52 protein-coding genes and 1 tRNA gene (1 of these 53 running past the window's edge) are annotated in these 56,096 nt (G+C 67.4%); 32 read left to right on the forward strand and 21 right to left on the reverse strand.

Annotated features, from left to right (window positions below; genetic code table 11):
• Window positions 1-280: 280 nt before the first annotated feature.
• From MTBSS4_RS08075 to MTBSS4_RS08085, 3 genes are all read right to left on the reverse strand, one after another.
• Window positions 281-838: a hypothetical protein gene (locus MTBSS4_RS08075; protein WP_173982892.1), complete on the reverse strand. Its 558-nt coding sequence runs from the start codon at window positions 836-838 to the stop codon at window positions 281-283.
• 77 nt (window positions 839-915) lie between these two features.
• The gene (locus MTBSS4_RS08080; protein ID WP_173982893.1) at window positions 916-1,122 is read right to left on the reverse strand and encodes an AlpA family transcriptional regulator; all 207 of its coding nucleotides are present in this window, start codon (window positions 1,120-1,122) and stop codon (window positions 916-918) included.
• 309 nt (window positions 1,123-1,431) lie between these two features.
• A tRNA-Lys gene (locus MTBSS4_RS08085) sits at window positions 1,432-1,507 on the reverse strand.
• A 183-nt stretch (window positions 1,508-1,690) separates the two neighbouring features.
• Between MTBSS4_RS08085 and MTBSS4_RS08090 the strand changes: the two genes are divergently transcribed.
• The 7 genes from MTBSS4_RS08090 to msrB all read left to right on the forward strand — a co-directional run bounded on the left by MTBSS4_RS08090 (window position 1,691) and on the right by msrB (window position 10,227).
• Window positions 1,691-3,049 (forward strand): TrpB-like pyridoxal phosphate-dependent enzyme, encoded by a 1,359-nt coding sequence (locus MTBSS4_RS08090; RefSeq protein WP_173982894.1) that lies wholly within the window; start codon window positions 1,691-1,693, stop codon window positions 3,047-3,049.
• 83 nt (window positions 3,050-3,132) lie between these two features.
• On the forward strand, window positions 3,133-4,890 hold the full coding sequence (gene asnB, locus MTBSS4_RS08095; RefSeq protein ID WP_173982895.1) for an asparagine synthase (glutamine-hydrolyzing): 1,758 nt from the start codon (window positions 3,133-3,135) through the stop codon (window positions 4,888-4,890).
• A 26-nt stretch (window positions 4,891-4,916) separates the two neighbouring features.
• Window positions 4,917-6,242 (forward strand): dihydroorotase, encoded by a 1,326-nt coding sequence (locus tag MTBSS4_RS08100; RefSeq protein WP_173982896.1) that lies wholly within the window; start codon window positions 4,917-4,919, stop codon window positions 6,240-6,242.
• A gap of 4 nt (window positions 6,243-6,246) precedes the next feature.
• On the forward strand, window positions 6,247-8,313 hold the full coding sequence (locus tag MTBSS4_RS08105) for an ATP-binding protein (protein WP_173982897.1): 2,067 nt from the start codon (window positions 6,247-6,249) through the stop codon (window positions 8,311-8,313).
• Between the two features lie 67 nt (window positions 8,314-8,380).
• A complete protein-coding gene (locus MTBSS4_RS08110; protein WP_173982898.1) occupies window positions 8,381-8,686 on the forward strand; it encodes a metal-sulfur cluster assembly factor in 306 nt (101 codons plus the stop codon).
• A gap of 17 nt (window positions 8,687-8,703) precedes the next feature.
• A complete protein-coding gene (locus MTBSS4_RS08115; protein ID WP_254432447.1) occupies window positions 8,704-9,756 on the forward strand; it encodes a hypothetical protein in 1,053 nt (350 codons plus the stop codon).
• Window positions 9,757-9,831: 75 nt separating this feature from the next.
• The gene (gene msrB / locus MTBSS4_RS08120) at window positions 9,832-10,227 is read left to right on the forward strand and encodes a peptide-methionine (R)-S-oxide reductase MsrB (protein WP_173982900.1); all 396 of its coding nucleotides are present in this window, start codon (window positions 9,832-9,834) and stop codon (window positions 10,225-10,227) included.
• A gap of 15 nt (window positions 10,228-10,242) precedes the next feature.
• Here the strand turns inward: msrB and MTBSS4_RS08125 are convergent, their stop codons facing one another.
• Window positions 10,243-11,418, reverse strand: a complete 1,176-nt coding sequence (locus MTBSS4_RS08125) for an amidase (RefSeq protein ID WP_173982901.1) — start codon at window positions 11,416-11,418, stop codon at window positions 10,243-10,245.
• 152 nt (window positions 11,419-11,570) lie between these two features.
• Here MTBSS4_RS08125 and MTBSS4_RS08130 point away from each other — a divergent pair, with 152 nt between their 5' ends.
• Window positions 11,571-15,155, forward strand: a complete 3,585-nt coding sequence (locus tag MTBSS4_RS08130; RefSeq protein WP_173982902.1) for a tetratricopeptide repeat protein — start codon at window positions 11,571-11,573, stop codon at window positions 15,153-15,155.
• A gap of 35 nt (window positions 15,156-15,190) precedes the next feature.
• Here MTBSS4_RS08130 and ssb read toward each other — a convergent pair whose 3' ends face one another.
• The 3 genes from ssb to MTBSS4_RS08145 form a co-directional block, all read right to left on the reverse strand.
• On the reverse strand, window positions 15,191-15,688 hold the full coding sequence (gene ssb, locus MTBSS4_RS08135; RefSeq protein ID WP_173982903.1) for a single-stranded DNA-binding protein: 498 nt from the start codon (window positions 15,686-15,688) through the stop codon (window positions 15,191-15,193).
• A gap of 69 nt (window positions 15,689-15,757) precedes the next feature.
• On the reverse strand, window positions 15,758-16,156 hold the full coding sequence (locus MTBSS4_RS08140; RefSeq protein ID WP_173982904.1) for a hypothetical protein: 399 nt from the start codon (window positions 16,154-16,156) through the stop codon (window positions 15,758-15,760).
• A 14-nt stretch (window positions 16,157-16,170) separates the two neighbouring features.
• Complete coding sequence (locus MTBSS4_RS08145) at window positions 16,171-19,605, reverse strand: indolepyruvate ferredoxin oxidoreductase family protein (RefSeq protein WP_173982905.1); 3,435 nt, start codon at window positions 19,603-19,605, stop codon at window positions 16,171-16,173.
• Window positions 19,606-19,804: 199 nt separating this feature from the next.
• Between MTBSS4_RS08145 and MTBSS4_RS08150 the strand changes: the two genes are divergently transcribed.
• On the forward strand, window positions 19,805-20,788 hold the full coding sequence (locus MTBSS4_RS08150) for an SDR family NAD(P)-dependent oxidoreductase (RefSeq protein ID WP_173982906.1): 984 nt from the start codon (window positions 19,805-19,807) through the stop codon (window positions 20,786-20,788).
• A gap of 113 nt (window positions 20,789-20,901) precedes the next feature.
• Window positions 20,902-22,383, forward strand: a complete 1,482-nt coding sequence (locus tag MTBSS4_RS08155; protein ID WP_173982907.1) for a hypothetical protein — start codon at window positions 20,902-20,904, stop codon at window positions 22,381-22,383.
• Window positions 22,384-22,395: 12 nt separating this feature from the next.
• Here MTBSS4_RS08155 and pxpB read toward each other — a convergent pair whose 3' ends face one another.
• The 9 genes from pxpB to MTBSS4_RS08195 all read right to left on the reverse strand — a co-directional run bounded on the left by pxpB (window position 22,396) and on the right by MTBSS4_RS08195 (window position 30,099).
• Window positions 22,396-23,013 carry a 5-oxoprolinase subunit PxpB gene (gene pxpB / locus MTBSS4_RS08160; protein WP_173982908.1) on the reverse strand — a complete coding sequence of 206 codons (618 nt, stop codon included), beginning with the start codon at window positions 23,011-23,013 and terminating at the stop codon, window positions 22,396-22,398.
• A gap of 24 nt (window positions 23,014-23,037) precedes the next feature.
• The gene (locus tag MTBSS4_RS22110; protein ID WP_217425518.1) at window positions 23,038-23,277 is read right to left on the reverse strand and encodes a GIY-YIG nuclease family protein; all 240 of its coding nucleotides are present in this window, start codon (window positions 23,275-23,277) and stop codon (window positions 23,038-23,040) included.
• Window positions 23,274-24,929, reverse strand: coding sequence for an AMP-binding protein (locus tag MTBSS4_RS22115; RefSeq protein ID WP_217425519.1), 1,656 nt, complete (start codon window positions 24,927-24,929; stop codon window positions 23,274-23,276). The genes MTBSS4_RS22110 and MTBSS4_RS22115 overlap by 4 nt, the downstream gene beginning before the upstream one ends.
• Complete coding sequence (locus MTBSS4_RS08170) at window positions 24,926-25,597, reverse strand: TetR/AcrR family transcriptional regulator (protein ID WP_173982963.1); 672 nt, start codon at window positions 25,595-25,597, stop codon at window positions 24,926-24,928. Before MTBSS4_RS08170 ends, MTBSS4_RS22115 begins: the two co-directional genes overlap by 4 nt.
• Window positions 25,597-26,376, reverse strand: a complete 780-nt coding sequence (locus MTBSS4_RS08175; protein ID WP_173982910.1) for an SDR family NAD(P)-dependent oxidoreductase — start codon at window positions 26,374-26,376, stop codon at window positions 25,597-25,599. The genes MTBSS4_RS08170 and MTBSS4_RS08175 overlap by 1 nt, the downstream gene beginning before the upstream one ends.
• Complete coding sequence (locus tag MTBSS4_RS08180; RefSeq protein ID WP_173982911.1) at window positions 26,366-27,556, reverse strand: acyl-CoA dehydrogenase family protein; 1,191 nt, start codon at window positions 27,554-27,556, stop codon at window positions 26,366-26,368. The genes MTBSS4_RS08175 and MTBSS4_RS08180 overlap by 11 nt, the downstream gene beginning before the upstream one ends.
• Window positions 27,557-27,695: 139 nt before the next feature.
• A complete protein-coding gene (locus MTBSS4_RS08185) occupies window positions 27,696-28,514 on the reverse strand; it encodes an enoyl-CoA hydratase family protein (protein WP_173982912.1) in 819 nt (272 codons plus the stop codon).
• Between the two features lie 40 nt (window positions 28,515-28,554).
• Window positions 28,555-29,301, reverse strand: a complete 747-nt coding sequence (locus tag MTBSS4_RS08190; RefSeq protein ID WP_173982913.1) for an SDR family NAD(P)-dependent oxidoreductase — start codon at window positions 29,299-29,301, stop codon at window positions 28,555-28,557.
• Between the two features lie 24 nt (window positions 29,302-29,325).
• Window positions 29,326-30,099, reverse strand: a complete 774-nt coding sequence (locus MTBSS4_RS08195; protein WP_173982914.1) for an enoyl-CoA hydratase/isomerase family protein — start codon at window positions 30,097-30,099, stop codon at window positions 29,326-29,328.
• 178 nt (window positions 30,100-30,277) lie between these two features.
• Here MTBSS4_RS08195 and MTBSS4_RS08200 point away from each other — a divergent pair, with 178 nt between their 5' ends.
• Window positions 30,278-30,955, forward strand: coding sequence for a class I SAM-dependent methyltransferase (locus tag MTBSS4_RS08200; RefSeq protein ID WP_173982915.1), 678 nt, complete (start codon window positions 30,278-30,280; stop codon window positions 30,953-30,955).
• On the opposite strand, the gene MTBSS4_RS08205 is transcribed toward MTBSS4_RS08200, so the two are convergent.
• Window positions 30,913-31,344, reverse strand: a complete 432-nt coding sequence (locus MTBSS4_RS08205; RefSeq protein WP_173982916.1) for a PaaI family thioesterase — start codon at window positions 31,342-31,344, stop codon at window positions 30,913-30,915. The genes MTBSS4_RS08200 and MTBSS4_RS08205 overlap by 43 nt on opposite strands.
• Before the next feature lie 209 nt (window positions 31,345-31,553).
• Here MTBSS4_RS08205 and MTBSS4_RS08210 point away from each other — a divergent pair, with 209 nt between their 5' ends.
• On the forward strand, window positions 31,554-32,525 hold the full coding sequence (locus MTBSS4_RS08210; RefSeq protein ID WP_173982917.1) for an alpha/beta hydrolase: 972 nt from the start codon (window positions 31,554-31,556) through the stop codon (window positions 32,523-32,525).
• 4 nt (window positions 32,526-32,529) lie between these two features.
• On the opposite strand, the gene MTBSS4_RS08215 is transcribed toward MTBSS4_RS08210, so the two are convergent.
• Window positions 32,530-32,922 (reverse strand): hypothetical protein, encoded by a 393-nt coding sequence (locus MTBSS4_RS08215; RefSeq protein ID WP_173982918.1) that lies wholly within the window; start codon window positions 32,920-32,922, stop codon window positions 32,530-32,532.
• A 123-nt stretch (window positions 32,923-33,045) separates the two neighbouring features.
• Here MTBSS4_RS08215 and MTBSS4_RS08220 point away from each other — a divergent pair, with 123 nt between their 5' ends.
• The 10 genes from MTBSS4_RS08220 (at window position 33,046) to MTBSS4_RS08265 (ending at window position 43,253) form a co-directional block, all read left to right on the forward strand.
• A complete protein-coding gene (locus MTBSS4_RS08220) occupies window positions 33,046-33,348 on the forward strand; it encodes an STAS domain-containing protein (RefSeq protein WP_173982919.1) in 303 nt (100 codons plus the stop codon).
• Between the two features lie 15 nt (window positions 33,349-33,363).
• Window positions 33,364-33,729 carry a response regulator gene (locus MTBSS4_RS08225; RefSeq protein ID WP_173982920.1) on the forward strand — a complete coding sequence of 122 codons (366 nt, stop codon included), beginning with the start codon at window positions 33,364-33,366 and terminating at the stop codon, window positions 33,727-33,729.
• Window positions 33,730-33,772: 43 nt separating this feature from the next.
• Window positions 33,773-35,884 (forward strand): chemotaxis protein CheA, encoded by a 2,112-nt coding sequence (locus tag MTBSS4_RS08230; protein ID WP_173982921.1) that lies wholly within the window; start codon window positions 33,773-33,775, stop codon window positions 35,882-35,884.
• Window positions 35,885-35,905: 21 nt separating this feature from the next.
• Complete coding sequence (locus tag MTBSS4_RS08235; RefSeq protein WP_254432448.1) at window positions 35,906-36,367, forward strand: chemotaxis protein CheW; 462 nt, start codon at window positions 35,906-35,908, stop codon at window positions 36,365-36,367.
• Window positions 36,368-36,410: 43 nt separating this feature from the next.
• On the forward strand, window positions 36,411-38,846 hold the full coding sequence (locus tag MTBSS4_RS22720) for a methyl-accepting chemotaxis protein (RefSeq protein ID WP_173982922.1): 2,436 nt from the start codon (window positions 36,411-36,413) through the stop codon (window positions 38,844-38,846).
• A 128-nt stretch (window positions 38,847-38,974) separates the two neighbouring features.
• Window positions 38,975-39,829, forward strand: coding sequence for a protein-glutamate O-methyltransferase CheR (locus MTBSS4_RS08245; protein ID WP_173982923.1), 855 nt, complete (start codon window positions 38,975-38,977; stop codon window positions 39,827-39,829).
• Window positions 39,826-40,464 carry a chemoreceptor glutamine deamidase CheD gene (gene cheD, locus MTBSS4_RS08250; RefSeq protein WP_173982924.1) on the forward strand — a complete coding sequence of 213 codons (639 nt, stop codon included), beginning with the start codon at window positions 39,826-39,828 and terminating at the stop codon, window positions 40,462-40,464. The genes MTBSS4_RS08245 and cheD overlap by 4 nt, the downstream gene beginning before the upstream one ends.
• A gap of 8 nt (window positions 40,465-40,472) precedes the next feature.
• Window positions 40,473-41,513: a chemotaxis response regulator protein-glutamate methylesterase gene (locus MTBSS4_RS08255; protein ID WP_173982925.1), complete on the forward strand. Its 1,041-nt coding sequence runs from the start codon at window positions 40,473-40,475 to the stop codon at window positions 41,511-41,513.
• 82 nt (window positions 41,514-41,595) lie between these two features.
• A complete protein-coding gene (locus tag MTBSS4_RS08260) occupies window positions 41,596-42,105 on the forward strand; it encodes a hypothetical protein (RefSeq protein ID WP_173982926.1) in 510 nt (169 codons plus the stop codon).
• The gene (locus tag MTBSS4_RS08265; protein WP_173982927.1) at window positions 42,105-43,253 is read left to right on the forward strand and encodes a ParA family protein; all 1,149 of its coding nucleotides are present in this window, start codon (window positions 42,105-42,107) and stop codon (window positions 43,251-43,253) included. The genes MTBSS4_RS08260 and MTBSS4_RS08265 overlap by 1 nt, the downstream gene beginning before the upstream one ends.
• Here the strand turns inward: MTBSS4_RS08265 and MTBSS4_RS08270 are convergent.
• The gene (locus MTBSS4_RS08270) at window positions 43,225-43,932 is read right to left on the reverse strand and encodes an SDR family oxidoreductase (RefSeq protein ID WP_173982928.1); all 708 of its coding nucleotides are present in this window, start codon (window positions 43,930-43,932) and stop codon (window positions 43,225-43,227) included. The genes MTBSS4_RS08265 and MTBSS4_RS08270 overlap by 29 nt on opposite strands.
• A 153-nt stretch (window positions 43,933-44,085) precedes the next feature.
• Here MTBSS4_RS08270 and MTBSS4_RS08275 point away from each other — a divergent pair, with 153 nt between their 5' ends.
• From MTBSS4_RS08275 to MTBSS4_RS08295, 5 genes are all read left to right on the forward strand, one after another.
• Window positions 44,086-45,066, forward strand: coding sequence for a GNAT family N-acetyltransferase (locus MTBSS4_RS08275; RefSeq protein WP_173982929.1), 981 nt, complete (start codon window positions 44,086-44,088; stop codon window positions 45,064-45,066).
• Window positions 45,067-45,205: 139 nt separating this feature from the next.
• Window positions 45,206-46,120, forward strand: coding sequence for a LysR substrate-binding domain-containing protein (locus tag MTBSS4_RS08280; protein WP_173982930.1), 915 nt, complete (start codon window positions 45,206-45,208; stop codon window positions 46,118-46,120).
• A 142-nt stretch (window positions 46,121-46,262) separates the two neighbouring features.
• Entirely contained in the window at window positions 46,263-48,134 is a 1,872-nt protein-coding gene (locus tag MTBSS4_RS08285; RefSeq protein WP_173982931.1) for a thiamine pyrophosphate-dependent enzyme, read from the forward strand.
• Complete coding sequence (locus tag MTBSS4_RS08290; RefSeq protein WP_173982932.1) at window positions 48,134-48,766, forward strand: indolepyruvate oxidoreductase subunit beta; 633 nt, start codon at window positions 48,134-48,136, stop codon at window positions 48,764-48,766. Before MTBSS4_RS08285 ends, MTBSS4_RS08290 begins: the two co-directional genes overlap by 1 nt.
• 148 nt (window positions 48,767-48,914) lie before the next feature.
• Window positions 48,915-49,325 (forward strand): response regulator, encoded by a 411-nt coding sequence (locus MTBSS4_RS08295; protein WP_173982933.1) that lies wholly within the window; start codon window positions 48,915-48,917, stop codon window positions 49,323-49,325.
• Between the two features lie 23 nt (window positions 49,326-49,348).
• Here the strand turns inward: MTBSS4_RS08295 and MTBSS4_RS08300 are convergent, their stop codons facing one another.
• Window positions 49,349-50,002 carry a COQ9 family protein gene (locus tag MTBSS4_RS08300; RefSeq protein ID WP_173982934.1) on the reverse strand — a complete coding sequence of 218 codons (654 nt, stop codon included), beginning with the start codon at window positions 50,000-50,002 and terminating at the stop codon, window positions 49,349-49,351.
• A gap of 166 nt (window positions 50,003-50,168) precedes the next feature.
• Between MTBSS4_RS08300 and rpsU the strand changes: the two genes are divergently transcribed.
• On the forward strand, window positions 50,169-50,372 hold the full coding sequence (gene rpsU / locus MTBSS4_RS08305) for a 30S ribosomal protein S21 (RefSeq protein WP_002726599.1): 204 nt from the start codon (window positions 50,169-50,171) through the stop codon (window positions 50,370-50,372).
• 70 nt (window positions 50,373-50,442) lie between these two features.
• On the opposite strand, the gene MTBSS4_RS08310 is transcribed toward rpsU, so the two are convergent.
• A complete protein-coding gene (locus tag MTBSS4_RS08310) occupies window positions 50,443-51,840 on the reverse strand; it encodes a sigma-54 dependent transcriptional regulator (protein ID WP_217425520.1) in 1,398 nt (465 codons plus the stop codon).
• Between the two features lie 147 nt (window positions 51,841-51,987).
• Between MTBSS4_RS08310 and radA the strand changes: the two genes are divergently transcribed.
• The 4 genes in view from radA to MTBSS4_RS08330 are tightly spaced (at most 36 nt apart) and all read left to right on the forward strand, a layout consistent with a single transcriptional unit that may run on beyond the window.
• Entirely contained in the window at window positions 51,988-53,361 is a 1,374-nt protein-coding gene (radA, locus tag MTBSS4_RS08315; protein WP_173982936.1) for a DNA repair protein RadA, read from the forward strand.
• 36 nt (window positions 53,362-53,397) lie between these two features.
• Window positions 53,398-54,096: a CvpA family protein gene (locus MTBSS4_RS08320; protein WP_173982937.1), complete on the forward strand. Its 699-nt coding sequence runs from the start codon at window positions 53,398-53,400 to the stop codon at window positions 54,094-54,096.
• An 11-nt stretch (window positions 54,097-54,107) separates the two neighbouring features.
• A complete protein-coding gene (gene purF / locus MTBSS4_RS08325) occupies window positions 54,108-55,568 on the forward strand; it encodes an amidophosphoribosyltransferase (RefSeq protein WP_173982938.1) in 1,461 nt (486 codons plus the stop codon).
• Window positions 55,568-56,096: the 5' portion of an SDR family NAD(P)-dependent oxidoreductase gene (locus tag MTBSS4_RS08330; RefSeq protein WP_173982939.1), read on the forward strand. Its footprint extends 188 nt past the window's final position; 529 of the gene's 717 nt are visible here — the first part of the coding sequence; it begins with the start codon at window positions 55,568-55,570; its stop codon lies beyond the right edge, outside the window. The genes purF and MTBSS4_RS08330 overlap by 1 nt, the downstream gene beginning before the upstream one ends.

Genomic DNA, 56,096 nt, shown 5'->3' on the forward strand with positions numbered 1-56,096 from the left:
CACAAACCGCCTTCAGAGGGAATCCCTTGGATGATTCTGCTCAGGCTGAAACCGCTCTAAATATTTTTTAGGGCTTCAGCAGCCTTGGGATCACTTTTTTGTAGGATATGTGTGTTTCACCCAAGTGAACTCCGTGCAAAATCTTATCAATGTCAAAAACATCAATGTAGTATGCGTTGCATAAGTCGCCATAAATTCCAGCCCTTACCACCATACCAGAGAGTGCATTCTTGGTAACATTAAATACAGGAGATCCGCTAACTCCCGTGAGTGAAGAAAATTAATGACTTTCAAATCTAGCAATCGCATGGCGAAGGGTAGTGTCACTTGTTTCTGGGCCGCTGTCTTGCATTTCAAGACAACAATAAACAGGGGCTATTTTTCCATCTATAATTGAGCTTTTTTCCTTTAAGGCTCCGTATACAAATATTTTATCTCGAATGGAGCTTGTCGCGATAGTGCCGCTATTAAATATATAGGCTGTGCCATCGAAAAAATTTGCATCTACGTCATCGCGAAAAGCCACCACGACCACATCGACTATGTCAGAGTCCTTTGCCTCTTCCTCCGGTGAGGTTATATAATAAATTTCACTAATTCCGGCAATTTTGTTGCCATGTTTTCTGTTCGTTATGTTAAGTTCCGCCCAGACAAAATCTCCCCGTACATGGGCGCACGTTATGGCGTAGATTTTGTTGCAATAATTAACAATGAATCCTGTACCGCCATGGGTGGCGTAAGGCCATTCCTCGCATTCAGTATCAAAAAAAACAAAACGTACCGCCTCAATTATTTCCTGTCGGATAAAAATACCAGATGGCAACATCTGATTGGGCATGGCGGACTCCGAAAGCATAACAATAAGGGCTGGCAAAGTGCGCACCCTGCCAGCCCCGCCCCTCAGAAGGGAAAACGTCAGTTTTCAACGGGCGCATCACGCATGGTGATTCGCTCGCTCACCCATTGATCCACCTCGGACAACAGCCACACGATGCGGCTGCAGCCAAGCCGTACCCGCTTGGGGAATTTGCCGGCCGTCTCCAGTCGCTGGATGTGCTGGGGTGAGCATGGGATGCCACAGACGGTCCGTAACTCCTTCTTCGACAAGAGCCGCTTTATCAAACCGAGTCATCGGATTTCTCCCTTGCGGGAGGCATCGCGACGCCTCGGTGGAAAAGCCGCACCGGATAGGCCGAAAAAGCGTATGCCTGTCGCGGACGGGAGTCGAGAGTTTCGCTCGCATTGGTCCATGCCCCGCCCCAGCTTAGGAGGCACAAACCAAGAACGGCAAACCTCGCCTCCGAGGTGCCCGGGGATTCGGGAGCGTTCCGCTATGCGCCCCGGATTTGAGTCGTGCCCCCGCTTGTGCCCCGAAGGCACTCCAAAAAGCATCAAGGCCCTGGCGGTTACCCGCCAGGGCCTTGAGAAATTTGGTGGGTGCACAAGGACTCGAACCTTGGGCCCGCTGATTAAGAGTCAGCTGCTCTACCAACTGAGCTATGCACCCGCAGTGCCTGCCATGGAGGCTGGAACCCCCCGGCAGAGGGCGGCTTTATATGTCGTTCGGACCGAGGGCGCAAGGGGAAAATTCACGCCTCCGCGACGGCGTTCGTCTCCTCTTTGCAACCGGTCTCTCCCGGCGTACAACTGCGGTCTGACAATACCCAGCCAAACCGGGGGAGCGTGGGAGATGAGCGAGAGCACGAAGTATCTGCTGCCGGAGGACCGGCTGCCCAAGGCCTGGTACAACCTGAACGCCGACCTGCCGGTACCGGTGCCGCCGCCGCTTCATCCCGGCACCGGCCAGCCCATCGGCCCTGACGACCTCGCCCCCATCTTTCCCATGGCGGTGATCGCCCAGGAGGTGACCACCGAACGCTGGGTCGAGATTCCCGAGCCGGTGCGCGACGTCTACAAGCTGTGGCGGCCGTCGCCGCTGGTCCGCGCCCGGCGGCTGGAAAAGGCGCTGGGCACCCCGGCCCGGATCTATTTCAAGTACGAGGGCGTCAGCCCGGCCGGCAGCCACAAGCCCAACACCTCGGTGCCGCAGGCCTTCTACAACAAGCAGGAAGGCGTCAAGCGGCTGTCGACCGAAACCGGCGCCGGCCAGTGGGGCTCGTCGCTGGCCTTCGCCGGCTCGCTGTTCGGGCTGGAGGTCGAGGTCTTCATGGTCAAGATTTCCTACAACCAGAAGCCCTATCGCCGCGCCCTGATGGAAACCTACGGCGCCACCTGCGTCGCCAGTCCGTCGACTCTGACCAATGCCGGCCGCGCCATCCTGGAGAAGGACCCCGAGTCCAGCGGCTCGCTGGGCATCGCCATCTCGGAGGCGGTCGAGGTCGCCGCGTCGCGCGACGACACCAAATACGCGCTGGGCAGCGTGCTGAACCACGTCTGCCTGCACCAGACGGTGATCGGCGAGGAAGCGATGATGCAGATGGAGATGGCCGGCGACCAGCCCGACATCGTCATCGCCTGCACCGGCGGCGGCTCCAACTTCGCCGGCCTCGCCTTCCCCTATATCCGCGAGAACCTGAAGGGAGCCAAGGTCCGGGTGATCGGCGTCGAGCCGGCGTCGTGCCCGACCCTGACCAAGGGCGTCTACGCCTATGATTTCGGCGACACCGGCCACCTGACCCCGCTGGTCAAGATGCACACCCTGGGGTCCACCTTCATGCCGCCGGGCTCGCACGCCGGCGGGCTGCGCTATCACGGCATGGCCCCCATGGTCAGCCACGTCAAGGACCAGGGACTGATGGAGGCCAGGGCCTATCACCAGACCGAATGCTTCGCCGCCGCGGTGCAGTTCGCCCGCGCCGAGGGCATCGTGCCGGCGCCGGAATCGTCGCACGCCGTCAAGGCCGCCATCGACGAGGCCCTGCGGCTCAAGGCCGAGGGCAAGACCGAGACCATCTTGTTCAACCTGTCGGGACACGGCCATTTCGACATGCAGGCCTATACCGACTATTTCGCCGGCAACCTGAAGGACAATACCTACGACCAGTCGGCGCTGGACGCCGCCCTGGCCGAATTGCCCAAGATCGGCTGACCGGACACGGGGGAGGACGGACCGGCCGTCCTCCTCCCCCCTCTCTCTTCCCCCCTTCCCAATTCCCTCCCGGAACGTCTCCCATGTGCGGTATCGCCGGCCTGATGACCGTCAACGCCGCCCCCGACGAGGGCGTGCTCGACCGGCTGGCCGAGGCGCTGGCCCATCGCGGTCCCGACGGGCGCGGCCGTCACCTTTCCGGCAATGTCGCCATGGTGCAGAACCGTCTGTCCATCATCGACCTGGAAGGCGGCCGCCAGCCCATCGTCGACGGCGAGGGCCGGGCCATCGTCGCCAACGGCGAGGTCTACAACTACCTGGAACTGAAATCGGACATGCCGGGACAGGCGTTCGCCACCGGCTCGGACTGCGAACCGCCGCTGCACCTTTATGCCCACCGGGGAACCGGATTCGCCCGCAGCCTGCGCGGCATGTACGCCATCGCCATCCACGACCCCGCCCGCGGACGGCTGGTGCTGACCCGCGACCCGTTCGGAATCAAGCCGCTCTATCTGGCGGAATCCCATCCCGGCCTGGCCTTCGCCTCGGAACCGCAGGCGCTGGTCCGGGCCGGACTGGTCAAGCCGGAGATCGACCCCCGGGCGCGGGCCGAACTGCTGCAACTGCAATTCACCACCGGACAGGCCACTATATTCAAAGGCATCCGCCGCATGGCGCCGGGCGAGACGGTGGTGGCCGAGCAGGGCTGCGTCCAGGACAGCCGCCGCCTTGCCGCCCTGCCGGCCGGCGCCCCCGAACCGGGCGGCATGGACGATCTGCTGGATCGCCTCGACGACGTCCTGACCGAATCGGTGGGCCTGCACCAGCGATCCGACGTGCCCTATGGCATGTTCCTGTCGGGCGGCATCGATTCCTCGGTGGTGCTGGCGCTGATGGCGCGGCTCAACCCTCGCGGGGTTCTGGCCTATACCGCCGGCTTTCCCGGAACCCAGGCCCATGACGAGCGCGAGCACGCCCGCGAACTGGCCCGCGCCACCGGCGCCCGCCATGTGGAGGTGGAATTCGGCGAGGCCGATTTCTGGTCGCTGCTGCCCCGCGTCGCCGCCTGCATGGACGACCCCGCCGCCGATTACGCCTGCCTTCCCACCTACAAGCTGGCCGCCGAGGCCGCCAAGGACGTCAAGGTCATCCTGTCGGGCGAGGGCGGCGACGAATTGTTCGCCGGCTATGGCCGCTATCGCCACGCCATGCGGCCGTGGCCGTTCGCCAAGCCCATGCGGCGGGGCGGCACCTTCGACGGCCTGGACGTGCTGCGCGACGGCGTCGCCCATGGCTGGCGCGACGGCATCCAGGCGGCGGAGCGGGCCGAGGCCGCCACCGGCCGCTCGGCGCTGCAACGGGCCCAGGCCGTCGATATCGCCGACTGGCTGCCCAACGACCTTCTGACCAAGGCCGACCGCTGCCTGATGGCCAACGGCATCGAGGGACGGGTCCCGTTCCTCGACCCGGTGGTCGCGGCCCTGGCCTTCCGCCTGCCTGACCATCTGAAGGTGCGCAAGGGGCTGGGCAAGTGGCTGCTGAGAAAATGGCTGGAAACCGCCCTGCCCGCCGCCCGCCCATTCGAAAGGAAGCGGGGATTCACCGTGCCGGTGGCGGAATGGATCGCCGCCCGCCCCGAGGTCGGGCAACTGGTCGCCGCCCAGCCCGGCATCGCCGAGATCTGCCGCCCCGGCCGGGTCGAGGCGCTGTTCCGGTCCGGCTCGAAGGATGCCGGCTTCGCCTGCTGGACCTTGCTGTTCTTCGCGTTGTGGCATAGGCGCCACATGCTCGGAAAGATGCCTCAAGGGGATGTTTTTTCCGAACTGGCTGATAAGGTATGATCATCATCAGTCCGGCGGAGAGCCCGATGACCTATGACCTGATCCTGCGCCACGGCGCCCTTGTCACCCCCAACGGCACCGAACGCGCCGACATCGGCGTGCGGGGCGGCCGCATCGCCACCATCGGCGACCTGACCCACGGCGTCACCGCCGAGGAGATCGACGCACGCGGCCTGACCGTGCTGCCCGGCGTCATCGACACCCAGGTCCATTTCCGCGAGCCGGGACTGGAGCACAAGGAGGACCTGGCGTCCGGGACCGCCGGCGCCGCCCAGGGCGGCGTCGTCGCCGTCTTCGAGATGCCCAACACCAAGCCGTCCACCACCACCGCCGAGGCCATCGCCGACAAGCTGGCCCGCGCCAGGGGCCGCGCCTGGGTCGACCATGCCTTCTTCCTGGGCGCCGCCGCCGACAACGTCGCCCGACTGGCCGAGTGGGAACGGATGCCCGGCTGCGCCGGCGTCAAGGTGTTCATGGGGTCCTCCACCGGCTCGCTGCTGGTGGCCGACGACGAAACGCTGGAGGCGGTGCTGCGCCAGGGATTCAGGCGCGTCGCCGTTCATTGCGAGGACGAGGGCCGGCTGGCCGAGCGGAAGCATCTTGCCGACAAGGCCGGCCATCCCCGCGCCCACGACCAGTGGCGCGACGCCGAGACGGCGCTGCTGGCGACGCGGCGGCTGGTCCGGCTGGCGGAATCGGCGCGGCGGCGCGTCCATGTGCTGCACGTCACCACCGCCGAGGAGATGGCGTTCCTGTCCGAGCACAAGGACCTGGCCACGGTCGAGACCACGCCGCAGCACCTGACCCTGGCGGCGCCGGAATGCTACGAGCGGCTGGGCACCTACGCCCAGATGAATCCGCCCATCCGCGACGCCCGCCACCGCGACGCCCTGTGGCAGGCCATCGCCGACGGCGTGGTGGACGTGCTGGGATCGGACCACGCGCCGCACACCCGCGACGAGAAGGACAAGCCCTATCCGCAAAGCCCGTCGGGCATGACCGGCGTCCAGACCCTGGTTCCCCTCATGCTCGACCATGTCAAGCAAGGCCGCCTCAGCCTGGAACGCTTCATCGACCTGACCAGCGCCGGCCCGGCCCGCGTCTACAACATCGCCGGCAAGGGCCGCATCGCCCTCGGCTACGACGCCGATTTCACCGTGGTCGACATGAAGGCGGAACGGACCATCACCAACGCCTGGATCGAAAGCCGCTGCGGCTGGACGCCGTTCGACGGCAAGCGGGTCACCGGCTGGCCGGTGGCGACCATCGTCAGGGGCCGCGTCGTGATGCGCGACGGCCAGTTGCTGGGCAGCCCGGCCGGCGAACCGGTCCGCTTCCAGGAGAGTCGGTAGCGGCATGCCCCACCGCCTCACCAACCGCAGGCTGGTGATCGGGTTGCTGGGGGCGCTGCTGCTGGCGCTGTGGGGATTCGTCGCCTACTGGTCGTGGTCGCAACGCCAGCACGTCATGCAAACCAGCACGGTGCTGCTGGAACAGTTGACCAGCGCGGTCGAGGAACAGACCATCCGCCTGTTCAAGCAGGCGGAAATATCGCTGGAGGTCTCGCGGCTGTGGATGGGCGACCATCCCAACCTCGACCCGGGCGAGGCCCCCGCCTTCATCGCCCTGGTGGACCGGCTGCGCCTGATCTCGGAGGGATTGCTGGACCTGCGCATGGTCAACCGGGCGGGCGGTCTCCACTACATCCCCAAGCGCGGCCCCAGGCCGCTGGCCGATGTCAGCGACCGCGACTATTTCAAGGCCCAGTCCGACCCCACCAGCCGCGGCTTCTTCGTCGGCGATCCGGTGATCAGCCGGGTTACCGGCAAGTGGGGCATTCCGGTCTCCATTCCCATCGACAAGGGCGGCGGCAACATCGGCGTGCTGTTCGCCGCCATGGAACTGGACCGCATCGCCCGCACCTTCGAGGCGGAACGCCTGAAGCCGGATGGCGCCATCTCGATCATGCGGACCGACGGCACCTTCCTGTTCCGGGTTCCGGCCGGACAGAACATCATCGGCCGTTCCATCGCCGGCACGCCGTCGTGGGACAACCATATTTCCGTGGCCTTGCGCGGCACCTACTACTCGGACGGCACCGCCGTCGGCACGCCGCCCAAGCTGGTCTCGTTCGCGAGGCTGCGGGACTATCCGCTGTACGTCACCGTCACCGCCGAGGTCGAGGACCTCCTGCATCCCTGGCGGCGCGAAACCTATACCCTGGTGACGATGGCGGCCCTGGTCACCCTGGCCAGCATGGCCTTCGCCGCCTTCCTGCTGCGGGCCATGAAGGCGGAGGAACGCGCCCAGCGGGAAACCCAGCGCGCCCACCGCGACGCCGAGCTGATCCTGTCCTCGGCGGGCGAGGGAATCTGCGGCATCGATGCCGACGGCCGGGTCGGCTTCATCAATCCAGCGGCCCGGCGGATGCTGGGCTGGGAACGCATAGACCCCATCGGCCGTTCACTGCACCAATCCATTCATCACAGCTATTCCGACGGCACCCCCTGCCACGAGACGGACTGCCCGGTCACCCTGACCCTGGCGGACGGCCAGACCCGCGAGATCGCCGGCGACACCTTCTGGCGAAACGACGGCAGCAATTTCCCGGTCGAGCTGATCGTTACCGGCGTCATCGACGAAAACGGCATCAACGGCGCCGTGCTGGTGTTCCGCGACATCACCCAGCGCCTGGAGACCGAGCACGCCTTGATGGCCCAGGCCGACGAGTTGGCCCGCTCCAACGCCGACCTTGAACAGTTCGCCTACGTGGCCTCCCACGACCTGCGTGAACCGCTGCGGCAGGTTGCCAGCTATGTCTCGCTGCTGGAACGGCGCTACGGCGAGCGGCTGGACGAGGACGGCATCGAATTCATCCGTTTCGCCCGCGACGGCGCCAAGCGCATGAACCAGTTGATCATCGACCTGCTCGAATTCTCGCGCATCGGCCACCAGTCCCAGGCAGAGGAGACGGTTCCGCTGGACGACGCGGTGGATCAGGCCATCTCGAATCTGGCGCCGCATATCGCCGAATCCGCCGCGTCGGTCGAGCGGAGCAACCACCTGCCGGTCATCCGCGCCGTTCGGGAAGACATGATCCGGCTGTTTCAGAACCTGATCGGCAACGCCCTGAAATACCGCGACTCAACCCGTTCGCCGGTGGTGCGGATCAGCGCGCGCCTGGAGGAAACCGACTGGGTGATCGAGGTTTCCGACAATGGCATCGGCATCTCGCCCGAATATCACGACAAGATTTTCGGAATCTTCCAGCGCCTGCATACCCGCGACAAGTTCGACGGCACCGGCATCGGGCTGGCCATCTGCAAGAAGATCATCGAACGCCTGGGCGGCCGCATCCGGCTCCACTCCATTCCGGGCCAGGGCAGCAGCTTCCACATCGTCCTGCCCCGGACCCTGGCTTGATCGCCATCAAGCGCTTCATCCCCGCCGAAGGGTAGACTCGGACCATCTCATTCGGGAAGAGGCCATCATGATCACCGAGGACGACATCTTCGAGGCGCTGCGCCAGGTCATCGACCCCGATATCGGCGTCAACATCGTCGATCTCGGGCTGGTGGAACGGGTCGCCATCGCGCCCGAGGGCATCTATGTCGACCTGATCATGACGACGCCGGCCTGCCCGCAAAGCGGCTACATCGCCGACGAATCGGAACGGGCGGTGCGAAGCGCCTGCAAGGACGCGCATCCGGTCAGCGTCCAGGTGGTGGACTCGCCGTTCTGGCAGCCCGACCGCATGTCGGACTCCGCCAAGAAGATCATGGGCTGGCCCGGCTGATGCCCGCAAGCCCGACCATGAGGCGACTTCCCCTGCTGGCCGCCGGCGGCGTGTCCCTGATCGCCGGCATGATCGCCGGCGAGGGCCGCCTGGGCTGGCCGGTGGGATCGGGCGACCTGATGGCGGCGCATGGCCCGCTGATGGTGTGCGGCTTCTTCGGAACCGTCATCGGTCTGGAACGCGCCGTCGCCCTGGGCAAACCCTGGGGATACATGGCGCCCGCCGCCACCGCCCTTGGCGGCATCGCCCTGATGGCGGGCTTTTTCCAGGCCGGCGCCCTGGCCCAAAGCCTGGGAAGCCTGGTCTTTGTCCTGATGAGCCTGGCGGTACTGGTCCGCCAGCGCGAGGTGTTCACCGCCGTGCTGAGCCTGGGCGGCGCCTGCTGGCTGATCGGCAACCTGCTGTGGCTGGCCGGCGCCCCGCCATCTGAGGTGGTGCCGCTATGGGCCGGATTCCTGGTTCTGACCATCGCCGGCGAGCGGCTGGAGCTGTCGCGCTTCCTGCCGCCATGGCGGTGGCGCACCCCGACCCTGCTGCCGGTTCTCGCGCTGCTGCTGGCCGGATGCGGCACGGCGGCGGCGGGCATGGCGGCAGCCTGGACCCTGTTCGGCCTGGGGCTGGTGCTGCTGACCCTGTGGTGCCTCAGGAACGACGTGGTCCGCCGCACCATCCGCCAGCCCGGCCTGACCCGCTATGTCGCCGTCTGCCTGCTGTCGGGCTACGGCTGGGCGGCGGTATCCGGCCTGCTGATGCTTGGCCTGGGATTGGGGGAAGGCGGCCCGCGGGCTGATGCCGCCCTGCATTCCCTGTTCGTCGGCTTCGTCTTCGCCATGGTGTTCGGCCACGCCCCGGTGATCCTGCCGGCGGTGCTGCGGGTGGCGGTGCCCTACAGGCCATGGTTCTACGGCCCGCTGATCTTGCTGCACGCCTCGCTGATCCTGCGGCTGGCGGGCGATCTCGCCGACCTTCACGCGGTCAGGCAGTGGGGCGGTCTGGCCAATGCGGCCGCCATCGTCGTATTCATCCTGACCATGCTGGCGACGGTGATCCGGGCGCGAAAGCCCGGATGAATTTTTGACCGGGCCACCTCGGCGTCCTGCCCCATGCTCACCATATCGGAACGAGAGCGAGTCAAGGAGGACGCCATGGCCGACAAGGTGGTGAAAAGCGATGCGGAATGGCGGGCGCTGCTGACGCCGGAGCAATACGCCGTCGCCCGCAGGAAGGCCACCGAGCCGCCGTACAGCGGCGCCTATTGCGGCACCGACACCCCCGGCACCTATGCCTGCGTCGCCTGCGGCCAGGAACTGTTCGCCTCGGAGGCCAAGTTCCATTCCGGCTGCGGCTGGCCCAGTTTCACCCGGCCGCTTTCGGCCAAGGCGGTGGCGGAGGAGGCGGACTTCTCCCACGGCATGAGCCGCACCGAGGTTCTGTGCGCCCGCTGCGACGCCCATCTCGGGCACGTGTTCGACGATGGCCCCGCCCCCGGCGGACTGCGCTACTGCATCAACTCGCTGGCGCTGACCTTGAAGCCGAGGTGACCCCTTCCGATGGCGTCAGACCCGGCCGATTTGCCGGGCAAGCGCCAGCAGCATGGCGTCGCCGCCACGCGGACCGATCAGCGACAGCCCGACCGGCAGCCCATCGGCCTTGCACAGCGGCAGGCTGATCTGCGGACAGCCGGCCATGCCGGCGATGGCGGTCAGGCTGACCATGCGGGTCCGAATGTCCCACAGCACCGAGCGCGGGCTGTGAACCGGCGGCGCGGTGACCGGCGTGGTCGGCAGCACCAGCACGGCATTGCCGGCCAGGGCGTCCAGCACCCACCGCCTGGCCCGCAGGCGAAAGCCGCGGGCGGCCGAGACGGTACGGTTGGAGACGCGGGCGCCGCGCAGGAAATTATCCGCTACCTCGAAGCCGAGGCGGGGATTGGACAGGTTGATCCATTCGCCGAAGGTCTCCCAGGCTTCGCGCCCCTGGATGGCGTTCTGGTGCTCCACCCAATCGGCCAGCGGCACCGGCGAGACACGGGTGCCGCGAACGATCGTCCCCACCGCGTCCCTGATGCGGGGCAGAGCCGCCTCGAAGGCGGCGGCGACCGACGGGTCCGAGGCCTCCAGCGCGTCTTCCAGCACCACCGCCTTGGCCGGATGGGAATCCTTGACCTTCTTGCGCAGCAGCACCTCGCCCATCCTGGCCAGGACGGCGGGATCGTCGGCCATCAGGCCGACGACGTCGAAGGTGTTGGACTGGCAGATGACGCCGTCGGCGGGAATGGCGCCCAGGGTCGGACGCAGGCCGTAAATGCCGCAGAACGAGGCCGGCACCCGGGTCGAGCCGGCGGTGTCGGTGCCCAGCGCCATGTCGCACAGGCCGCCGGCCACCGCCGCCGCCGATCCGCTGCTGGAGCCGCCGGGAACATGACCGGGGGCGCGGGGATTGTCGGGGGTTCCGTAATGGGCGTTGTCGCCGAAAATGCCGCGGCTCAATTCGTCGGTGATGGTCTTGCCCACCAGGCGTGCGCCGGATTCCAGCAAGGAGGCCACCGCCCAGGCGGTATGTCCGGCCGGTTCGGCCAGCCGCCGCCAGTCGGGATTGCCGGCGCCGGTGACATAGCCGGCGACATCGAACACATCCTTGGCGGCGAAGGTGAGGCCGGCGAGCGGACCCGACTTGGCGCCATCGATATAGACGTCGCCTCCCAGGGCGAAGGCGTTCAACGGATCATGCATGGCGATGCCCCTCACAAGGACGCGACGCGATCTGGAGCCTGGAGGGAGACCAAATCGCATCGACAACGGTGGATGGCAAAATAGCCGGAGCCGGTGTCCCGGTCCAGCGGATTGGACTTGATTAAGTACGGCCGGCGGGTTTGACTTTTCCCATGAACGACGACCAAGCCCTTGATGTCGGAATCGCGAGTCCCGGGGATCCGTCCGCCGCCGAAATCGCCGCCCTGCTCGACGAGGCGGGGCTGGCCCTGCGCACCGGCGACGTCGACGCGGCGATAAGGGCCTATGCCAGGGTGATCAGGATCGATCCCGGCCATGTGGAGGCCCGGCTGGCCATGGCCCGTATCCGCCTGCGGTCGGGTGAACTTCACCGGGCACTGGAAAGCTGCCTCGCCATTCTGGAGATCGATCCCCGCCACATCGGCGCCCGCCTGGAAACCGCCGAGGCGTTGCGGCGCCTGGGACGGTCCGAGGACGCCCACGCCATCCACGACCTGCTGCTGAACGAACAGCCGGAATCCCCCTATGCCTGGACCGGGCTGGCCGGATTGCTGGCCGACGAGGGACACGCCGCCGCCGCCGAGGCCTGCCTGCGCCGCGCCCTGGCGCTGAAGCCGACCCATGTGGCGGCGGTCGCCGCCCTCGCCGGGCTGCGGGACCGCCGCCGCGACCATGTCGCCGCCATCGAACTCTGGCACGACGCCATCGACCTCGACCCCGATGCCCCCGGGCATCATGCCGGCTTGGCCCGCTCGCTGATGGCGCTGGGGCGGCTGGACGAGGCGGCCTTGCGGCTCGACCGCGCCCTTGCCCTGGACGGCGAGCATATGGAGGCGCGACTGGCCCGTGCGGACCTCCGGCTGCTGGCCGGCCGCGAGGAGGATTGGCGCGAGGATGCCGAGTGGCGCTGGCTGCGCCCCGGACACCAGCGCCCCCGCCTGCCCGGCGCGGCCTGGACCGGACAGGACGCGCCGGGAACCCTGCTGCTGCTCCATGCCGAGGACGACCTGTCCGACGCCATCCGGCTGCTGCGCCACCTGCCCCTGCTGACCGGACGCGGCTTTCGCATCGCCCTGATGGTTCCGCCGGCCATGACGTCGCTGGCCGGCGATCTCGGCGGGGTGGAGCGGGTGCTGCGGCTGGACCGGCCGGTGCCCCTCGACCTGGAGGCCGATTTCCACGCGGCCCTGGCCGACCTGCCGCACCTGACCGGACTGCCGCCGTCATCGCTACCCGAATCGCCATGGCTGGAGGCGGCGAAGCGGCGGCGACGGCCGATCCTGGCGCCCCCAGACGCCGTGCTGCGGGTCGGCCTGGCCTGGGAGGGCGGCATTCCGTTTCCGCTGCTGCTGCCGCTGTCGGAATGCCCGGGGGTGGTGCTGTTCGCCCTGGAGTTCGGCTCCGATCCGTCCGCCGCCGCCACCCTGGCCGATCCGTCGCTGGTCACCGACCTCGGCCCCGCCATCGCCGACCTGGCCGATCTGGCCGGCCGCGTCGCCGAACTCGACCTGGTGGTCGCCGCCGATTGTCCCACCGCCCATCTGGCCGCAGCCCTGGGCAAGCCCGTCTTGCTGCTGCTGCCCGTGGATTGCCATCCTCGCTGGACCCGAAACCGCGAGACCTCGGCCTGGTATCCGGGGATGCGGCTGTTCCGCCAGGATACGGACGACGACTGGCGGCCGGTGATCGCGCGGGTCGCGGCCGAATTGCGGCGGCGGACCGAAGAGCGGCGCCGGGAACGGACGGAACTCCGCGCCGCCCATGCCGGCCCGGAGGCGGCGCAGCGGGCCTTGCTCGCCGCCCATCTGCGGCCGGACGACCTGCTGGTGGACATCGAGAGCGGCGAGAACGGCGGCTTCATCCCCGAGCGGAACGATCTGCGCATCCTGGCGCTGGAGCCCAATCCCGCCGCCGCCGCCCGCCTGCGGCAGGCCATGGCGGAACGGCCCGGGGTCGAGGTGGCGGACGCCGCCCTGGGCCGGAACGGCGTTCCGGTCCTGGTGTCGAGGGTCGGACGGTGCGGCGGCCGCCGGGTGTTTCCGCTGCCGCCCGGCATTCCCGGCACCACCGTCACCGTCACCCTGGCCTCGCTGCTGGACGGACGCCCCGACCTCGCCGGCCGACGGCTGGTGCTGCGGCTGGGACAGGCCGGCTGGGATTCCGACATTCTGGCCGGGCTGGACCGATACCGCCCCGCCGTGATGACGTTCCGGCACGTCCCCGGCGCCGATGCCGCCGAACAACTGGCCCAGGCCGGATTCTCGCTGTGGCGGTTCCCGACCGGAACCGCGTTCGGGCCGGTGGTTCCCTTCACCGGCGAGGCGGGAATCGTCCTGGCGCTGCGCACCGGCGAAGTGCTCCCCGCCGCCCATTACGGCCCCGCCGCCCTTCCGCCCTCGCCCGAGGACGTGGCCGCCGCCCACGCCGAGGCCGAACGGCTGACCGGAGAAGGGCTGGCCCATCAGGCGGCGCGGCGCCTGGGCGAGACCGCCGCCGCCTATGCCGGGGCGTTGATGAACGATCCCTTCGCCACCGCCGCCAACGCCAACAAGGGCGTGCTGATGCACATGGCCGGACGGCGCGAGGCCGCGATCTCCTGCTATCGCCGCGCCCTGGTCCGCGCCGCCAACCCGGCGGTGGCGACGAATCTGGGCACCGCCCTGCGCGAACTGCGCCGGCATGACGAGGCCGATGCCGCCATCGCCATGGCGTCGGCGGCCCTGCCGGATTCGCCTGATCGCCTCTATGATCTGGCGCTGCTGCGCCGCGATCAGGGACGCCTTGCCGATGCCGCCGACCTGCTGCGCCGGATTGGCGATTCCCGCCCCGGCGCCGCCTGGACCCTGGCCCAGATATTGGTCGCCGCCGGAGAAACCGCCGAGGGTTTCGCCTTATTCCGCCACCGCCCCGCCCCACCACCGCCGTCGCCGGATATTCCGGCCTGGCAGGGCGAGGACCTGTCGGCCCGGTCGGTGCTGGTGCATCAGGATTGCGACGACGCCGACGCCATCCTGCTGGCCCGCTTCATTCCGCAACTGGCCGGACGCGGCGGCCTGACGACGCTGGTCTGCCAGCCCGGCCTGATGCCGCTGATGGAGGATCTGTCCGGGGTCGAGCGCGTAACCGGCGACGACGGCCCATTTCCGATCTGCGACCTGCGCGCCGGACTGACCGACCTGCCGCGCCTGTTGGCCGGCGGCGGGACGCCCCGGCTGGCCTGCCCGCCCTATCTGTTCCTGCCGGCCGGATTGCGGCCCCGCCGCCCGGCCCGCGACGAACGGCTGCGGGTGGGATTGTCCTGGGGAGGACGTCCGGCGGGGCGCGGCTGTTTCCTCGCCGACCTGCTGGCCCTGGCCGCCGACCCCGACCTGGCGCTGGTGGCGCTGGGCGACGAGGCCGAGATCAGGCCGGCCATCCGGGCAGCCGGCGCCCGTTCGCTGGTGGAACGGCCGATTCCGGCGCCGGCCGATCTGGCGGAAACCGCCGCCGTCATCGCCGGGCTGAACGTGGTGGTGGGCGGCGACACCGCCGAGCTTCACCTCGCGGCGGCGCTGGGCAAGCCGGTGCGGCTGCTGCTGCCCGACGCCTTCACCTGGCGCTGGCCACACGGACGCGACGATAGCCCGTGGTATCCAAGCGCCAGGGTGTTCCGCCAGTCCGCCGACGGGTCCTGGACCCACGCGATCGAACGGGTCAGAGCGACGCTCCAGGTCCTGATGGCGAAAAAGCGGGGATAGCCCCGCTTCCGCCGCCGCGCGTCAGCTTCCTGGGGTCAGAACGGAATTTCATCATCCATGTCCGGCGGGGGTTCCCACCCCTGGCCGCCGCCGCCCTGGCGTCCGCCGCCACCGCCGCCGGAATCGCGACCGCCGCCATAGCCACCGCCGCCACCACCACCGCCACCGCCGCCGCCGCCGTCACGGCCGCCCAGCAGGGTCAGTTCGCCCTTGAAGCGGCCGATCACCACCTCGGTGGAATACTTCTCCTGCCCGGACTGGTCGGTCCACTTGCGGGTTTGCAGGGCGCCTTCCACATAGACCGAGCTGCCCTTCTTCAGATAACGCTCGGCGATGTCGGCCAGATTGGGATTGAAGATCACCACCCGGTGCCACTCGGTCTTTTCCTTGCGCTCGCCGGTGGCGCGGTCCTTCCAGGACTCGGAGGTCGCGATATTGAGATTGACGATCTTGGAGCCGTCCTGCGAGGTGCGCACCTCGGGATCGCGCCCCAGATTTCCGAGCAGAATGACCTTGTTGACGCTGCCGGCCATGGCGCTGTCGCTCCCCTTTGAGAAAAATCAGGGGCGGATCGTACTGCAAGCCGATGGTCCGAGAAAGGACTAATGCTTGGCCTTGGACGCCGCCGCCGGCAGCATGCGGCCCAGCAGCGATCCCAGCGCCTTGACATAGGCCGAGGCGCCGCTGCGGTGCATGCGCAGGTTGACCTCGATACCCCTGGCGAGGCGAAAGCCCAGCAGGACGTGTTCCTCGTCGGCCTCGGGCCGCACCGTCCAGCGGTCGACCTGCATCACCGGCGCGGCGGAGCCCTGCCTGGGCTCGCCCACGTCCGACAGCCGGCCGGCCTGCTCCAGCCACGACGACAGAATGGCCAGTTGGTCCAGCGGCAGGATCACCACGCTTTCCTCGCCGGCCTCGTCCAGCAGCACCAGACGAACCGCCTCTCCGGTATCGGAGGTCCGGGCCGACACCACCCGCTCCGCCGTGATCACCTTCTTCATCGCCGGTCCAGCCATCATCCGCCAGTGATGGAAGGATACACCTTCCGCGACAGCTCCGCCATGCGGGCCTGGACCTCGGCCGCCGCCCGGACCTTGATGGGGCCGAAGCCCCGGATCTGGCGGGGAAGCGAGGCGATCTCGACCGCAATCGAGTGGTTGGCCGGACCAAGGGTCTTCAGCACCGCCTCAATCGCCGCCTCGAACTCGCCGATCAGGGCGCGTTCCAACCGGCGCTCGGCGGTCCGGCCGAACGGGTCGAACGGGGTGCCGCGCAGCACCTTGAGACGGGCCAGCAGCGGCATCAGCCGCAGCATCCACGGGCCGAAGCGGCGCTTCCTGGCCGACATCAGCGGTGGCGCCAGATGGATTTCCAGACGCTCCCAATCCTCGAACTGCTCCTTCAGCGAGTCGAGAAAGGCGCCGTCGGAATACAGCCGCGCCACCTCGTACTCGTCCTTGTAGCTCATCAGCTTGGCGAGCGAGCGTGCCACCGCCTCGGTCAGGTCCTCGGAATGGGGCGCCGCCCGGTGCTCGGCCTCGCGGACCCGATCCACCATCCGGCGGAAGCGGGCGGCATAGGCGGCATTCTGGTAAGCGGTCAGGTGCGCCATCCGGCGTTCGACCAGTTCATCCAGGGTCACGGACAGCCGGCGATGATCGGACGGGCCGGCCGGCGGCAAGGCGAGGCGTTCCACCGCGACCAGATCCACGGCGGCGCGGCGGCCCCACAGGAAGGCCTGCCGATTGAACTCCACCTTGGCCCCATTCAGCTCGATGGCCCGCAGGATGGCCTCCTCCGACAGCGGCAGGCCGCCCTTCTGCCAGGAATAGCCCACCAGGAACATGTTGGTGGCCAGAGCATCGCCCATCAGGGCGGTGGCAAGACGGGTGGCATCGAGAAACTCCACGTTCCCCCCCACTTGCTCGCGGATGGTGTCATGCATGGTCCGGCCTGGAAACGCCAGGTCGGGGGCATGGGTGAAGCTGGCCGGCATGGACTGGTGATCGTTGACCACCGCCAGCGAATGGCCGGGCTTCAGCTTGGACAAGGTCTCGAAACCGGCCGCCACCACCATGTCGCAGGCCAGCAGCAGGCGCGCCTGCCCCGAGGCGATGCGCACCGCGTGCAGTTGGGCCGGGTCGGCGCAGATGCGGACATGGCTCATCACCGCGCCGTTCTTCTGGGCCAGCCCGGTCTGGTCCAGCGAGGTGACACCCAGGCCCTCCAGATGGGCGGCCATGCCGAGAATCTCGGCGATGGTGACGATGCCGGTGCCGCCGATGCCGGTCACCACGATGCCGAACGGCTCGACCGCCTGGGGCAGGACGGGGCTGGGCAGGGGCGGGAAGGATTGCCCGCCCAGTCCGGCGGCATGATGCAGGCGCCCCCCCTTGACCGAGACGAAGCTGGGGCAGAACCCCTTGACGCAGCTGAAGTCCTTATTGCACGACGACTGGTCGATGGCGCGCTTGCGGCCCCATTCCGTCTCCACCGGCACCACGGCGACGCAATTGGACTGGACGCCGCAATCGCCGCAGCCCTCGCACACCCGCTCGTTGATGACGATGCGCTCGGGCGGGTCGGGCATCAGGCCGCGCTTTCTGCGGCGGCGCTTCTCGGCGGCGCAGGTCTGGTCGTAGATCAGCACCGAGACGCCGGTCACCTCGCGCAGTTCGCGCTGAAGGGCGTCGAGCCCGTCGCGATGATGAAAGCTGGTTCCGGGCGGAAAGCCGGCATCGGTCGGATACTTGCCGGGGTCGTCGCTGACCACGGCGATGCGGGCGACACCCTCGGCGCGGACCTGGGCGGCCATGGCGGCGACGCTGAAGGCGGATTCGGCCGGCTGGCCGCCGGTCATGGCGACGGCGTCGTTATAAAGGATCTTGTAGGTGACGTTGACCTTGGCGGCGATGGCGGCGCGGATGGCCAGCGAGCCGGAATGGGTATAGGTGCCGTCGCCCAGATTCTGGAACATGTGGCGACGGCTGGTGAACGGCGCTTGGCCGATCCAGGTGGCGCCCTCGCCGCCCATGTGGGTATAGGTCAGGGTGTCGCGGTCCATCCAGGTGGCCATGAAGTGGCAACCGATACCGGCCATGGCGTGGCTGCCCTCGGGAACGTTGGTCGAGGTGTTGTGCGGGCAGCCGGCGCAGAAATAGGGAATGCGGTTGAAGCCCTGGGGCACCGCCGCCAGTTGGCGATCCTTGGCGTCCAGCCAGTCCAGCCGCTTCTTGATGGTGAGCGAGGTGTAGAATCGGCCGATACGCGCCGCGATGACACGGGCGATCCGGGCGGGGGTCAGCTCGGCGGTCGCGGGCAGCATCCAGGCGCCGGCCTCGTCGAGTTTGCCGACGACGCGGGGACGCACGTCTTCCCGCCAATTGTAGAGCTGGGCCTTCAGTTGCTCCTCGATGACCGGGCGCTTTTCCTCGACCACCAGGATCTCCTCCAGACCCTCGGCGAAGGCGCGGATGCCGTCCTGCTCCAGCGGCCAGCTCATGCCCACCTTGTAGAGGCGGATGCCGATCTCGGCGGCGTGGCGCAGATCGATGCCCAGATCGGCCAGGGCCTGCAACACGTCCAGATACGACTTGCCGGTGGTGCAGATGCCGAAGCGCGGTTCGGGCGAATCGATCACCACCCGGTCGATGCGGTTGGCCCGAGCGAAGGCCAGCGCCGCCGGGATGCGGTGGCGCATCAGCAATTCTTCCTGTTCCAGGAATCGATGCGGCCAGCGGATGGACAGGCCGCCTTCCGGCAAGGTGAAATCCTCCGGCGTGACGAAGCTCTGGCGCCACGGGTCGATTTCCACCGAGGCCGAACTTTCCACTGTCTCGGAAATGGCCTTCATGCCCACCCACAGGCCCGAATAGCGCGACAACGCCCAGCCGAACAGGCCGAAATCCAGCAATTCCTGAACACCGGCCGGGTTGAGCACCGGCATCTGCGCCGCCATGAAGACGTGCTCGCTCTGATGGGCCAGGGTGGACGACTTGGCGCCGTGGTCGTCGCCGGCCAGCACCAGCACGCCGCCATGGCGGGCGCTGCCGGCCGAATTGCCGTGCTTGAACACATCGACGGCCTGATCGACGCCCGGTCCCTTGCCGTACCACATGGCGAAGATTCCATCGCGCTCGGCGCCGGGAAACAGCCCGATCTGCTGGCTGCCCCAGATCGCGGTGGCGGCCAGATTCTCGTTCAGACCGGGCTGGAAGCGGATGTGGTGGCGGGCAAGATGCGGCTCGGCCCGCCACAATTCCCGATCCAGCCCGCCCAGCGGAGAACCGCGATAGCCCGAGACGAAGCCGGCGGTATTCAATCCGGCGGCCTGATCACGCAACCGCTGCAACATGGGAAGCCGCACCAGCGCCTGGATGCCGGACAGGAACACCCGGCCCCGGTCCTGAAGATACTTGTCGTCGAGCGAGATGGTGGTGGAGACGGTCATGGCGGAGCCTCTCTCTTTCCCCATCATACAAGTGGTGACGCCGGCGTTCACGCAAAGATGGCCGGGTGAAATAGCAACGAATGCTTGCCGGGGCGGGCGCGGCGGCAAGGAAATTGCCGAATCATGACGAAAGACGGGGGATGATTTCCAGGACGGTTCAAGTTATATGGAAGCGGCTTGGAACAAGGGGTTCTCGCGCATGACCGTTCTCGTTACCGGTGCCGCCGGCTTCATCGGCTTCCACACCTGCCTGCGCCTGCTGGCGCGTGGCGAGACCGTGGTCGGAATCGACAACCTGAACCCCTATTACGACGTGGCGCTGAAGGAATTGCGGTTGTCGCATCTGGGGCGGAATCCGGGATTCGCCTTCGTCAACGCCGACATTGCCGACCGCGAGGCCATGGCCCAGGTCGCGCGCGCCCACCCCGGGATCACCGATTACATCAACCTGGCGGCCCAGGCCGGGGTGCGCCATTCGCTGAGCGCGCCGTTCGACTACACCCACTCCAACATCCAGGGACACCTGACGATGCTGGAGATGGCCCGCCATTCGGACAAGTGCCGCCATTTCGTCTACGCCAGTTCGTCCTCGGTCTACGGCGCCAACACCAAGCTGCCGTTCTCGGTGGAGGACCGGGTCGACACTCCCATCTCGCTCTATGCCGCCACCAAGCGGGCCGGCGAACTGATGAGCCATTCCTACAGCCACCTGTTCCGAATCCCGACCACCGGCCTGCGCTTCTTCACCGTCTACGGCCCGTGGGGCCGGCCCGACATGGCCGCCTACCTGTTCGCCAAGGCCATCATCGCCGGCGAGCCGATCCGGGTGTTCAACAACGGCGACATGCGCCGCGACTTCACCTTCATCGACGACATCGTCTCGGGCGTGATCGGCGTGCTGGACAACCCGCCGGTCGACGACGGCGTCAAGCCGCCCTGCCACCTCTACAATATCGGCAACAACAAGTCGGAACAGCTGATGGATTTCATCGGCCTGATCGAGGAATCGCTGGGCCGCAAGGCGGTCTACGCCTTCGAACCCATGCAGGCCGGCGACGTCAAGGAGACCGCCGCCGACATTTCCGCCATCCAGCGCGACGTCGGCTTCGCGCCGACCACGCCGATCAGCATCGGCGTCCCCGCCTTCATCCGCTGGTTCAAGGAATACCACGGCCTCGGTTGACGCCTTCGACCAGCCCCCCATATGGATAAGGGAGTCCTCAAAAACCTGTATTGAGGGAAATTGAATTCAGGTTATCATAATCATCTTAAGCATGACCGTCGAGGGAGGCTGGGATGGCGGGATTGTCGACAAGTATCTGGCTACGTCTGGCCCAGTCCATCGGATTGATGGGCGAGGACGGACGGACGGCCAGACCCTCCGCCCCCGGCAGTGGAAAAGCTCCCGCCGCCGTCAGGCCGTCCCACGCCATCGAGAGCACCGCCACCAGACTTCAGGAAATGCTTGAGGCCGATCCCGGCCTGAAGGCCCGGCTGCACATCGTCTCGCTGGCGGAATTCCGCGATTCGGTGGGCGACAAGTGGCCGCGTTTGGCCACCAAGGTCGGCATCATCGTCGAACAGGTGATCCGCCGCCATGTCGGCCAAGGCAATCCGTTCTGCCAGGAAGGCGACGACAGCTGGATTCTGGCATTTCCCACCCTTTCCAACGAGGAGGCCCGCCGCCGCACTCAGATCATCGTCGAGGATCTGGGGCGCCATCTGTTCGGCGAGAAGACCGGGGCCGGCGACAGGCCGCTGGCGGTCGCGGCCGAGGTCGCGGTGGCCGACGTGGTGTCCGAGGACGGCGAACTGAACTCGGCCCATGTGCGCAGCGCGGTGGACGACCGGCGGACGGGCGGCGCACGCAACACCGTATCGGACAGCGACAATCTGTGGCGGCCCATCGAACGGCCGGAACAGGCCAGGAAGAAAGAGGAAGCGGCCTGGGAGGTGATGGAACCGGCCAATCCCAGGAAGACTCCGGCGTTCGACCCCGGCATGGCGCCTTCCATGCCGGCGGGCGCCCGGCTGTCGCTGGTATGGCGGCCCACCTGGGTGGCGGCGGGCGAGGCGATTTCCGCCTACAGCGCCCGCGTGGTGCGCATCGATCATGAAGGGGCCGAACCCATCGAGGGATGCCGCGCCTATCCCCCCGATGATCCGAAATCGGCCCTGACCCTGGACCGCTTCATCGTCTCCAACGCGGTGCGCGATATCGTCGCCGCCAGCCGCAGCGGCAATCCCGAGGTCGAGCAATCGTCGATCATCATCCCGCTCAGCTGGTCGTCGCTGTCGTCGGAACAGCGGGGATCGGTGATCATTCCATTCTCCGAACTGACCCAGCAGACCCGCAACAGCCGCCTGATCATCGAAATCTTCAACATCCCCGACGGAACGTCGACCCCGGAGCTGGAGGCGGTGGTGAGCTATCTGCGCTCGCTCTGCCGCGAGGTGCTGGTGCGGACCCGCATCTCGGCCAAGCTCAGTTCGCTGGCGGCCGAGATCGGCGTCTCCATGGTCGGACTCGATCTGTCGGAACTGCGGCCGGAAGAAAAGATGGACGACGAGAATCTGCTGGCCGCCATGGAGCGGATTCACGAAGCCACCACCAGGGACGGCATCGGCTGCTATCTGTGGAGCGCGCGGCGGCGGCGGGTGATCGGCGGACTGGTCCAGAGCGGCTTCGAGATGGTCAACGGCCCCGGCCTGATGAAGGATATCGGCCGGCCGGCCATCGTGGTGCCGGCGCCGCGCGCCCGTTTCGTCGCGGCATAGCCTCTCTTCCCCCTACCCCACGATGAATTCCACCTGGTCGCCGGCCGCCAGCAGCGCCGGCGGTTGCCGGGTCTGGTCGAACAGGACGACCCCGGCCGTTCCCAGCAGGTGCCAGCCGCCGGGGCTTTCCCACGGATAGATGGCGGTCATGTCGTCGGCGATGGCGACCGATCCGGCCGGAACCCGCAGACGCGGCTCGGCCCGGCGGGGAATGCGCAGGCGGGAGTCCAACCCGCCCAGATAGGCGAATCCCGGCATGAATCCCAGCATCAGCACGCTATAGCGCGTTCCGCCATGCAAGGCGATGACCTCATCGACCGACAATCCGGCGGCGGCGGCGACGGCGCCCAGGTCGGGGCCGTCATAACGCACCGCTATCCGCCACAGCCGCCCTGCGGCCGGCTCGGCGCCACCGACGCCGCTCGCTCGCTCGCGGACCGCCGCCTCGACCGCGTCACGGCTGGCGCGGGCGGGATCGAAGCAGACCAGCAGCGACGACAGTCCCGGCACCGTCTCGATCAGACCCGGCACCGGCGGACCATGGCGGAGCGCGACACGCAATGCCGCAACCGCGGCATTATCGTCCAGTTCGATACTGAAGGCGGTATCGCCCACATCCCTGACGCGCATGCTTCCATCCTCCACCGGACGGCATCATACCTTCAAGGCGGCCTTGAGGCGGCGATCCTTTTTGATCGCCGCCTCGCGCCGCAGCGCGTCGCCATGGGTCATCGGCCCCTCCACGAGCACCAGACGCCACGGACCGCGCCCGCGGGTGAACTTCGCCCCGGTTCCGGCATTGTGCCGCCGCAGGCGATCCTCGACGTCCAGCGCTATGCCGGTATAGGCGATGCCGCCGGCATTGAGCAGGACATAGACGTGCCAGCCGGTCAAAGCGTCCTGAGGCGGAAGCGCTGGATCTTGCCGGTCTGGGTCTTGGGCAGGACCTCCAGGAACTGGATGTCGCGGGGATATTTGTAGGGCGCGATGGCGGCCTTGACGAAGTTCTGAATCTCCTCGGCCAGGACCTCGCTGGCCTGGGACGGATTGTTCAAGACGATGCAGGCGCGCACGATATTGCCGCGCGCCTCGTCGGGCACGCCGACCACCGCGCATTCGAATACCTTGGGATGCTCCAGGATCACCCGTTCCACCTCCTGGGCCGAGATGTTGTAGCCCGACGAGATGATCATGTCGTCGGAACGGTCGACGTACCAGAACCAACCGTCCTCGTCCTCCTCCATGATATCGCCGGTGACGTTCCAGCCATTCCTGACGAAGGCGGCCTGGCGCGCCTCGTCGTCGAGATAGCGGCAGCCGGTCGGCCCCCGCACCGCCAGCCGGCCGCGATGGCCGGGCGGCAGCGGATTGTCGTCCTCGTCCAGGATGCAGGCGGAATAGCCCGGCACCGGCCGGCCGGTGGCGCCTTCCTTGGGAATGCCCGGCGGCTGGGCGATGAAGTGGGTCAGCATCTCGGTCATGCCGATGCCGTTGACCAGCTTCACCCCGGTGACCCGCAGCCAGTCGTCGTACAGCTTCTGGCGCAGATGCTCGCCGGCCGAGGAACACTTGCGCAAGGACGAGATGTCGTAGCGCTCGATGATCTGAAGCATGGCGTGGAAGGCGGTGGGAACGGCGTAGAGGCTGGTGCAGCGGTAGCGCTGAATCGCCCCCAGGATCAGTTCCGGCGTCGGCTTGGCCACCAGCACCGCCGTGGCGCGGTAACGCAGCGGATAGGTGAGGAATGCCGCCAGCCCGTAGGTGAAGGCGAAGGACGGCGAGCCGACGATGATTTCGTCGGGTTCGACGGTGTAGCTTTGCGGCCAGCAATCGCACACCGCCAGGACATCGCGGTGGAAATGCATGGCGCCCTTGGGATTGCCGGTGGTGCCCGAGGTAAACGTGATCACCGCCACGTCGTCGGCCGCCGTGTCCACATTGACGAACCCGGCCGCCTTGGCGTCGGCACGGTGGTCAAGGTCGGCGTCGCCATCGCCGAGCGCGGTGAAATAGGCCACATGCTCCAACTCCGGAACCTGGGCGCGGGTCAATTCCATCTCCTCGGCCAGGGAGGACTCGCACAGGGCGATCCTGATGCGGGCCTTCTCGACCAGATAGCTCAGTTCCTTGGCGCGCAGCAGCGACATGCTCATGACGCAGATGCCGCCGGCCTTCAGCACCGCCAGCCAGCAGGCCGCCACCATGGGGGTGTTGCCCGAGCGCATCAGCACCCGGTTGCCGGGCTTCAGGCCGTAATCCTCGACCAGCACGCGGGCGATGCGCTCGGCGCGATCCAGCAGATGGGCGTAGCTCCAGGTGCCGTCGCCCTCGCCACCGGTGTGGAAATGGAATGCGGGCTTGGCGCCGAAGCCGTCGGCGACGGCGGAATCGATCAGCGACGCGGCGGCGTTGATACGGTCGGGATAGTCCCGCAGATGCGGGGCCGAATAATCGAATACCGGCCACAGATCGGGAGACGGCAGCAGATCGCGGGCAAAGGTGTCCACATGGGCACTCGGCACCCCTCCGGGCAGGTTCTGGCTCACGGCGCACTCTCCAGCTTGCTTTGATGACGGCGGCCCTTGGGGGTCAGCAGCGCCTGGGCGAAGAAATCGAACCCCTCGCGGATATAGGATTCCAGGTCGCACAGCTCCTTCAGCCGCCAATGCTTCAACGCCCAGGAATGGGCGAAGGTGACCAGTTGATAGGTCACCAGTTCCACGTTGACGTCCCGCATCAGCCCGGCATTGACGCAATCCCTGAGGCAGGCGGCGATCATGTCGTTGGTTTCGATCTCGCAGGTCTTGATCAGTTCGCGGCGCTCGTCAGGCAGCGACTTGGTGGAGCGGTAGGCCAGCACGGTGGCCTCGCGCCGCTGGTCCACCACCCGGCAATAGGCGCCGATGGCCGCCCAGAACCTCTCCAGCGGATCGGTACGGCCCTGCAACGCCGCCGGAATCTCGCGCTTGTAGGATTCCAGCACGCTGAGCAGGACCAGCAGCAGGACGTCCTCCTTGTCGGTGACGTACTGGTAGATCAGGCCGGCGCTGACCCCGGCCTTCCTGGCCACGTCCTGAATGGTGGTGCGATAGAATCCCTGAAGGGAGAACAGTTCGGTGGCCGCCGCCACGATCTGGCCGCGCCGACGCGCCACCAGATGCTCGTCGGTAACCTGCGACTTGACGTCATGGCCAAGGGCGGCGGGGTGCTCCATCACATGATTTCTCCGCCGGCCACGGCGATGCTCTGGCCGGTGATGGCGCTTGATCCGGGCAGGCACAGCCAGCCCACCGCCTCGGCCACCTCGGCGGGCTGGATCAGCCGCTTCTGGGGATTTGGCGCCACCAGATCGGCCAGGGCATCCTCGCGGGTGCGGCCGGTCTTGGCGACGATGTTGTCCAGCGTGGTCTCGACGATATCGGTCTCGGTATAGCCGGGACAGACGGCGTTGACCGTCACCGGCTTGGTCGCCAGTTCCTTGGCCAGGGCGCGGGTCAGACCGATCAGGCCGTGCTTGGCGGCGCAATAGGCGGTGCAATAGGCCAGACCGGTCAGGCCAGCGGTGGAGGCGACGTTGACCACCCTGCCCCACCCCGCCGCCAACATCATCGGAACCGCCGCCTTGGCGCACAGAAAGGCGCCGGTCAGGTCGGTGCGCATGATGTCGTCCCACATGGCGAGGTCGGTCCGGGCGAACGGAGCCGCCTGGGCGATGCCGGCATTGTTGACCAGGATGGCGACGGGGCCGAACGACCCGGCCGCCTGGGCGAAGCCGGCCTCGATGGCGGCGGCGGCGGAGACATCCATGGACACCGCCTGGACGCGGCCCAGCGCCGACAAGGTGGTGACGGCGCCCGCCAGCCGCCCGGCATCGCGGCCGGTGATGGTGACGTCGGCGCCGAGGCTCAGCAGTTGCCGGGCGATGGCGGCGCCGATGCCGCGCCCGCCGCCGGTGACCAGGGCGTGACGCCCCGCAAGCGGCTTATCGGCCATTCTTGTATTCCTCGAACACCTTGGCGGCGATCACCAGCTTCTGGACCTCGCTGGTGCCCTCGTAGATGCGCAGCGCCCGGATTTCGCGGTACAGCTTCTCGACGGTGATGCCGCTGACCACGCCGAGGCCGCCCCACAGCTGCACCGCCTTGTCGATGACCTCCTGGGCCTGGTCGGTGGCGAACAGCTTGGCCATCGAGGCCTCTCGCGTCACCCGTCCGCCCTTGACGTCCTTGGTCCAGGCGGAGCGGTAGATCAGCAGGGCGGCGGCGTCGATGGCCACCGCCATCTCGGCGATCTTGGCCTGGGTCAGCTGGTAATCGGCCAGCTTGGTGCCGAACACGACGCGGTCCAGCGTCCGCGCCAGGGCTTCCTCCAGGGCGCGGCGGGCGAAGCCCAGGGCGGCGGCGCCGACGGTGGTGCGGAACACGTCCAGCACCGACATGGCGATCTTGAAGCCCTCGCCGGGCTGTCCCAGCATGTTGGCGGCCGGAACCCGCATGGTCTCGAACTTGAGCGAGCCCAGCGGGTGCGGCGCGATGACGTCGATGCGGGCCGAAACGCTGAGGCCCGGCGTCGAGGCGTCAACCACGAAGGCGGCGAGGTTCTTCGCCCCGGTGGCGTCGCCGATGCGGGCGAATACGGTGTAGAAATCGGCGAGGCCGGCATTGGAAATCCAGGTCTTGCCGCCGTTGATGACGTAATGGTCGCCGTCCCTGACCGCCGTCGTGCTCATGTTGCCGACGTCGGAACCGGCGTCCACCTCGGAAATGGCGAAGGCGGCGATGGCCTCGCCCCGTCCCACCTTGGGCAGATAGCGGGCCTGCTGCTCGGCGTTGCCGAACAGGGTGATGGCGGCGCTGCCGAGACCCTGCATGGCGAAGGCGAAATCGGCAAGGCCGGCGTGGCGGCCGAGAATCTCGCGGCCCAGGCAGATGGCGCGGACGTCGAAATCCCGGGCGCGGCCGCCATGGGCGGCGGGGACGCTGGCCGCCAGGAAACCGGCCTTGCCCAGTTCGCGGACCAGGCGGCGCGCCGTCTCGTCCATGGCGTCTCCGTGCGCCTCGTCCTCGGGGCACAGCCGTTCAAGGTTGGCCGTGGCCCAGGCTTCCAGGTCGCGGGCGAAGTCCCGGTGGGTCTGGTCGAGGAAGGGCCAGTCGAGGAACGAGGTGTCAGACATGGTATCGGTTCCATTCTGCCCCTCTCCCGCAAGCGGGAGAGGGTGGTGAGCGTCAGCGAACCGGGTGAGGAAGCTCACCCTCCCACCGCTTCGCGGCGGGTCCCTCCCTCTCCCGCATGTGGGAGAGGGAGAACAGGCGTCAGTTGCCTTCGAACTTCGGCGACTGCTTGTTGGCGAACGCCACGTAGGCGCGTTCGAAGTCCTTGGTCTGCATGCAGATGGCCTGAGCCTGGGCCTCGGCCTCGATGCATTCGCCGAGACCGGAATTCCACTCCTGCCACAGCATCTTCTTGGTCATGGCGTGACCGAAGGTCGGGCCGTCGGCCAGCGACTTGGCCAGCTTGGTGGCGGCGTCCAGCACCTCTTCCGACGAATGCAGCGAGTTGTAGAAGCCGACGCGCTCGGCCTCCTCGCCGCCCATGGCGCGGCCGGTATAAAGCAGCTCGGCGGCGCGGGACAGGCCGATCAGGCGGGGCAGCAGGGTGCAGGCGCCCATGTCGGCGCCGGCGAGGCCGACGCGGACGAACAGGAACGCCACCTTGGACTTGGCGGTGCCGAGACGGATGTCCGAGGCGCAGGCCAGCATGGTGCCGGCGCCGGCGCAGACGCCGTCGATGGCCGAGATGATCGGCTGCGGCGCGTTGCGCATGGCGCGCACCGCGTCGCCGGTCATGCGGGTGAACTCCAGCAGGCCGGGCATGTCCATCTTGGTCAGCGGCCCGATGATCTCGTGCACGTCGCCGCCCGAGCAGTAATTGCCGCCGGCCCCGGTGACCACCACCGCCTTGACGTCGTCGGCATAGACCAGGTTCTCGAACAGGTCGCGCAGCTCGCCGTAGGAGTCGAACGTCAGCGGGTTCTTCTTGTCGGGGCGGTTCAGCGTCAGGGTCGCGACCTTGCCGTCGACCGTCCAATCGAAATGCTGGGCCTTGTACTCGGCGGCCTTGAACTTACGCATGTGAAATCTCCTTGTATACGATTCGGGTCGCGAAGGGGGCTCAGCCCACCATGGTGATGCCGCCGTTGACGCTCAGCACCTGACCGGTGATGTAATCGGCGCGGTTGCTGGCCAGGAAGACGATGCCGTCGGCCACTTCCTGCGGCTTGCCGAAGCGGCGCATGGGAATGACCTTCAGGAAGGCTTCCAGGAACTTTTCCGGCTCGGACTTCAGCAGGGGGGTGTCGGTCGGGCCGGGGCAGATGGCGTTGACGGTGATGTTGTAGCGGGCGCCTTCGCGGGCCAGCGACTTGGAGAACGCGATCAGGCCGCCCTTGGCCGCCGAATAGACGCTCTCGCCCAGCGATCCGACACGGCCGGCGTCGGACGACACGTTGACGATCTTGCCGCCCTTGGCGGCGATCATCGACGGAAAGAAGGCGCGGATCAGCTCGATCGGGCCGTTCAGGTTCAGGTTCATCACCTTGGCGATGAAGGCATCGTCATTGTCGACGAACGGCTGGATGTGGCCCCAGCCGGCGACGTTGCACAGCACGTCGAGACGGCCCTTGGTCGCCAGGACGTGGTCGCGCACGGCGGCGATGTTGGCCTTGTCGGTGACGTCCAGGCGGACGAACTCGGCCTTGCCGCCCTTGGCGCGGATGTCGGCCGCGGCGGCCTCGCCGGCATCGGCGTTGATGTCGGCGATCAGGACGTCGCCGCCCAGTTCGGCGATGGTCCGCACCGCGCACAGGCCGATACCGGACGCACCGCCGGTGACCAGCGCCACCTTATCCTTGAAGTTCATGAGATTGGCTCCTTGATGAAGAATTCAACGTTGACCGGACAAAAACGCCTCGACCCGCGACCGCGTCTCCGGCTCGTGCAAGAGCAGGTCGCGGGTGGCGGAAAGCTCTTCCTCGTAGCCGTCGCGGGCGGGGTCCAGCGCGGCGAAGATGCACGATTTGGAGGCGGCGACGGCGGCACGCGGCAGGGCGCCGATGCGCTCGGCCAGGGCGGCGGCGAAGGCGGCCAGTTCGGCCCTCGGCACCGACCAGTTGACAAGGCCCAGCGCCAGGGCGCCGGCGCCGTCAAGGATTTCCGCCCCCAGGATCAGGCGGCGCGACACCGCCGGTCCGCACAGCCGGGTCAGGCGCTGGGTGCCGCCGGCGCCGGGGATCAGCCCCAGATTGACCTCGGGCAGCGCCAGCTTGGCCTCGTTGGCGGCGACGCGGAAATCGCAGGCCAGCGCCAGCTCCAGCCCGCCGCCCATGGCGGCGCCGCCGACCTCGGCGATGGTGGCGACGGGCAAGGTCTCGATCCGCTTCAGCACGTCCTGAATGTCGCGCACGAAGTCGATCTGGGCGTCGACCTTGTCGGGATCGATCAGGTTTTCCCGCATCTCGGCCAGATCGGCGCCGGCACAGAAGACCTTGGCGGCACTGCGAATGTGAACGGCGCCGATGCTCCCGTCTGCCTCGACCTGATCCATGGCGGCGTGCAGCGCCTTGATCAGCGCCTTGGACAGCGCGTTGACCGGCGGACTGTCGAGGGTGAGCACCGCGACTTTGCCGACCCGCGAAACGGAGAGAACCTGGCTGGACATCGCACCCTCAAACTGAATGGTCATTCATTATGGCTGAATGTTCATTCATTTTAACCGGCATGTCAATGCCTGTTTACGGCGGCGGGATGGAGGAAATCGGGTCCACGTCGAAATTCCCACCCTAGGAGGCCATGGCCTGAGTTACAATGCGCCCTCCCCTCAGGAGCGGCTGACCGACATGGACGACACCACCATCCAGGCCTATGCCCGCGTCCTGTCCCGGGTGGCGATGGTCTATCACTGCACGCTGGAGGAGCACGGCGCCACCGCCCCCGGCGTGGCGTGGCGCGACGACATCTACCAGCATCGGGGGTTCGAGCGCCTGACGTCGGGGATCGACCGGCGGCGGCCGGTCACGGTCAACGACGTCGGCTGCGGCTATGGCGCGCTATTCGGCTATCTCGATCGCCATTTCACGCTGGCCGGCTATTGCGGCACCGACATCTGCGAGGCGATGATCGAGGCCGCCGGGCGGCGGGTCCAGGATCCCCGCGCCCGCTTCGCCCAGAACGCCATGCCGATGGCGGCGGCCGACTGGTCCATCGCCAGCGGCACCTTCAACCTGTCGGCCGGGACCGACGGCCTTTTATGGCGGAAAATCGTCGAGGACGTGCTGAGGGAGATGGCCCGGCTGTCCCGAATCGGCTTCGCCGTCAGCATGCTGCGCCCCGACGGCGCCAGCGAGTTCCTGTGGGGGTCGGAACCCGAGCCATGGCTGCGGTTCTGCCACGCCCAGCCGGGCGGGTGGAAGCTGACCATCGATGACGCCCCGGACGAGCCGGAATGGCGGCTGATCGCCGTCCGCGCCCCCGCTCACATGGGAACGCCCTCGGGCGATTCGCTGCCGGTCCGGTAGCGGAAGCTGCCTTCGCCCATGGCGATCAGGACGCCGGCCTCGTCCAGCACCTCGGCGGTACAAAAGACGATGCGGCTGCCGCCGGCCTTGCGGCGGCCGATGGCGCGGATCAGGCCATGGCGGGCCTGTCCGGTGAACGACGTGGTCAGTTGCAGCGTCACCACCCGCCTTACCCGGCCGGGATAGGGACAGAAGGTGGCGGCGAAGCCGCAGGCGGTGTCGATCAGGGTCGCCACCACTCCGCCATGGACGAAGCCGGCGCGGTTGCAGTGGCGGCGCTCCACCGCCAGTTCCAGCAGGGAATGCCCCTCGGACCATTCGGCGAGGCGATAGCCCAGCAAGTCCTGGAAGCCGGAAGGCGGTTCGCCGCCAAGAAGATCGTGGGTCATGGGCGCGTCCGGAAATTTGATTTGTCAGGGGACGTAAGCACGACATAGCCTGCCCTGGCCCCAGGCCGGCGAAAACGCATCTTTCGCCGGCCTGGGGCACAAGCTTAACATTTTTGACAGTGCCGCGACTCCTGCAAATGGAAGTCACGTTTCAGCCGATGTTATTCGTTTGCAGGAATCACGGCACGGGCAATCATCGGGGACGGATCATGATCCAGTCGGGCAATCATTCCATCGGCGTTCCGGGCAAGGTCGACGACGACGTCGCCTTCGTGCTGGCCAAGGCCGCCGAGCTGAGGCTGCCGCTGCTGGCCACCATGCCGCCGGCGGAGGCGCGCGCCGAATTCGCCCGCCGGCTGTCGCGCACCAATCCGCCGCCGCCCGAGGGAATCGAGGCCGAGACCATCGCCATCAATGGTCCAGGCGGTCCCCTGCCTATCCGCCTTTATCGCCCGGCGGGAGGAGCAACGGCAAAAGCCGCCCTGCTTTATTTCCACGGCGGCGGCTTCGTGGTCGGCGACCTGGACACCCACGACGCCATCTGCCGCGTCATCGCCGGGCGAAGCGGCTCGACGGTGGCGGCGGTGGATTACCGGCTGGGACCGGAACACCCCTATCCCGCCGCCATCGAGGACGGCGACGCCGCCTTGACCTGGGCGGCGTCGAGGCCGGCGGAACTGGGAGGCGACGGCGTCATCCTGGGGGTGGCGGGAGATTCGGCCGGCGGCACCCTGTCCGCCGTGATGGCGCTGCACGCCCGCGACAGGGGCATCGCCCTGGCGTTGCAGGCGCTGATCTATCCGGCGGTCGACCAGGGCGGCGACCATCCGTCGCGGCGAAGGCTGGCCGAGGGTTACCTGCTGACCCAGGCCGACATCGACTGGTTCACCGCCCAGTATTTCGTCGGCCGGAGCGGCCCGGTGCTGGAGCCGGACGCCTCGCCGCTGCGCGCCGCCTCCCATGCCGGCCTCGCCCCCGCCCTGGTGCTGACCTGCGGATTCGATCCGCTGGCGGACGAGGGCAGGGCCTATGCCGAGGCGTTGAGGGCGGCGGGAGTTCCTGTGCGTTCGGTCTGCCTGGAAGGCGCCATCCACGGCTGCCTTGGGCTCGCCGCCTATCTGGAGTGCGGCCGGACCGCCCTGGACGAACTGTGCTCGGCCTGGAAGGCCGCCGCCGGATGAAGGCTCAGGCGGCGGCGGCGGCGCGGCGCAACCGCTTGATGAACAGCCAGTAGGTGCCGAGGATCGGACTGACCTTCAGGTGAAGGCGAACCTTGTAGGCCAGACCGGCGACGGCGCAGTCGAACACCACGTTCAGCGAGCCGGCGGCGACGCCCTTGCGGAACTCGCCGGCCACCATGGAACCACCGGCCCAGCGGGCCACGTCGGCAAAGAAACCCCGCCCGACCACCGACGGGCGGGACTCGCCGGTCTCGTCGGGCTCGGTATCGTTATAGGCCAGGATCTTGCCGTCGGCGGCCAGTTCAAGCGCGCCGAACGGCAGCCGCGCCACCTCGTCCGCCGAAAGGCCGGCGAGCGGATTGTCGGCGTCGCCTGACTCGAAAGCGAAAACCGTCATGTTCCACGGACCCGCCTGGGTCGTCACCGTAGGCATATGTGACTTTCCGATAGCCCCTTACTAAGGCCTGGAATTTGCCGTATTATCCGCGTGCGGTCCACTGGTAACTTCGCGTGACGGATTATGGATCTGAGAGAAAGCAACGGCAGGATCGAGATCGACCTGCCCGTTTTGATTGACCTGCCCGCCTCGGCCGAGCTGCGCGACCTGCTGCTCGACGCGCTGGCCCGCGACGCCGCCTCGGACGTGGTCCTGAAGGCCCAGGCGGTCGAACGCATGTCCACCGCCTGCGTCCAGGTGGTGCTGGCCGCCGCCGTCGGGTTCAGGGGAGCCGCCCGCCGCATGGAGATTGAGGGCGCCGGCCCGGCCGTTACCGAAACCTTCACGCAGCTCGGCCTCGCCGCCGAGCTTCAGAAACTGATCTGACATAAGGACAATGGAATGGGAAAGTGCGTACTGGCCGTCGATGATTCCAAGACCATGCGCGACATGGTGTCCTTCACCTTGCGCGGCGCCGGCTACACCGTGGTCGAGGCCGACAACGGCGTCAATGCGTTGAAGGTGCTGCCCGGACAGAAGGTCGACGTCATCATCACCGACGTCAATATGCCGGAAATGGACGGCATCACCCTGGTGCGCAAGATCAGGGCCATGCCCCAGCACGCGGGAACCCCCGTCCTGATCCTGACCACCGAAAGCGACCAGTCGAAGAAGGACGAGGGCCGCTCCGCCGGCGCCACCGGCTGGATCGTCAAGCCGTTCAGCCCGGACAAGCTGTTGCAGATCGTCGCCAAGGTCTGTCCGTAGAATCGTGCCGGGGCCGTAAAATCGCGTTTGGGGGAACACGCGCATGTCAGACGACCAGTCCTACGACCTGTCGCGTTTCAAGGCGACCTATTTCGAGGAATGCGCCGAACTGCTGGCGACGGCGGAGGAAACCATCGCCCGCCTCCAGGACGGCACCGGCAGCGCCGACGACCTGAACGCCCTGTTCCGCTGCGTCCATTCCATCAAGGGCGGCGGCGGCGCCTTCGCCTTCGACGATCTCGTCCATTTCGCCCATGTGTTCGAGACCTCCATGGACGCGCTGCGGTCGGGGCGGGCCGAACTGACCCCCCATGTGGCCGACATCCTGGTGCGCGGCAACGACACCCTGGGCGATTTCGTCCGCGCCGCCCAGGACGGCGTCACCCTGCCCGCCGATCACGGCAGCGAGGTCAAGGCGCATCTGGCCGCCATCATCAGCGGCGAGCCGGCGGCGCCCAAGGCCGCCGCTCCCGTTTCCGCCCCGCCGGCGGCGGCGGCGGGCTTCACCACCTGGACCATCCGCCTCGCCCCCGCACCCGGCATGCTGCGCACCGGCAACGATCCGCTGCTGATGATCCGCGAACTGTCGGGGCTGGGCGAGATGAAGGTGGCGGCGGACCTGTCGCGCCTGCCCGCCCTGGCCGAGATGGACGCGCTGAACGCCTATCTGGCCTGGACCTTCACCCTGGTCACCGACAAGGGCAGGAACAGCATCGAGGAGGTGTTCGAGTTCGTCGCCGGCGATTCCGCCGATGTGACCATCGAGCAGATCGGCAAGACGGTCGAGGCCGAGGATGGCGACGGCTGGGGCCTGTTCGCCCCCCTGCCCCCGGCTCCTGAGACCGCCCCCGCTCCTCCCGCCGCCGCCCCGGTCGCTGCCGCCCAGCCTCATCCCGCCGCCGCGAAGGGTGGCGGCGACGCCGGAGCCGCCGGCATCCACACCTCGTCCATCCGGGTCGATCTCGACCGGGTCGACCGTCTGGTCAACATGGTCGGCGAACTGGTCATCACCCAGGCCATGCTGGGCCAGCAGGCCAGCGGCTTTTCCATCGAATCCCATCCCGAGTTGGTCCAGGGCCTTCAGGAACTGTCGCACCACACCCGCGAGCTTCAGGAAAGCGTCATGGCGATTCGGGCGCAGCCGGTCAAGGCGCTGTTCTCCCGCGCGCCGCGCCTGGTCCGCGACCTGTCGGCCAAGCTGGGCAAGCAGGCCAAGCTGGTGATGAGCGGCGAGACCACCGAGGTGGACAAGACCGTCATCGAGCAATTGTCCGATCCGTTGACCCACCTGATCCGCAACTCGCTGGATCACGGCATCGAAATGCCGGAAGAGCGCATCGCCAACGGCAAGCCGGCCGAAGGAACCATCCATCTGGCCGCCGAGCATCGTTCGGGCCGGGTCATCATCCAGGTGTCGGACGACGGCAAGGGCATCGACCGCAAGCGGGTGCTGGAAAAGGCGGTCGAGAAGGGGCTGGTGGAACGCGGCGCCCAGCTGACCGACGAACAGATCGACCAGATGATCTTCGCGCCCGGCTTTTCCACCGCCGCCCAGGTCTCGGACGTGTCGGGACGCGGCGTCGGCATGGACGTGGTCCGCCGCAACATCCAGGACGTCGGCGGCCGCGTCGTGGTGCAATCCACCCCCGGCCAGGGATCGCGCTTCATCTTGTCGCTGCCGCTGACGCTGGCGGTCATGGACGGCATGCTGGTGGCGGTCGGCAACCAGCGCTATGTCCTGCCGCTCACCAATATTGTCGAATCGCTGCGCCCGACACCGCAACAGGCCCGTACCCTGGTCAATGTCGGGGATGTCCTGACGCTGCGCGGCGACTATATCCGCCTGATCCGGCTCTATGATCTGTTCGGCATCAGGAACGCCATCACCGAGACCACCCGCGGTCTGGTGGTTGTGGTGGAGACCGAGGGCGGCGACCGCATCGGCCTGCTGGTCGACGAATTGCTGGGCCAGCAGCAGGTGGTGATCAAAAGCCTGGATTCCAATTACCGGCCGGTCGAGGGCATCTCGGCCGCGACCATCCTGGGCGACGGCCGCGTCGCCCTGATCCTGGACGTCGGCGCGTTGCGCATCATGGGCGAGCGGCTGAACCGCGCCCAGGGCGAAGCCGCCATCGGCGCCCAGGCCGCCGAATAAGAGCTTCAGGGAGAGATCGACGTGTCCGACAGCACCATCCGACAGTTCATCTCGTTCACCATCGGCGACGAGGAATACGGCGTCGACATCATGGCGATCCGCGAGATCAAGGGCTGGACCGAAACCACCGCCCTGCCCAACGCCCCGGCCCACATGCGCGGCGTCATCAACCTGCGCGGCACCATCGTGCCGATCCTGGATCTGCGCGCCCGCTTCGGCCGTGGCGTCACCGACGCCAGCGCCCGCCACGTCATCATGGTGGTGGCGGTGGGCAGCCGGGTCGCCGGCATCCTGGTGGACGCGGTCGCCGACATCCTGGCGGTAGCCGCCGAATCCATCCAGCCGGTTCCCGCCCTGGAACACGCGGAATCCGGCTTCCTCACCGGACTGGTGACGGTGGAGGGGCGCATGGTCGCCCTGCTCGACCTCACCCACATCTTCGCCTTCGACGAAATGGACGCCGCCACCGAAGCGGCGGCCTGACCACATTCTCTTTTGCCCGCATCGGGCAGATTTGGGGGACGACATGATCAACTGGATGGCGCACTACAGGGTTGGCAGCCGCATCTTCGCCGGCTTCATCCTCGTGCTGGCGCTGCTCTGCGTGCTGGCCTACACCGGCTGGCACTCGCTGACCGGCACCACCGACCGGACCAAGACCTATATTCTCCATGCCGAGCAAGTCGAGGGCATCCTGCGCATCCAGACCCAAGTCGCCGACATGCGCCGCAACGTGCAGGTGTTCGGCTTCACCGGCGCCGAGGCAGCCCACAAGCAGGTGACCGACATCGGCACCCCCCTGGTCGGAGCGATCAAGTCCCTGCGCGATACCTTCCAGTCCGAAACCCGCCGCGAGGCGCTGGGCAAGATGGTCAAGCTGGCCGAGAACTATCTGGCCGATTTCAACAAGATGCGCGAGCTGCGCCAGAAGCGCGACGCCGCCATAGCCAACATGCGCGCCGCCGGCGCCACCGCCTTGGAGGCGCTGGAAAAGGGGCAGAACGCGCTGACCGCCAGCAACGACCATGTCGAGGCCCTGCAATTCAGCGAAATCCAGGTGGAACTGGGCCAGGCCCGCATCTTCGCCAACATCTACCTCACCGCGCCAACCGCCGAAGGAGCCCAAAGGGTCTTGAAGACCATCGGCGGCACCAAGGCCGCCACCGAGACGGCCTTGGGCAAGGCCAGCATCCCGGCGGTCCAGGCGGCGCTGAAGGAGGCGCTTGCCGCCCTCGTCCGCTACGAGACCGATTTCACCGTCATGGTCAAGGACGTGGAGGCGGCCGAGGCTCTGGTCAACGGCGTCATGCCCAGGCTGGCCGCCGAGTTCGCCGACCTTGCCGCCGGCGTCGCCGCGGATCTCGAAGCCTCCATGATCAAGGAATCCGCCGAGAACGCCGCCGCCAACGAGGCCGCCATCCGAATGCTGCTTACCGTTACCGTGTTCGCGCTGGCGCTTGGCGTCCTGTTCGCCTGGATGATCGCCCGCGGCATCACCGTGCCGATCGGCGACATGACCGGGGCCATGAACCGTCTGGCCGGCGGCGACAATTCCGTCCAGGTGCCCGCCTTGGGCAACAAGGACGAAATCGGCGAGATGGCCAAGGCGGTGCAGGTGTTCAAGCAGAACGCCATCGACAAGCTCCGCATGGAGGCCGAGCAGAGGGCGGCCGAGGAGGCCCAACGCAAGGCCGAGGAGGAGCAGAGGAAACGCGAGGCCGCCATCGTCGCCGAGGTGGCCGAGGTCGCCAAGGCCGCCAGCAACGGCGATCTCGACCGCCGCATCGATCTCGACGGCAAGAACGGCTTCCTGCTCAACCTGTGCGAGGGCGTCAACAATCTGGTCAACCTGACCGGCGTGGCGCTGAAGGACGTGGCCGGCGTGCTGGCCGCCGTCGCCCGCGGCGATCTCACCCGGCGCATCACCAACGATTATGCCGGCGTATTCGGCCAGTTGAAGGGGGACGTCAACCTGACCGCCGACAAGCTGTCGGAGGTCGTGGGCAACATCAACGAGGCCACCGGCCAGATCACCAGCGCCGCCTCCGAGGTCGCCGCCGGCAGCCAGGACCTGTCGGAACGCTCGGAGCAGCAGGCCTCGGCGCTGGAGGAAACCGCCGCCTCCATGGAGGAGCTGGCCGCCACCGTCCGCCAGAACTCGGCCAACGCCCAGCAGGCCAACCAGCTGGCGGCCGGCGCCCGCGAGATCGCCGCCGGCGGCGGCCAGGTGGTGTCCGACGCCATTACCGCCATGGGCCGCATCGAGGGCAGCTCGCAGAAGATCGAGGACATCGTCGGCATGATCGACGAGATCGCCTTCCAGACAAACCTGCTGGCGCTGAACGCGGCGGTGGAGGCGGCCAGGGCCGGCGACGCCGGCAAGGGCTTCGCCGTGGTGGCGCAGGAGGTAAGGAACCTCGCCCAGCGCTCGGCCCAGGCCTCGAAGGAGATCAAGGGCCTGATCGCCGAAAGCTCGTCCCAGGTCCGCTCCGGCGCCGATCTGGTCAAGGGCGCTGGCAAGACCCTGGAGGATATCCTGGGATCGGTGAAGCGGGTCGCCGACATTGTCGCCGAGATCGCGGCGGCCTCGGCCGAACAGGCCTCGGGCATCGATCAGGTCAATTCCGCCATCACCCAGATGGACGAGATGACCCAGCAGAACGCCGCCCTGGTCGAGGAAAGCACGGCGGCCGCCCATTCGCTGGAGGAACAGGCCCGTCATCTGGGGCAGGTGATGGCCTTCTTCAACACCGGAACCGAAGCCGCCGCCCCGCCGGCGCCGGCGCGCGACAAGCCGGCCACCCGGCCGGCGGCCAAGGCCCCGCCGGCCCGGACAGCCGTCAAGAAGCCGCAGCAGGCCAATTCCCATCTGGCCAAACTGCACCACAAGACCGAGGCGGCCTCTCCCTCGCCTTCCGCCGCCAAGACCACCGGCGACGGCGAGGACTGGGCCGAGTTCTGACCGGAGCGTCTAGCCCCCCTCCGACAAGGGCGGAGGGGGGATTGCCCCGGTTCGTCATTGTCTGGTAGCACCAATCTGCTATGACATTAAACCGGTGGGAGGGATGTTCCCTCCAGGGTTCGGGATGGATGGCCATCGCAGACAATCACGCCCATCGGCACGAGTTCGACTTGGGAGACCGCGAGTTCCGCTTCCTGGCGACATTCCTGTCGCGGGAAACCGGCATCGTGCTGTCCGCCCACAAGCGCCAGATGGTATGCGGCCGGCTGGTGAAGCGGCTGCGCGCGCTCGGCATGCGCGACTTTTCCGAATATTGCGACATGCTGAACGGCCCCGGCGCCCATGCCGAGATCGAACACCTGGTCAACGCCATCACCACCAACATCACCAATTTTTTCCGCGAGCCGCATCATTTCGACCATCTGCGACGCGAGGTCCTGGAACCCCGCCTGACCCAGATTCCCCGCCGTCCCCGCCTGCGCATCTGGTCGGCGGGCTGCTCGTCCGGCCAGGAGCCCTATTGCATCGCCATGATGGTGGCCGAGACCCTGAAGCCGCCGGAAGCCTGGGACGCCCTGATCCTCGCCACCGACATCGACACCAACATGCTGTCGCGGGGCGCCGCCGGCATCTACACCACCGAGACGGCCGAACAGATCCCGGAAACCTACCGCAAGCGCTTCGTGCGCCGCATCGCCAACGATCCCGATCACGTCCAGATGGCCGACGAGTTGCGGCGGCTGATTCGCTTCAAGCGCCTCAACCTTCACGAGACATGGCCGATGAAGGGCTCGTTCGACGCCATTTTCTGTCGCAACGTCGCCATCTATTTCGACAAGCCGACACAAAGAAATCTGTTCAACCGCTACGCCGACATGTTGGTCATAGGCGGAATGCTATACCTTGGTCATGCCGAATCGCTGATCGGCCTGACCGACCGTTTCGAGGTTTCCGACAAGACTGTTTACAGGCGCATCCGATGACCCAGGACCAGGTCTGGGGAGCCCAGGCGGACGAGGCAGAGCGCCGCCGCTGGTTCGACCCGACCTTCAAGATCATGGCCGTCAAGGTCCTGCCGGGCGAGCATTACGTCTCGACCGCCGGGCAGGAAATGATCGTGACCGTGCTGGGCTCGTGCGTGTCCGCCTGCGTCTGGGAACCCCGTCTCAAGATCGGCGGCCTGAATCACTTCATGCTGCCGGAATCCAGCTCGAACGACCGGGCGCCGGTGGACAAGTCCATGCGCTACGGCAACCACGCCATGGAAGAACTGATCAACGACCTGCTGCGGCGCGGCGCCCGGCGCGATTCCCTGGAAATCAAGGTGTTCGGCGGCGGCAACGTGGTCTCCAGCATGAGCACGGGCGCCACCGTGCCCATCGGCGACCGCAATGCCGAATTCGTGCGGCGCTATCTGGACGACGAGGGGCTGCGCATCGCCGCCGCGGACCTGGGCGGCCAGCATCCGCGCCGCATCCATTTCTTTCCCCGCATCGGCAAGGTCATCCGCCTGTTCCTGAAGAAGGACGTGGAGCGCGCAGTGCTCAATCGCGAACTCACCTACCGTTCCAAACTCAAGGACGTGCCGGTCGAAGGCGACGTCGAATTGTTCACCTGAGACCCGCCATGGCGAAAATCCGTGTCCTCATCGTCGACGATTCCGCCCTCATGCGTCAGGTGCTGTCGTCGATCCTGTCCTCCGATCCGGGCATCGAGGTGGTCGGCACCGCCCCCGATCCCCTGGTGGCGCGGGAAAAGATCAAGGCCCTCAATCCCGACGTGATGACCCTGGACGTCGAGATGCCGGGCATGGACGGCATCGCCTTCCTCGAAAAGGTGATGACGCTGCGCCCGATGCCGGTGGTGATGGTCTCGTCGCTGACCGAAAAGGGCGCCGAGGTCACCGTGCGCGCCATGGAGCTGGGCGCGGTCGACGTGTTCTGCAAGCCGGCCGACGCCGCCTCCGGCGGTTTTACCGCCCACGGGCCGGAACTGATCGAGAAGGTCAAGGCCGCCGCCGCCTCCAGGGTCAGGGCGCTGGTCAATCACGGCCGCCGCCCGGCGACGGCGCTGTCGGTGACCCAGATCTACAAATCCACCGACCGGCTGGTGGCCATCGGGTCCAGCACCGGCGGCGTCGAGGCGTTGCGCGACATCATCCTGGCCCTGCCCCCCGACGCGCCGCCCATCGTCGTCGCCCAGCACATTCCGCCGCGCTTCTCCACCAGCTTCGCCGAGCGACTGGACGGGCTGGCGGCGGTGCGGGTCAAGGAGGCCGCCGACGGCGAGCGCATCCTGGCCGGTCATGTCTATATCGCCCCCGGCGACCGCCATCTGATGGTGAAGCGCTCGGGCGCCGCCCTGATGACCCGGACCCATGACGGCCCGCTGGTGAGCGGCCACAAGCCCAGCGTCGACGTGCTGTTCCAATCGGTGGCCGATATCTGCGGCTCCAACGCGGTGGGGGTGATCCTGACCGGCATGGGCCGCGACGGCGCCGAGGGCTTGCTGTCCATGCGCCAGGCCGGGGCCGAGACCATCGGCCAGGACGAATCCTCGTGCGTCGTCTACGGCATGCCCAAGGCCGCCAAGGATCTGGGGGGCGTGGCCCGCGAACTGGCGCTGCCCCGCATCGCCGACGAGATTCTGAGACTATGCCGCGCATAGGCAGGATCACCCGCAAGCAATGTATTGATGCCATCCCTCCGATACGTGACACTGAGGGCCGGGGATATTGGGGAAAACCTTCATGACCGAATACAGCGCCACCCAAGCCGACCTGCTGGAATTGCTCGCCCGCTGGCGGGCCTTCTCCGAATTGCAGCAGAACGCCTTCGCCTTCCTGGCGGCCGAGGCCATCGCCACCGGCCAGGAATTCGAGAATTCGACCGAGGGCGCGGCCGGCATTCTCAGCCGCATGGGCGACGCCTCGGTGGTTCTGGACCCGGCACAGATTCAGGCCGAGACCTTCAGCGTGGTTCATCGCCTCCAGGCCGCCGACCGGTCGCGCCAGGGGCTGGAGCAGGTGGCGTCGGTGCTGGAGACCCTGCGCCGCCTGGAAGCCGAACTGGCTGAACGCGGCGGCGGCGACCTCGCCCTGCCCGACGTCACCCCCACCGCCACCGAATGGATCGACCAGTTGGGCGAATGCGTGACCCTGGCCGACTGGCGCAAGCGCTTCAACGAGGCCCTGCACGGCCGCGACCCCGGCCCGCGCAACCCGGCCCCGGCCGACGACGGCGACGACGAATTGTTCTGATGCCGCCCCCGCCCACCCCCCGGCCGCCGGTCATGGTGGCGGTGTTCAATCAGAAGGGCGGGGTCGCCAAGACCACCACGTCATGCAATCTGGCGGTCTGCCTGAGGGCGTTCGGGTATCACGTCCTGCTGGTTGACCTGGATACCCAGGGCAACGCCACCGGCAGCTTCGGCTTCACGCCGCTGCCCGCCACCGGTTCGTTCGAGGTGATCACCGGTCGCGCCAAGGCCGCCGACATCGCCCTCGACACCCCCTATCCCGGCCTGTGGCTGCTGCCCGCCACCACCAGCCTGCGCGACGACACCCACATGCTGGCCCATGCCGGCCGGCGGCGAGGACTGCTGGAAGCCCGCCTCGCCGATACCGGCGTCGACGTGGTGATCGTCGATTGCCCGCCCGCCCTGGCCGCCGCCACCGCCACCGCCCTGGCCTCGGCCTCGGTGGTGCTGCTGCCGGTCCGCCCCGACCCCTTCGCCCATGAAGGGCTGGTCAACACCTGGTACGAGATCAAGCGGTTCCGCGAGACCATCAACGGCCGCCTGGGCGTCGCCGGAATCTTGATGACCATGTCGGGCTCGGAGCCGGCCGGCGACGACGTCGCCCGCGTCATCCGCGCCGAATTCGGCGACCATGTCTACGCCACCGAGATCGCCACCGATCCCAAGGTGGCCGAAGCGGCGGGAATGGCGCTGCCGGTGGCGGTGCTCGACCCCGACGGCCCCGCCGGCCGCGCCTATGTCGACGCCACCCGCGAACTTCTGTTCCGTCTGGCCCGCCACGAACGTCCCGACCTTCTCCTGCCCGAGCCGCTGGCGGTGGAAACCGCCCTCAACCAATTGCGGGAATGGCGCGCCACCACCCATGCCGCCCTGCTGCGCGTTCCCGGCCGGGGCGACGGCTGGGCCGGAACCGGAGCGGACGGACACGAGGATGCGGACACGGTTCCGGACGATTATTTCGGCCCGGTCCCCGCCACCGATCCATCGCCGCCGCCGCCGCGTCCGGGCCTCGGCCGGATGGCCGCCGCCCTGCTGGCCGGGCTGCTGGCGGGCATGGCGATCGAGGCCGGAACCGGAATCCTGTCGGGAATTCTTGGCCGGAGCGCGGGGGACGCGGCCGTCAGATATACTGGCCCGAATCCACCTTGATGACCTCGCCGGTGATGCAGCGCGCCGCGTCCGACAGCAGGAACAGCACCGCGTTAGCGATGTCGCCGGTATCGGGCAGGATGTTCAGCGCCGCCTCGGCCAGGGCCTTGTCGCGGAACTGCTGGTCCAGCTTCAGCGTCATCTCGGTGAGCACCATGCCCGGCGCCACCGCGTTGCAGGTGACGCCCTTGCCGCCCAGTTCCTTGGCGGCGCTCTTGGTCAGGCCGACCATGCCGGCCTTGGAGGCCGCGTAATTTCCCTGGCCGACCTTGCCCCGGAGGCCGTTGATGGATATCATGTTGACGATGCGGCCAATACCGGCCTGAACCATGCCGGGGCCGGCCGCCCGTATGGTGTTGAAGGCGCTGGTCAGATTGACGTCGATCACCGAGCGCCATTCGTCGTCACTCATCTTGAGAAGCGTGCGGTCCCGCGTGATGCCGGCATTGTTCACCAGAAGAGTCACGGGTTTGCCGATGGCCGCGAAGGCCGCGTTGACGCTGGCCGAATCGGACACGTCCACCGCGTGGGCGGTCATGCCGGCCGGAAGCTCCCCGACCTCGCGGTCGAACACATGGACCTCGGCGCCGCCCGCCGCCAGACCGGTGGCGATGGTGAGACCGATGCCCCGCATTCCGCCGGTGACGACGGCGACGCGACCTGGAAATTCCCACTTCATACCAACCCCCTCTTGACCATCTGGTGTATTTCGGTATTATCGTACCGAATTATTCATTTAACAGGGTACCGCCCACCTGGGGCAGCCGTCAAGAGCCGGCACCGCGAAATCCCAGGGATTCGGACCCAAGAGCCCGGGAGGTTCGCGAGTTCCATGAGCACCACTATCCGCGACATCACTAGCGCCGACATCGAACGGGTGATCGACTTCGATCGCCGCCTCACCGGGTCCGCGCGCCGCAATTACCACGAGAAGCGGATGGCCGCCGCCAACGCCGAGCCCGCCAGCTTCATCACCATCGCCGCCTTCGACGGCCAGACCCTTCAGGGCTATGCCTTCGCCCACGTCCTGGACGGCGAGTTCGGCGGCGCCGGCCCCGTCGGCGTGATGGAAACCATCGGAGTCGACCCCGACCTGCGCGGCAACGGCCTCGGCCGCAAGCTGATGGCCGCCGTCGAGGACGCCCTGCGCAAGCGCGGCATCAAGGAAATCGTCACTCAGGCCGACTGGACCGAACACCCCATCACCCGCTTCTTCCAGTCGGCGGGCTTTGAACTGGCGCCGCGTCTGGTGCTGGAGCGCGCCACCGGCAACACCTCCGATTTCGACGCCCCCCTGGCCCAGCAGGTCAGGGACAGCGACGAGGTCGACCTGTCCGATCCGTCGGGCGACGATTTCGCGGCCCTGTCGCGTGACCGGGTGCCCGTGCGTTCGCTGACCGAAGCCGACTTCCCCTTCATCGTCTCCATCGACCGCAAGGTGATGCGCCGCGACCGTTCCGGGTACTACAAGCGCAAGATCAGCGAAGTCACCAAGGAAACCGGCGTTCGCGTCTCGCTGGTGGCCGAGGTTGACGGCCTGTTCGCCGGCTTCGTCATGGCCCGGACCGAATACGGCGAGTTCGGTCGCGCCCATGCCACCGCCATCCTGGACACCATTGGCGTCGACCCCGCCAATGCCGGCCAGAATGTCGGCCGGGCCCTGATGAGCCAGCTTCTGACCAATCTGTCGTCGCTGGGTGTGGAAAAGGTGCAGACCCAGGTCGCCTGGAACAGCTTCGAACTGCTCCAGTTCCTGGCCCGCTGCGGCTTCACCCCGTCCCAGCGCCTCAGCTTCTGGCGTCGCCTGGACTAGGAGCACCCTCGGCGGGTCGTCGTCCCCCCCCCCCTCTTCTTCGACGATCCGCGGATCGGGGCCGGAGATAGCGATATCTCCGGCCCCAACTCTTTTATATATTGACAAGATCATTCATACATCCCCGCTATAGCTCACCATGGACCTGCGCCAACTCCGCTATTTCCTCGGCATCGTCGAACAGGGGTCGCTGACCAAGGCGGCCGAGGTTCTGCGCGTCGCCCAGCCGGCGCTGAGCCTGCATCTGCGCAAGCTGGAGGAGGAATTCGGCTGCCCGCTGGTCCACCGCACCGCCCGCGGCGTGGTGCCGACCGAAAGCGGCCAGCGCCTGGCGTTGCGCGCCGCCTCGCTGGTGGAGCAGGTCGCCGGTCTGCGTGACGAGATCCGGGGGTTGGAGGCCGCCCCCAGCGGCCCCGCCATCATCGGCATTCCGACCTCGCTGGGGCCGGTGCTGACCGTGCCGCTGGCGCTGGAGGTCCGCCGCCGCTTTCCCGCCATCCATCTCCGCGTGGTCGAAGGGCTGTCCGGCCACATGCTTGAATGGGTGCTGTCCGGCCAGGTGGACATGGCGCTGGTGTTCGGCGCCGAACCGCCGCCGGGCCTCGCCGCCCGCCTGGTCGCCCGCGAAAGGCTGGGGCTGGTGGCGGCCAGGGAGTCCGCCATCGCCGCCGGACGGGACAGCATCGATCTGGCCGAGGTCCTGAACCTGCCCCTGATCCTGCCCGGCCTGCCCCACGGCGTCCGCGCCGAGGTCGAGCGCGCCGCCCTGGCCGAACGCGCCGGCCTCGACGTGGTGATGGAGATCGACGCGCTGGAGCAGATCAAGGCGCTGGTGGCGGCGGGAGCCGGCTATACCGTGTTGTCCGAGCGCTATGCCGGCTTTGGTCCCGAGGCGCACAAGCTGGCCTGCGTTCCCATCGTCAATCCCGAGATCGAGCGGACCATCTCGCTGGCCCATGCCTCGGACCGGCCGTTGTCCATCGCGGCGCGCACCGTCCACGCCATCGCTCTCGATCACCTCGACCGCCTGACCCAGGATGGCCGCTGGGCCTGACGCGATGATGGATTTCGCCTGCGCATTCCGCTTCCGCTCGCAGGGGGGAGGATGATAGCTTCTAGCCCTTCCGCCGGGGTCGAAGAGCCATCCCGCGCACCGGCGGAAACGTTTCCAAGGATGAGAGGTTAAGGAGCTTTCCATGTCCGCTGCCGTCCAGGCGAAGCCGCAATCCCGTCTTCTTTTGTCAGGCAACGACGCCATCGCCCGTGGCGTCTGGGAGGCCGGCGCCAAGGTCGCCGCCGCCTATCCCGGCACGCCGTCCACCGAAATTCTGGAAAGCCTCTCCCTCTACCCGGATCTGTACGCCGAGTGGTCGGTCAACGAGAAGGTGGCGCTGGAGGTTGCCATCGGCGGCTCCATGTCCGGCGCCCGTTCGTTCTGCGCCATGAAGCATGTGGGCCTGAACGTCGCCTCCGACGCCTTCATGACCGTCACCGTCGCCGGCGTGATCGGCGGCCTGGTGATCGCGGTGGCCGACGACGTCGGGCTGTCCTCGTCGCAGAACGAGCAGGATTCCCGCTACTGGGGCCGCTTCGGCCATGTGCCGGTCCTGGAGCCGGCCGATTCCCAGGAAGCCTACGAGATGGCGAAATTCGCCTTCGAGCTGTCCGAGGCCTACAACACCCCCGTCATCTTGCGCCTCACCACCCGCGTCTGCCACGTCAAGGCGGTGGTGCAGGTGGGCGAGCGCCAGCCGGTCGCCATCGCCGGCTTCAAGCCCGACGCCCGGCGCTGGGTGATGACCCCGGCCAACGCCAAGGGCCGCCTGCCCGAGCAGATCGCCCGCGAGGGCAAGCTTCAGGCCCTGGCCGAGGCCTCGCCGTTCAACATCCTGGAGACCGGCTCCGACCGGCGCGTCGGCTTCGTCACCTCCGGTCCCTCCTACATGCATCTGCGGGAATGCTTCCCCGACGCACCGGTCCTCAAGCTGGGCTTCACCTATCCGGTGCCCATGGCCCTGGTGGAAAAGCTGGCCGACCAGGTGGACCAGGTGGTGGTGGTCGAGGAGACCGAGCCGCTGATGGAACAGGAAATCCGTGCCGCCGGCATCCGGAACCTGCATGGCAAGGATCTGCTGCCCCGCCTGGGCGAGCTGACCCCCAACGTCCTGATTCCGGCCATCAACGGCTTCCTGGGCGATCCCATTCCGCCCAGCACCACCTACCCGAAGTTCGATCCGTTCCCCCGGCCGCCGACCATGTGCGCCGCCTGCCCCCACATGGGGGTCTATTACTCGCTGGCCCGCCTGCGCAAGAAGGTGCAGATTTCCGGCGACATCGGCTGCTATACCCTGGGTGCTGGCCATCCGTGGAACGCGCTCGACACCACCATCTCCATGGGCGCGTCCATGGGCATCGCCCTCGGCATGGACAAGGCCCGCTCGGAAGAGACCAAGGACAAGGCCGTCATCGCCGTGATCGGCGATTCCACCTTCCTGCACATGGGCATGCAGGGCCTGCTGGATATCGTCTACAACCGCGGCAACGTCACCGTCATGCTGCTGGACAACCGCACCACCGGCATGACCGGCGGCCAGAACCACGCCGGCACCGGCAAGGGGCTGAAGGGCGACGACACTCCCCGCGTCGATTTTGTCCGGCTGGTCGAAGCCCTGGGCGTCAAGCCGGAACGCATCCACAAGATCGATCCCTACAAGCTGCCGCTGGTGTTCAAGACCATCAAGCAGGAGATCGAGATTCCCGAGGTGTCGGTGATCATCACCGACCAGCCCTGCGTGCTGTCCGAGTTCTATGTCAAGATCACCCCGTACAAGGTGGTCGACGACGACTGCACCGGCTGCGGCAACTGCATCAACGTCGGCTGTCCGGCCATCACCGTCAAGCGCTCGGAATCCAAGGTCCGCGCCGACGGCAAGGTCAACGAGCTGAAATTCACCACCATCGACACCGCCATGTGCACCGGCTGCCACATGTGCGTGGAATCGTGCGGCCCCAACGCCATCGTCCAGGCTCCGCGCGCCGCCGCCGTCATCCCCGGGGAGCAACTCTGATGAGCGACATCATCACCAACATCCTGGTCTGCGGCACCGGCGGCCAGGGCGTCATGACCGCCGCCGAGATTCTGGCCCAGACCGCCATCACCAAGGGATTCGACTGCAAGAAGTCCGAGGTGGCCGGCATGGCCCAGCGGGGCGGCGTCGTCACCAGCCATGTCCGCTTCGGCAAGCGGGTGTGGTCGCCGGTGATCACCCCGGGCACCGCCGATATCCTGGTGGCGTTCGAGGTGGCGGAAGGCTCGCGCTGGGCCGACATGCTGCGTCCCGGCGGCATCGCCATGGTCAACACCATCCGGCTGGTGCCGCCCATCGTCTCCATGGGCCTGTTCAAGTACCCCGACGATCCGGTGGCGCAGATGCGGGCCGCCGGCGTCACCGTCTACGACTTCGATGCCGGCGCCATCGCCCGGCAGTTGGGCGACCTGAAGCTGATCAACACCATCATGCTGGGGGCGATCGCCGATTACCTGCCCTTCCCCGCCACCGAGTTGGAAGAGCAGATCGTCGGCCGCTTCCGCCAGCGCAAGCCGGCCATGGTCGAGGTCAACCAGAAGGCGTTCGAGGCCGGCCGTGCCGCCGCCCGCGCGCGGGCGGCCGAGGAGCAATCCGCCGCCGTCAATTCGTAACAAGGGCTTCCCCCTTGGAAGGCGCACGCTTTCCGAGGGGAAAACCTTGCCGCGACAACGCCGTCCTCCGTTCCTCCCTTTGGCTTTCCGCCGCATTCTGCTAGGGTCGATGGTCTGGGGAAAGGCCGTCATCCTGGGAGTCCGCCTGATGCAACCTTCGATCGATCTCGGCGCGCTGAAGATCCTGATCATCGATGATCAGGAATTCGTCCGGACCATCGTCAAGAAGATGTTGCTTCAGATCGGAATCGGTTCCGTGGTGGAAGCCCATGACGGGACCTCCGGTCTGGACATGGCCGAACGGGAACGGCCCGACGTGGTGGTCTGCGACGTGCAGATGCGCCCGGTGGACGGCTTCGGGTTCGTCGAGGCCCTGCGCGGCCAGCCCCACGGCCGGGCCATGCCCGTCATCATGCTGACCGCCCATACCGACGCGGCCACCATCGGCAAAGCCAAGGAACTGGAGGTCAACGCCTTCCTGGCCAAGCCGGTGCTGCCGCCCGCCCTAAAGGACAAGATCACCCTGGTCATGGCCGAGGCCCGCAAGACGGCCGGCTGAGGAGCGCTCGCGGCCCCGGCCCTTCACCCCCAGCGCCGCTCCGGCCGCTTGAGACGGGTTGCCAGGAAGCCCAGGGGATTGTCGCACCGGATCGCCCCTTCCAGGCGCTCGCGCAGTTTGGGCAGGTTGCGCACGTCGTTGAGCCGCCGCCGCAGGAAAGCCCAACTCTCGGCGGAATCCTCCGAGGCGTCGTCCAGCCAGTACAGCAGGGTCGACGAATAGACGGCGCCGAGGGTGACGCGCTTGGTGTACCACGAAAAATCATGCGACTGGTCGCCCACCGCCAGCCAGATGGCATCGGTGGTCCCCCAGGTCAGACGCGCCGCCAGGGGAAGGTTGCCCGGCAGCGCCAGCAACGACGCGGCGCGGCGGATCGCCTCGCGGTGGTCGCTCCAGCGTTCCAGCCGCAGGCGAACGGCCAGGAACACCCTCTCGCCCAGCCCCCGGGGACCATCCGGGCCGGCGGCCTCAAGGTCGGAAACCATGGCGCGGTCGGCCAGGGCGACCAAGTGCGCCACCGCCTCGACGGCACCGCCGGGAAACAGGCGATCCGGCAAGGTGGCGTCAAGATCGAGGTCACGGGCCGCCGCCGCCAGCGCCGACCGGCTCCAGCCGTCGAAAGCCGCATGGGGCAGCATCGCCGTCACCAGGGCGTCCTTCAGTCCTTCGGCATCCATTCCCGCATCCCCTGCCTTGGTTTCCTGAATAATCTTCTACATCTTGTCGGCTATTGCAGCCTAGCCCCTTCACAAGCGCCCCGCCCTGTGCTATCACCCTGCTTCCCGGACGGTAGGAATGCCGTGCGAAGGGGACTTTTTCAGCGTAGAGGAGCGGTGGCGCAACGTGCAAGTTCTCGTTCGTGACAACAATGTCGATCAGGCCCTGAAGGCGCTCAAGAAGAAGATGCAGCGTGAGGGGGTTTTCCGCGAGATGAAGCTTCGTCGTAATTACGAGAAGCCGTCCGAGCGCCGCGCCCGTGAGAAGGCCGAGGCCGTTCGCCGCGCCCGCAAGCTGGAGCGCAAGCGCCTGGAGCGTGAAGGCTTCTAGCCTCACCCGCCTCGCACGTCTTACGCCAGAGCGTCACGACACGGGTCGTGGCGCTTTTTGGCGTTTCCGCCTATACTCCCCCGTTCTCCCACCCCTGCCTCTTGCGATAGAGGGTGGAGGGACTGACGCCCAGATGGGCGGCCGCGCGGGGAATGTTGCCGTCGCATTGGCCGATGGCGGCCTCGATGATCTCCTTTTCCTGAACCCATAGAGGACGCAGCACATCGGCCACCGGCGGCGGCGGATCGGGCGGCGACGGCGGGGCCAGGGCGGCGCAGCGCGGCCGGGGCGGCGCCCGGTCCAGCAGCGGCGGCAACATATTGGGAGTGACCGTGACGCCGTCGTGCAGCACCACGACGCTGCGGATGACGTTCTCCAGCTGACGGACGTTGCCCGGCCAGCCATAGGCCAGCAGCGTCTCGCGGACCGCTGGCGACAGGCTGGCGAAGCCCCGTCCTTCCTCCTTGGCGAAGCGCTGGAGAAATATCTCGGCCAGATCGAGCACATCCCCCTCCCGGTCGCGCAACGGCGGCATGTGGATCGGAATGACGTGAAGCCGGTAGTACAGATCCTCGCGGAACCGGCCAGAACGCACGTCGTCCAGCGGATCGCGGTTGGTGGCGCAGACGAAGCGGACGTCGGCCTCCTCCGGCCGGTTGCCGCCGACCTTCTGGAACATCCCGGTCTGAATGAAGCGCAGCAGCTTGCTCTGGAGATTGATGTCCATCTCGCAGATCTCGTCCAGGAACAAGGTGCCGCCGCGGGCCTGGGCGGCGGCGCCGTCGCGGTCCGAAGTGGCGCCGGTGAAGGCCCCCTTCACATGACCGAAGATTTCGCTCTCGATCAGATCCCTGGGGATGGCGGCGCAATTGAGGGCGATGAACGGCCGCTTGGCGCGCGGCCCCTGGCGATGAATCGCCTCGGCGCACAATTCCTTGCCGGTGCCCGATTCGCCGGTGATGAAGACCGAGGCCCGGCTGGAGGCGGCGGCCTCGACAATGCGATAGACCGCCTGCATGGCCAGCGACGAACCGATGATGCCGTGACAGCATTTGCGGTCGATCTGTTCGCGGTAGGTGGTGACGATCCGTTCCAGCCGGCCCCGCTCCAGCGCATTGCGGACCGTAATCAGCAGGCGGTCGCGGGTGAACGGCTTGACCAGGAAGTCGTAGGCCCCCAGGCGCATGGCCTCGATCGCCACCTGGATCGAGCCTTGGGCGGTGATCACGATCACGGTGGACGGAATGGCATCCCCGGCGATGCGCCGCAGGATGTCCATGCCGTTCATGTCGGGCAGGCCGAGATCCAGCAGCACCACGTCGGGCGGATCGCCGGTGACGACGTCCAGGGCCGCCTGTCCGGTCCCGACCACGGACAGGTCCCATTCGCTCGACCGCATGTACTCGGCGTAGGTGTAGGACAGCGATGGACTGTCCTCAACGATCAGAAGTCTTGACCGGGACACCATCATTCCTCCCTGGCTCACCGGGTGATCATGCCCCAATCGGCACGGCCCGACCAGGGACTCGACGTGGACGCTCCCATGAATTGGCTCTGGTTGCCCCAATGTTCCTGTGATAGGGTGCCAACCTCATCATCGGATCGCATCCCCGCCTTGGCCAGGTCATCCTCCCAGTTCGTCTGTCAGGAATGCGGCGCCGTCACCCACAAATGGGCCGGCAAGTGCGAAGCCTGCGGCGCCTGGAACTCCATCGTCGAGGAAGCGGCGCGCGAGGAAATTCCCAAGGGATTGTCGGCCGCCAAGGGGCGCAGGATCGAATTCGTGGCGCTGGAGGGAAACTCGCCCCCCCTGCCCCGCATGTCCACCGGCATCGGCGAACTGGACCGGGTGTGCGGCGGCGGTCTGGTGCCGGGGTCATGCCTGCTGGTGGGCGGCGATCCCGGCATCGGCAAGTCGACCCTGCTGCTTCAGGCCACCGCCGGACTGTCGGCCATTGCCCGGGTCGCCTACATCTCGGGCGAGGAGGCGGTGGACCAGGTGCGCATGCGCGCCGCCCGGCTGGGTCACGCCAAGGCCAAGGTGGCGCTGGCCTCGGCCACCAGCCTGCGCGACATTCTCGCCTCGCTGGACGGGCCGGAGCCCCCCCAGGCGGTGGTGATCGATTCCATTCAGACCGTCTATGCCGACAACATCGAATCGGCGCCGGGCACCGTCAGCCAGGTGCGCGCCTGCTCGGCCGAGCTGATCCGCCTGGCCAAGCGGCGCGGCTTCGTGCTGTTCCTGGTCGGGCACGTCACCAAGGACGGCCAGATCGCCGGCCCCCGCGTGCTGGAGCACATGGTGGACACCGTGCTGTATTTCGAGGGAGATCGCGGCCACCAGTTCCGCATCCTGCGCGCCACCAAGAACCGGTTCGGCGCCACCGACGAGATCGGGGTGTTCGAGATGACCGAGCGCGGCCTGACCGAGGTCGCCAATCCGTCGGCGCTGTTCCTGGCCGAACGCCGCGGCAACGTCACCGGCTCGTGCGTGTTCGCCGGCATGGAGGGAACCCGGCCGATGCTGGTGGAAATCCAGGCCCTGGTGGCTCCCAGCACCCTGTCCAGCCCACGCCGCGCCGTGGTCGGCTGGGACGCCAACCGCCTGTCCATGGTGATGGCGGTCCTCGACGCCCGCTGTGGGCTTGCTTTGTCCGGAAATGACGTTTATTTGAACGTCGCCGGCGGCTTGCGGATCAACGAGCCCGCCGCCGATCTCGCGGTCGCGGCCGCCTTGGTCTCGTCCGCCTCGGACGTGCCGGTCCCCGCCGACATGGTGGTGTTCGGCGAGATCGGCCTGTCGGGCGAGGTACGGGCGGTGGCCCAGGCCGACACCCGCCTGAAGGAAGCCGCCAAGCTGGGTTTCGCCCAGGCGCTGGTGCCGTCGCGCCCGCGCAAGGACAAGGGAGCCGGAGGGGGCGTGGGATCGCTGTCGGTCCGCTCCATCGGCCATTTGCAGGATTTGCTGGGCCTGTTCCGGCAAGAGTGACATCGTCGGGCCGATCAAGGACAAACGGACGAGGGCATGGGGAACCTGAACATCACCGCCGTGGACGTCGTCGTGGCCGTGGTGCTGCTCGGCTCGGCGGGATTCGCCTTCCTGCGCGGCTTCGTCCACGAGGTGCTGTCCATCACCTCGTGGGTCGGCGCCGTCTTCGCCACCCTTTACGGCTTTTCCCATGCCCAGCCCCTCTTCCGCGAGCATATCGGCGCCGCCTGGGCCGCCGACGCCGCCGCCGGCGCCACCTTGTTCCTGGTGACCCTGCTGGTGCTGTCGATGCTGACCAAGCGGGTGTCGGACAGCGTCCGGCGCAGCGCGCTCAACAGCGTCGATTCCTCGCTGGGCTTCGTCTTCGGCCTGGCACGCGGCGCCGTCCTGATGTCGCTGGCCTATCTGTCGGCGGCCTGGCTGTTCGACACTCCGGAACAGCAGCCGTCCTGGCTGGCCGAATCGCGGACCCGCCCGTGGCTGGAACGCGGCGCCGGCCTGCTGCAAGGCCTCGCTCCCGCCGGCTTCGGCAAGGCCGAGGCGGCCGCCCGCGAGGCCTCGGCCGAGACCCGTCAGCTGTTGGAAGCGGAAAAGACCTTCCAGAAATTCGTCGCGCCGCAACCGGCCCAGCCCTTGCAGCCCGCCGACAAGGCCGCCCCCCCGCCCGGCGGCAAGGCCGGCTATGATTCAGAAAGCCGCTCCCAGATGGAACGGCTGATCCGCAGCAATCAGTAGGACATGCCTCAATGCTGACCACCAACCCGTTCGACGACGACCACCTGCGCGAGGAATGCGGCGTCTTCGGCATCTTCGGCCACCCCGAGGCGGCGGCGCATGTGGCGCTCGGCCTGCACGCCCTTCAGCATCGCGGCCAGGAGGCGGCCGGCATCGTCGCCTTCGACGGGGTCCAGTTCCACAACCACCGCGGCCTCGGCCACGTGGAGGATAATTTCGGCAGCGAATCGGTCATCCGCAAGCTGAAGGGAAGCATGGCGGTCGGCCATGTCCGCTATTCCACCACCGGCGAAACCCTGCTGCGCAACGTCCAGCCGCTGTTCGCCGAGATGGAGTTCGGCGGCCTGGCGCTGGGCCACAACGGCAATCTGACCAACGCCATGGCGTTGCGCCGCCAGCTGGTGCGGCGTGGCTGCCTGTTCCAGTCCACCACCGACACCGAGGTGATCATCCACCTGATCGCCATCAGCCTCTACGCCACCGTCGAGGACCGCCTGATCGACGCCCTGCGCCAGATCGAGGGCGCCTATTCCCTGGTCGCCGCCACCCCCAACTCGGTGATCGGGGTGCGCGACCCATTGGGCATCCGGCCGCTGTGCCTGGGCAAGCTGGATCGCGGCTGGATACTGGCCTCGGAATCCTGCGCGCTCGACATCATCGGCGCCGAATTCGTCCGCGACGTCGAGCCGGGCGAGATCGTCATCCTGTCGGCCGAGGGCATCCGCTCGCTGAAGCCGTTCGTCAAGACGGCCAGCCGGTTCTGCATCTTCGAGTACATCTATTTCGCCCGTCCCGATTCCGTGGTGGAAGGCACCAGCGTCTACGAAGCCAGGAAGCGCATCGGCGCCGAACTGGCCCGCGAAAGCCGGGTCAGCGCCGACGTGGTGGTGCCGGTGCCCGATTCCGGGGTTCCCGCCGCCATCGGCTTTGCCGCCACCGCCAAGATTCCGTTCGAACTGGGCATCATCCGCAACCACTATGTGGGCCGCACCTTCATCCAGCCCACCGACAGCGTGCGGCACACCGGCGTCAAGATGAAGCACAACGCCAACCGCGCCATGCTGGCCGGCAAGCGGGTGATCCTGGTCGACGATTCCATCGTGCGCGGCACCACGTCGCGCAAGATCGTCGAGATGGTGCGCCAGGCCGGCGCCACCGAGGTGCACATGCGCATATCCAGCCCGCCCACCACCCATTCCTGCTATTTCGGCATCGACACCCCCGAACGCGACAAGCTGCTGGCGGCGCGCTACGACGTGGACGGCATGGCCAAGCTGATCGGAGTGGACTCGCTGGCCTTCATCTCCATCGACGGCCTGTACCGCGCCGTGGGCGAACCGGGCCGCAACGCCGGACAGCCGCAGTTCTGCGACGCCTGCTTCACCGGCGACTATCCGGTGGTTCCCACCGATTACCTGGCCGGCGGCGGCGACCCGAAGCAGTTTTCCCTGCTGACCGAGGACAATTCCTGATGGCTGGCCTGCTGGACGGCCGCGTGGCGCTGGTCACCGGCGCCTCGCGCGGGATTGGCGCCGCCGTGCTCCGCCGTCTGGCGGCGGAGGGCGCCGAGATCGTCGCCATCGCCCGCACCCAGGGCGCGCTGGAGGAACTGGACGACGAGGTCCGGGCGGCCGGCGGCAGGCAACTGGTTCTGGTCCCCGACGACCTGCGCAAGCCCGGCCTGATCGAGCAGGTCGCCGCCGCCATCTTTCAACGCTGGGGCCGCCTCGACATCCTGATCGGCAATGCCGGCGCCATCGGCGGCGGCCTGTCGCCGGTGGCCCATCACGCCCCCGACGACTGGGACGAGGCTTTCGCCGTCAACCTCACCGCCAACTGGCGGCTGATCCGCGCCTGCGATCCGCTGCTGCGCATGGCCGAAGCCGGCCGCGCCGTCTTCACCACCTCGGGGGCCGCCCGGGGGGTCCATCCCTATTGGGGGCCGTACGCCGCCAGCAAGGCCGCCCTGGAATCGATGGTGAGGACCTGGGCAGCCGAAG

The sequence above is a fragment of the Magnetospirillum sp. SS-4 genome (genome assembly GCF_902729425.1).
Taxonomy (GTDB): Bacteria; Pseudomonadota; Alphaproteobacteria; order Rhodospirillales; family Magnetospirillaceae; genus Phaeospirillum.

Bases quoted from the DNA above. Each gene is read 5' to 3' on its own strand.
- MTBSS4_RS08170 (WP_173982963.1), bottom strand. From the start codon at position 25,597: ATGGAGCACCCCGCCGCCCTTGGCCATGACGTCAAGTCGCAGGTTACC.
- MTBSS4_RS08310 (WP_217425520.1), bottom strand. From the start codon at position 51,840: ATGGTGTCCCGGTCAAGACTTCTGATCGTTGAGGACAGTCCATCGCTG.
- MTBSS4_RS08225 (WP_173982920.1), top strand. From the start codon at position 33,364: ATGGGAAAGTGCGTACTGGCCGTCGATGATTCCAAGACCATGCGCGAC.
- MTBSS4_RS08320 (WP_173982937.1), top strand. From the start codon at position 53,398: ATGGGGAACCTGAACATCACCGCCGTGGACGTCGTCGTGGCCGTGGTG.
- MTBSS4_RS08200 (WP_173982915.1), top strand. From the start codon at position 30,278: ATGGACGACACCACCATCCAGGCCTATGCCCGCGTCCTGTCCCGGGTG.
- MTBSS4_RS08150 (WP_173982906.1), top strand. From the start codon at position 19,805: ATGACCGTTCTCGTTACCGGTGCCGCCGGCTTCATCGGCTTCCACACC.
- MTBSS4_RS08210 (WP_173982917.1), top strand. From the start codon at position 31,554: ATGATCCAGTCGGGCAATCATTCCATCGGCGTTCCGGGCAAGGTCGAC.
- MTBSS4_RS08180 (WP_173982911.1), bottom strand. From the start codon at position 27,556: ATGTCTGACACCTCGTTCCTCGACTGGCCCTTCCTCGACCAGACCCAC.
- asnB (WP_173982895.1), top strand. From the start codon at position 3,133: ATGTGCGGTATCGCCGGCCTGATGACCGTCAACGCCGCCCCCGACGAG.
- MTBSS4_RS08275 (WP_173982929.1), top strand. From the start codon at position 44,086: ATGAGCACCACTATCCGCGACATCACTAGCGCCGACATCGAACGGGTG.
- MTBSS4_RS08245 (WP_173982923.1), top strand. From the start codon at position 38,975: ATGGCCATCGCAGACAATCACGCCCATCGGCACGAGTTCGACTTGGGA.
- purF (WP_173982938.1), top strand. From the start codon at position 54,108: ATGCTGACCACCAACCCGTTCGACGACGACCACCTGCGCGAGGAATGC.
- MTBSS4_RS08230 (WP_173982921.1), top strand. From the start codon at position 33,773: ATGTCAGACGACCAGTCCTACGACCTGTCGCGTTTCAAGGCGACCTAT.
- pxpB (WP_173982908.1), bottom strand. From the start codon at position 23,013: ATGCGCGTCAGGGATGTGGGCGATACCGCCTTCAGTATCGAACTGGAC.
- MTBSS4_RS08105 (WP_173982897.1), top strand. From the start codon at position 6,247: ATGCCCCACCGCCTCACCAACCGCAGGCTGGTGATCGGGTTGCTGGGG.
- MTBSS4_RS08260 (WP_173982926.1), top strand. From the start codon at position 41,596: ATGACCGAATACAGCGCCACCCAAGCCGACCTGCTGGAATTGCTCGCC.
- MTBSS4_RS08195 (WP_173982914.1), bottom strand. From the start codon at position 30,099: ATGTCCAGCCAGGTTCTCTCCGTTTCGCGGGTCGGCAAAGTCGCGGTG.
- MTBSS4_RS08285 (WP_173982931.1), top strand. From the start codon at position 46,263: ATGTCCGCTGCCGTCCAGGCGAAGCCGCAATCCCGTCTTCTTTTGTCA.
- MTBSS4_RS08220 (WP_173982919.1), top strand. From the start codon at position 33,046: ATGGATCTGAGAGAAAGCAACGGCAGGATCGAGATCGACCTGCCCGTT.
- ssb (WP_173982903.1), bottom strand. From the start codon at position 15,688: ATGGCCGGCAGCGTCAACAAGGTCATTCTGCTCGGAAATCTGGGGCGC.
- MTBSS4_RS08090 (WP_173982894.1), top strand. From the start codon at position 1,691: ATGAGCGAGAGCACGAAGTATCTGCTGCCGGAGGACCGGCTGCCCAAG.
- cheD (WP_173982924.1), top strand. From the start codon at position 39,826: ATGACCCAGGACCAGGTCTGGGGAGCCCAGGCGGACGAGGCAGAGCGC.
- MTBSS4_RS08190 (WP_173982913.1), bottom strand. From the start codon at position 29,301: ATGAACTTCAAGGATAAGGTGGCGCTGGTCACCGGCGGTGCGTCCGGT.
- MTBSS4_RS08175 (WP_173982910.1), bottom strand. From the start codon at position 26,376: ATGGCCGATAAGCCGCTTGCGGGGCGTCACGCCCTGGTCACCGGCGGC.
- MTBSS4_RS08215 (WP_173982918.1), bottom strand. From the start codon at position 32,922: ATGACGGTTTTCGCTTTCGAGTCAGGCGACGCCGACAATCCGCTCGCC.
- MTBSS4_RS08300 (WP_173982934.1), bottom strand. From the start codon at position 50,002: ATGGATGCCGAAGGACTGAAGGACGCCCTGGTGACGGCGATGCTGCCC.
- msrB (WP_173982900.1), top strand. From the start codon at position 9,832: ATGGCCGACAAGGTGGTGAAAAGCGATGCGGAATGGCGGGCGCTGCTG.
- MTBSS4_RS22720 (WP_173982922.1), top strand. From the start codon at position 36,411: ATGATCAACTGGATGGCGCACTACAGGGTTGGCAGCCGCATCTTCGCC.
- MTBSS4_RS08205 (WP_173982916.1), bottom strand. From the start codon at position 31,344: ATGACCCACGATCTTCTTGGCGGCGAACCGCCTTCCGGCTTCCAGGAC.
- MTBSS4_RS08110 (WP_173982898.1), top strand. From the start codon at position 8,381: ATGATCACCGAGGACGACATCTTCGAGGCGCTGCGCCAGGTCATCGAC.
- MTBSS4_RS08130 (WP_173982902.1), top strand. From the start codon at position 11,571: ATGAACGACGACCAAGCCCTTGATGTCGGAATCGCGAGTCCCGGGGAT.
- MTBSS4_RS08155 (WP_173982907.1), top strand. From the start codon at position 20,902: ATGGCGGGATTGTCGACAAGTATCTGGCTACGTCTGGCCCAGTCCATC.
- MTBSS4_RS08185 (WP_173982912.1), bottom strand. From the start codon at position 28,514: ATGCGTAAGTTCAAGGCCGCCGAGTACAAGGCCCAGCATTTCGATTGG.
- MTBSS4_RS08145 (WP_173982905.1), bottom strand. From the start codon at position 19,605: ATGACCGTCTCCACCACCATCTCGCTCGACGACAAGTATCTTCAGGAC.
- MTBSS4_RS08255 (WP_173982925.1), top strand. From the start codon at position 40,473: ATGGCGAAAATCCGTGTCCTCATCGTCGACGATTCCGCCCTCATGCGT.
- MTBSS4_RS08075 (WP_173982892.1), bottom strand. From the start codon at position 838: ATGCCCAATCAGATGTTGCCATCTGGTATTTTTATCCGACAGGAAATA.
- MTBSS4_RS08295 (WP_173982933.1), top strand. From the start codon at position 48,915: ATGCAACCTTCGATCGATCTCGGCGCGCTGAAGATCCTGATCATCGAT.
- MTBSS4_RS08290 (WP_173982932.1), top strand. From the start codon at position 48,134: ATGAGCGACATCATCACCAACATCCTGGTCTGCGGCACCGGCGGCCAG.
- MTBSS4_RS08125 (WP_173982901.1), bottom strand. From the start codon at position 11,418: ATGCATGATCCGTTGAACGCCTTCGCCCTGGGAGGCGACGTCTATATC.
- MTBSS4_RS08115 (WP_254432447.1), top strand. From the start codon at position 8,704: ATGAGGCGACTTCCCCTGCTGGCCGCCGGCGGCGTGTCCCTGATCGCC.
- MTBSS4_RS08270 (WP_173982928.1), bottom strand. From the start codon at position 43,932: ATGAAGTGGGAATTTCCAGGTCGCGTCGCCGTCGTCACCGGCGGAATG.
- MTBSS4_RS08140 (WP_173982904.1), bottom strand. From the start codon at position 16,156: ATGAAGAAGGTGATCACGGCGGAGCGGGTGGTGTCGGCCCGGACCTCC.
- MTBSS4_RS08265 (WP_173982927.1), top strand. From the start codon at position 42,105: ATGCCGCCCCCGCCCACCCCCCGGCCGCCGGTCATGGTGGCGGTGTTC.
- MTBSS4_RS08280 (WP_173982930.1), top strand. From the start codon at position 45,206: ATGGACCTGCGCCAACTCCGCTATTTCCTCGGCATCGTCGAACAGGGG.
- MTBSS4_RS08100 (WP_173982896.1), top strand. From the start codon at position 4,917: ATGACCTATGACCTGATCCTGCGCCACGGCGCCCTTGTCACCCCCAAC.